Here is a 57671-nt window from a genome sequence, read left to right as displayed (position 1 = left end):
GAATTGTTGGGTGTCGATGGCGAGCTATTTGATCTGGCCGGAAAAGCGACTCAGCTATCGCACATGAAGCAATCCGAAACATATTGCCCCAATTGTGGCGGACAGTGTCAGCTGGCGGCAGAGCAATTGGCCATGGAATGCCAGCAGTGCCAGCGTATCCATTACCCCCGAGTGTCGCCATGTGTGATTGTTGCGGTCAGAAAGCAGGATAAAATATTGCTTGCTCAGCACCCTCGGCATAAGACAGGGATGTACACGGTTATCGCCGGTTTTGTCGAAGCCGGTGAAACCCTGGAGCAATGTGTGGCGCGCGAGATCGAAGAGGAAACAGGAATTAAGGTGGCGAATATTCGTTACTTTGGCAGCCAGCCGTGGGCTTTTCCTTCCAATCTGATGATGGGTTTTTTAGCCGATTACGAGAGTGGCGAAATCAAGCCCGACTATGAAGAGCTGAGTGACGCGATCTGGGCATCGGCTGATCGTTTGCCACCTGTTGCGCCGGAAGGGACGATAGCCCGTCAGCTGATAAATCACACCTTGGCGCTGATAAAAAGCAGCAGTATAAAAAAACCCTCCTAAAGGAGGGATAAGGTGCAGTTACATGCTCATCGACGAGCAAGATATTCTTATTATTGCTAGCGCGCAGATTTTGTATCACGGCTGACTGCTATGTCGCAAATATGGTGAAGAGATTGTTGTAATAAATATGACCGGCTTAACAATTGGGTTCTTTTGTTGCAGCCGGGGAGTGCTACAATACGTCGCAGAATTTATCCATGGAGTCCTCAATGAGCGAATTAAAGAATGACCGCTACCTACGTGCGTTATTAAAGCAGCCGGTAGATTGCACACCAGTATGGATGATGCGTCAGGCTGGCCGTTATTTGCCAGAATACCGAGCTACACGTAGTGTTGCAGGTGACTTTATGTCGCTGTGTAAGAATGCAGAATTAGCCAGTGAGGTGACCTTACAGCCACTGCGCCGTTTCCCTTTGGATGCTGCTATTTTGTTTTCTGATATCCTGACTATTCCGGATGCGATGGGGCTGGGCTTATATTTTGAAGCCGGTGAAGGCCCGAAGTTTGAGCGTCCTATAACCTGCAAAGCCGATGTCGATAAAATTGGTCTGCCGGATCCGGAAGGGGAGCTGCAGTATGTCATGAATGCAGTGCGTCAGATCCGTAAAGATTTGCAGGGCGAAGTGCCACTGATTGGTTTCTCTGGCAGCCCGTGGACACTGGCGACTTATATGGTTGAAGGTGGTAGCTCGAAAGCATTCACCAAGATCAAAAAAATGATGTATGCCGAACCTGCAACACTGCATCTGCTACTGGATAAGCTGGCAGACAGCGTGGTTGAGTACCTGAATGCGCAGATCAAAGCGGGTGCGCAGTCTGTGATGGTGTTTGATACCTGGGGAGGTGTATTAACGCCTCGTGATTACAACGAGTTCTCACTGAGCTATATGCACAAGATTGTTGATGGTCTGATCCGTGAAAATGAAGGCCGTCGCGTGCCCGTAACCTTGTTCACCAAAAATGGTGGCATGTGGCTAGAGAAAATCGCCGCAACGGGTTGTGACGCCGTTGGTCTGGACTGGACGATTGATATTGCTGACGCTAAGCGTCGGGTCGGCGATAAAGTTGCCCTGCAGGGCAATATGGACCCATCGATGCTATATGCACAACCTGAACGTATTCGCCAAGAAGTCGCGACGATTCTTGAAGGTTATGGTGACGAAGGTACCGGCCACGTATTTAACCTCGGCCATGGTATCCACCTCGATGTGCCGCCAGAGAATGCCGGTGTGTTCGTGGATGCGGTGCATACGCTTTCTAAGCCGTATCATAAATAAGAGCATATGCGAGTGCCTGGTGGCGAGTTGCCAGGAAAAGCATTGAAAGCCCGTGCAAGTGATTGCGCGGGCTTTTTTTTATCGGTAAGAACGATGCTATGACCCTGAGATCCTGTGAATAAGCAGTTTCGAGTTGCTAGCCTCTCGTCTCTTTCAAATGCTGGTGGACGTAATCGCGGATATACGGCACCACCTCTTCCTCGAACCACGGGTTGTCTTTCAGCCAGCGGATATTACGCGGCGACGGGTGTGGCATCGGAATGTATTTTGGAGCCCACTGCCGCCAAGCCCTGACGGTATCTGTCAGTGTTTTCGGCTTGTCTTTCAAATACCACTGCTGAGCATACTGACCAACTAATAATGTCATACCGATATTGGGTAATAATGACCATACTTGCGGATGCCATTGCGGCGCGCATTCCGGGCGCGGCGGGAGATCGCCGGATTTCCCCCGGCCCGGATAGCACAACCCCATCGGCATGATGGCGATTTGGCGGGCGTCGTAGAAGGTTTTCCTGTCGAGCTCCAGCCAGCGGCGAAGGCGGTCGCCACTGGGGTCATTCCAGGGGAGCCCGGTTTCATGAACACGGGTTCCCGGCGCCTGGCCGACAATCATCATTCTGGCACTGCTGGCTGCCTGGATCACCGGACGCGGACCGAGTGGGAGATGATCCTTGCAGATCTCACAGCGGCGTATTTGATCCAGCAGATTATCAAGTTGTTGCGGTGCCATAATTACCTTCTTCCTACACCAACGTTCCTAATAGCCACGTTTAAAGTCAATTTGGTACATCAATGGTTGCTGCTGGAGAAAGCGCAGATAGTTTGCAGCAAAGATGTCAAACACTTGCTCAGGAAAGCTCTCTGCGGCGATATGCGGGGTGATTGTTATATCAGGGTGCAGCCAGAAAGGATGCTGCTGGTTAAGCGGCTCATGCTTAAAAACATCGAGGAAAGCATGGGCAACATGACCTTGCTTGATGGCAGACAGCAATCCCTCTTCGCAAACCGCATTTCCACGTCCCACATTAAACAGTAGCGTATTTTGGCAATGGCCGAGGCTGGTGGCATTGAGCAGGTTGTCAGTTGCTGATGTTGCGGGCAGGGTAGAGACCAGAATATCGGCCTGAGCGAGTGCTTGCGGGAGTTCGGATAACGGATAGGTATGGGCAAAAAAGTGACCGGCCGGTTCACCCGAGCGGTTCACGCCAATGATCTGTAGCCCCATTGCCTGCGCGGCTTGGGCCAGATGGCTACCGATGGTACCGGTTCCCAAAATAACCAGGGTTTTGTTGCTCAACGCCGCATAGGTGTGGGGCTGCCATTGGCGATGTTTCTGTTGCTGTCGGTAGCGAGGAAAATGGCGGGTATGCGCCAGTGTCAGGCCAATGACATACTCGGCGATGAGTTGTCCGAAGCATCCGCGAATATTGGTCAGCGAATAGTCCTGACGCAAATCCGGTTTGGTCAGGGCATCGATACCGGCAAAGGTCGACTGCAGCCAGCACAGAGCCGGATAATCGTTAAGGTGTGCGGCGATTTTTGGCGGATCTGCTAAAATAATCGCAGCCAGCCTGGGATCATCGGTGATCTTAAGCTGTGGCAATTGTGCCTGCCGGAGCAGCCGTTGATAAGTTTCCTTCTGTCGGGAGACGATCAGTATCTTGTTCATTGCTTTTCCTTTTGTGCTGACGAGTTATGCATTAAACTCCCGTGCAAATCACTATCGTAGATTATCCCATGCTTAAGAATCCTGTTCAGCTTCGCTTAGAAAAATTAGAACCGTGGCAACACCTTACTTTTATGGTCTCACTGTGTGAACGAATGTATCCAAATTTTGCCTTATTTTGTGAGGAAACGGAGTTTGCGGAGGCACAAAAATACCGCATCATTCTTGATAGTATCTGGGAGATCTTAACGGTTAAGAGTGCCAAGATTAACTTTGAAAATCAGCTGGAAAAGCTGGAAGATTTGGTACCGAGCGCCAATGATTTTGATATTTATGCAGTAAATCCAGCTATCGATGCCTGCGTTGCTTTGGCGGATTTACTTCATGCCATGCTCGATCGTGATTTGATGTTAGAGACAGTCAGCAAGATCAGTAGCTTGTCTGCTGAAACCGTGGCTGATCTTGTGTTTGCCCAAACGGGTGTCGAGATCACCAACGAAAACCAAAAAGAAAATGAAGCCGTTTGCGAAGAATGGGATGTGCAGTGGGCAATTTTCCGTGCGCTGAAAGAAGCGGAACGACGCGATATCGAATTGATCAAAAGCCTGCGTGAAGAATTACGCGATGAGCCCGTCAGTAATATTGGTATCGCACTATAACTGTTCTGATATGCCGGTAGCGAAAAGAGGGCCGACATGGCCCTTTTTAAGCTGAATTTGATCACTCATCATCTTTGCTTTCAATCATACGGTGCTGCTTTTTCCATTTCTCCCAGCGTTGATAAGCCAGTTGCTGCATGTCGGTATTTTTGTCGGCTTCATCGACAATTTCTTCGCCAACCAAACTTTCAAAAATATCTTCCAGTGTGACCAGCCCCTGGACCGTGCCATATTCATCAACGATTAATATCAGTTGTGAGCGTTCTTTCATTATTTTATCAAAGGCTTGCGGGACACTCGCAGTATTCAGCACGACCGGGATCGGACGCATCAGGGTGCCCAGCTCGTCATTAGCGCGGCCAGCCTGATTGGCGGTAAACAGTTCTAAGCGGTGGACAAAGCCCAGAATGTTATCTTTTTGTTCGCTATACACCAGTGGACGTGAGAATGGGCTATCATGGTGCTCGGTTAAAAAATCCTCGATCGATTGTTCTGCTTTTACGCGAAATAGCACCGGCCGCGGCGTCATAATTTTCGTGACACTGACATCACGGAACTGCAGCAGGTTGGTCAGAATTTTTGACTCACCTTCAGCCAATTCTCCGGACTCTTGTGCCAGCATTGCCATGGCAGACAGTTCATCACGCAATTTCGGCGGCTCATGGCCATGGGCCAGACGACTGGTAATTTGCTCCGATGCCCAGACAAACGGGCTTAGCGCCCAAATCATCCAGTTCAGTACTACCGCCGATCCCGGAGCCAGCTGACGCCAGTAGGTTGCCCCAAGTGTTTTTGGGATGATTTCAGAAAACAGCAAGATACCAATAGTCAGTAAAGCAGAGAACAGCCCCAGCCACTGGTTACCAAAAACGGCGGCGGCCTGAGCACCGGCCGTTGCAGCACCAATGGTATGAGCAATGGTATTTAGGGTCAGAATGGATGCCAGCGGACGGTCAATATTATCTTTTAGTGCAGCAAGGCGAGGTGCTGCCGGGTGGTTTTGCTGACGTAAAGTACCAATATAACTTGGTGAAATACTGAGCAATACCGCTTCTAACACAGAACAAATAAACGAAACACCAATCGCAATCGAGATGTAAATCGTAAGGAGGATCATGCAAACCTGTCAGTTATTTATGGAATTACGACCATATTAAGCGGTGCCAAAGGAAATAAATACAGCTATTTCATCAGAGGGATGAGTAACATTTTGTGAACTTGCGCTCAGTTTATGGTTAAAGAGCCCGCATCTAAGCACATGATCGCAGACAAACCTTTGCCACACGGGCTTCTTTTGAATTAGAGTTGTGGCGTCTCAAGAAAAACCTTAGAAGGGAAAACAAATGAACAAGACCCAACTGATTGACCTGATCGCTGACAAAGCAGATCTTTCTAAAGCTCAAGCTAAAGCAGCGCTGGAATCAACTCTTGAGGGTATTACCGAAGCGCTGAAAGAAGGTGACCAGATTCAACTGATTGGCTTTGGTACATTTAAAGTGAACCACCGTGCTGCACGCACTGGCCGTAATCCTCAAACTGGTCAGGAAATTCAAATCGCAGCAGCAAACGTTCCTGCATTTGTTTCCGGTAAAGCACTGAAAGATGCATTGAAGTAATCTATAATCCGCCAGGTAACTTTATCTGGCGGTATTTTCCTTTATGAAGCGGCTCATTGTTCTCCTTTCCTTATCTCTTCTTGCTGGATGTTCAGCCAGCTCAGTGCCTGATAATCCTATCGCTCAGATCCAGACTATGACGGGTGGCCAGACCGCCGGAGATGCGACTTCGCTCTACTGGTATTCCCATCGGCAAAATCGCTCCGTCCAATTATCTGAAGTGGTAATGGCTGGCGATTATGGTGGCTATCAATCGGATTATCGCTGGCAGGATGGTAAATTACGTGAAATTGAACGTCAGGGAACTCTGTTACAAGAGGATGGCCTGAAGTCGTTTTCACTTCGGGTGCGTTATGACACCAAAGGCCGTGCGGTATTCCAGCGCAATACGGTGGCGGATGCGGTCTTACCGTTATCGGATTCCCAGCTTTATCAACTCACCAAGCAAGCGCAGGTTGCGGTAGATACCGTGACAAAACAGCATCAGCAAGGTCAGTCTCTGATCCAGGGGCACTGGATCGATCATCGCTTTCTGCGCTGTGGTGATGAGAAAGAGCTCAATGTGACTTTCCAGCCTAAACCAGCTGATTCGGTTACCCGGCAGTTAAGGCAGCAGGCTCGGTCCGGATATATGGCAGTGACAGGCAAGGTGCGTAACAAAGAGCTGGTGGCACAGCAGCTTTTGCTCCTGCAAGATGAGACTCAGTCCTGTATTCTTCCTCCGCTACTGCTGGATAAATAACCCCACAATAAAGTCCAGACATAAAAAAACGCGCTGACGGCTCGATATAACGTTCGTCAGCGCGTTTTTGTCTCTGGGCAGTAACTGTCAGCGATTAAGCCTTTTGTTCACGCGCAATGGCACGATAGCCGATGTCATTACGATAGAACATACCATTCCATGATATTTTCTTCGCCAGTGCGTAAGCGCGCTGCTGAGCGTCAGAAACGCTATCTCCCAGGGCTGTTGCACACAATACACGGCCACCGTTGGTGACGATGTCGCCATCGTTGGTTGTTGTGCCTGCCTGGAATACTTTCTCACCAGCCACTTCTTGCTGAGGCAGGCCTGAAATGACATCGCCTTTTGCATATTCTGCCGGGTAGCCGCCTGCCGCCAGTACAATACCCACAGATGCACGTGGATCCCACTTAGATTCTGCTTGATCCAGCTTGCCATCAATGGCGGCCAGGCAAAGCTCAATCAGATCAGACTGCATGCGCAGCATAATAGGCTGGGTCTCAGGATCACCAAATCGGCAGTTATACTCGATGACTTTCGGTGTGCCATCGGCCATAACCATCAGGCCGGCGTATAAGAAGCCGGTATAAGGTGCGCCTTCTGCTTCCATACCGCGTACGGTGGGGTAGATAACCTCTGCCATCACACGGTCATGGATCGCCTGAGTCACGACAGGGGCCGGAGAGTAGGCGCCCATGCCTCCCGTATTTGGCCCCGTATCACCGTTACCGACCCGCTTGTGATCCTGGCTGGTGGCCATTGGCAGTACATTCTTGCCATCAACCATGACGATGAAGCTGGCTTCTTCCCCATCAAGGAATTCTTCGATCACCACCCGATGGCCCGCTTCGCCAAACGCATTGCCCGCCAGCATATCACGCACGGCGTTTTCAGCTTCTTCCAGTGTCATCGCAACAATAACGCCTTTTCCGGCTGCCAGGCCATCGGCCTTAACCACGATTGGTGCGCCTTTTTCGCGCAGATAAGCCAGAGCAGGCTCGATCTCCGTGAAGTTCTGGTATTCAGCGGTTGGGATCTGATGACGAGCCAGAAAGTCTTTCGTGAAGGCTTTAGAGCCTTCCAGCTGCGCTGCCGCTTGGGTTGGCCCAAAGATGGGTAAGCCTGCGGCACGGAACGCATCGACAACACCAATAACCAACGGTGCTTCAGGACCGACAATGGTCAGATCGATATGGTTTTCTTGCGCAAAGGCAACCAATGCACTGATGTCTTCAACACCGATAGGTACGTTTTCGACTTTTGGCTCAAGCGCACTGCCTGCGTTACCTGGTGCAACGAAAATAGTCTCTACATCTGTAGATTGTGCCGCTTTCCATGCCAATGCATGTTCGCGACCGCCGTTACCAATAATAAGAACTTTCATCTTTTCATCCTTATAGCGTCGCCATTTTTCTGATTTCCGTGTCAAGCGTACTCATTTCTGTTTATAAACTCCGAGCGCTTTCCTTGAACTCAAAAAAATGGCTTAGCTCTAAACGCTTAAAAGTTGTTAAATGGAGGTGCCCCCGAGGCGAGTCAGAGGCTTTAAATTCATAAAAAAAGACCTACTCGTTATTGGCAGGTCTTTATTGTTTAGTGACGGAAGTGACGCATACCGGTAAACAGCATTGCCATTCCGTATTCGTCTGCCGCCTGGATGACTTCGTCATCGCGCATTGAGCCGCCAGGCTGGATCACACAAGTGATCCCCGCGTCAGCGGCCGCATCGATGCCGTCACGGAACGGGAAGAAGGCATCCGATGCCATCACGCTGCCCGCCACTTCGAGGTTTTCGTCTGCGGCTTTGATCCCGGCAATTTTGGCCGAGTAGACGCGGCTCATCTGGCCTGCGCCGACACCGATAGTCATGTTGCCTTTGGCATAAACAATCGCGTTAGATTTGACGTATTTTGCGACTTTCCAGCAAAACAACGCATCGCGCAGTTCATCTGCATTTGGTTCGCGTTTAGACACCACTTGCAGATCATCTTCGCCAACCATCCCCTGATCACGGTCCTGGACCAGCAAACCACCGTTAACGCGCTTAACATCGAAGCCGGTCGTCTTGGTTGTCCACTTGCCACACTCCAGCAGGCGAAGGTTTTTCTTGGTTGCGACAATCTCAATCGCCGCCGCTGAAATGCTCGGTGCAATAATCACTTCAACAAACTGACGGTCAACAATCGCTTGTGCGGTTGCGGCATCCAGTTCTTGGTTAAAGGCGATGATGCCGCCAAAGGCTGACGTTGGATCAGTCTTGTGAGCACGGTCGTAGGCTTCCAGGATGTTGTCACCCAGCGCAACACCGCAAGGGTTTGCATGCTTCACAATGACACAGGCCGGCTGATCGAACTCTTTGACGCACTCAAGTGCCGCATCGGTATCGGCAATGTTGTTGTAAGACAGGGCCTTGCCCTGAATTTGACGGGCCGTTGAAACCGATGCTTCTTGTGGATTTTTTTCCACATAGAAAGCCGCGTCTTGGTGATTGTTCTCACCGTAGCGCATGTCTTGCTTCTTCTCGAACTGCTGGTTGAACGTGCGAGGGAATTTACTTTTGTTTTCAGGCGAAGGTTCATCACCGTCTCTGTTGTCGCCGTATGATGGCACCATGGTACCGAAGTAGTTGGCGATCATACCGTCGTAGGCGGCGGTATGCTCGAAGGCGGCGATAGCCAGGTCAAAGCGGGTGGCATGGGTCAGTGAACCCTGATTCGCCGTCATTTCGGCTAGTACGCGCCCGTAGTCGTGAGCATTAACAATGATTGTCACATCTTTGTGGTTCTTTGCCGCAGAGCGCACCATCGTCGGCCCGCCGATGTCGATGTTCTCAACCGCGTCTTCCAGCGTGCAGCCTTCTTTAGCTACCGTTTCGGCGAATGGATAGAGGTTGACCACAACCATGTCGATCGGTGCGATACCGTGTTCGGCCATGACTGCATCGTCTTGGCCTCGACGGCCAAGAACACCACCGTGTACTTTAGGGTGAAGTGTCTTTACCCGGCCATCCATCATTTCAGGGAAGCCGGTATACTCAGATACTTCTGTGACCTTGATATCTTGCTCTGCAAGTAGACGAGCAGTACCGCCGGTAGATAGAATTTCTACGCCATGACTGGCTAAGGCTTGGGCGAATTCAACAATACCGGTTTTGTCTGATACGCTAATTAGCGCACGGCGAATAGGACGAGCGTTTTCCATTGCTACCATCTCTTTAAATACACGGTGAATAGGACATTTCCCAAAACCAAGCAAAGTATTTGGTTTTGGGAAATATTCTCAGTTAAAATCGTGTAAAACCGAGCATTGATGGTGTTTGATTCATCATCGACAGCAGGTATTTTACATTAATTCAAAAGCGACGCAAACGTTTGCTCTTGGCGGTTAGCCCCATTTGGTGCAGTAAAATTATCTTCAAGTAAAGGAGACAGCATATGTATCTGATTGGCCAGCTTGCAAAACAGTGTGAGGTCAGTAGCGATACGTTGAGGTTTTATGAAAAAAATGGTTTGCTGGTGCCTGCAGCCCGCAGTGAAAGCGGTTATCGGCTTTATAGCGAAGAAAACCTGTCACGGGTGAACTTTATCCTCAGGGCCAAAACCATCGGGCTGAGTTTGGATGAAATCCGGGAGTTGTTGGATATTCGCCTTGAAGCCAGTCAGCACAGCTGTGCCGAAGTAAAAGCCATTACGCAGGCAAAACTCGAAGAAGTGGATAGTAAAATTGCTGAATTAGCGAGAATTCGTCTCGCGTTAAAAAAAATCAATGATGCCTGCTGCGGTCATGCCGATGACAATGCCAGCCATTGTTCAATTCTTGAAGCTCTGGGCGACACAGAGTAAAGGTCGCCGTGAACGGCGGGTAAGGCCGGGTTACCCTTCGTCCGATGACGTGGCTTCTTTTACATTTTCAATGACATCTTTGGTCGTATCGCGGAAGAAGTGGCCGGTTTCACGTGTTACATCTCGGGTGGCGTGGCCGATTTCTGTAAAGCCCTCTTTGATCCCCTGTTTTTCCTGGGCAGAGCACCCCGTCAATAAAGCGCTGCCTAAGATGCTAATCCACAGTACATATCTTTTCATTCGGGCTCTCTCCGGTAACACTGTTCAAATAATCAGAAGCACCATTGTAGCGAATATTGGGTCATTATTTTAGTCAATTAGGTGATGTTGTTATTTGTCGCTGTAGTGCCCTGGCGAAAAGTAACGGAATTTCTGCGGTACCCGGTATATTGAAGTGGTTTGGGTATATGAACTGTGATAGCTTGAAATTTACGCTAAAACAATAAGTGATAGAGTGATAGGGAATATCATGCTGAAAATAAATGAATATTTTGATGGTCAAGTGAAATCCATTGGTTTTGAAACCCATGGTGAGCATACAAGTGTCGGTGTTATGGCCCCCGGTGATTATACCTTTGGTACCGCCGCGCCAGAACGGATGACGGTAGTGAAAGGATCACTGACGGTGAAATTACCGGGTCATGTCGATTGGGATACCTTCAGCGCGGGTGATGATTTTGAAGTACCCGGTGATGCATCGTTTGAGGTCAAAGTAACAGAAACCACCGCTTACCTGTGTGATTACCTCTAACTTATTAAGTTGTTTGTATTACTAGCTGACCAATGTTGCTAAGCACCCATCGTGTACCATTTAATCGTCATCTTTATTCTTCCCTGATAACCAAGGCTGAAAAAGAATATATTGTTAACTGGAAGGAAAGTGAGGTGTGTAGCAAGCATAAAAAAGCCCATAGCGGATCAAGCTAATGGGCTTTTTAAAAACAGTAACTTAGCGTTAATGTTTTAGTTCATGCCGTATTTTTTAAGCTTCTTACGAAGCGTGCCGCGGTTGATACCCATCATGGTTGCTGCGCGAGTCTGGTTACCACGGGTGTACTGCATGATCGTATCCAGTAGTGGCTGCTCAACCTCTGCAAGCACTAGCTCGTACAGATCGTCGACTTCCTGACCATTCAATTGAGCCAGATAGTTTTTTAGCGACGCTTTAACAGAGTCACGAAGTGGCTTCTGTGTGATTTGGTCTTGTGAAGTTACAGTTGTAACTGTTAACGCTTCGGAAGTCAGATTTTGTTCGAACATAATTCTGTAAGCTCTTCTAGTATTTATGCAACGTTTTCGAAGTAGCCTTGCAGCGCATCGATTTGCTCTTGAGCGTTCTCGATAGCGTTGAAGGACCGGCGGAAATCACCAGCTGGTGCATGTTCTTTTAAGTACCAAGACACGTGTTTACGTGCGATGCGCAGCCCTAAATACTCCCCGTAGAAACGGTGAAGTTCTTGAACATGACCCAGCATAATGCCACTTACCTCATCCAGAGACGGGGCAGGCAGGTATTCGCCGGTTGTTAAGTAATGGTGGATTTCTCGGAAAATCCACGGTCGGCCTTGTGCAGGCCGGCCAATCATCAAAGCATCTGCACCCGTGTAATCGAGTACGAAGCGGGCCTTTTCCGGAGAATCGATATCACCGTTAGCGATCACCGGAATCGAGACAGCTTGTTTAGCTGCTTTGATGTAGTCATATTCCGCTTCACCTTTGTACATACAGGTTTTCGTGCGCCCGTGAAGGGCCAAAGCCTGAATGCCGCATTGTTCCGCGAGTTGGGCAATCTTGACACAGTTTCGGTTGTCTAAGTCCCAGCCGGTTCGCGTTTTCAGCGTCACCGGAACATCCACTGCATTCACCACGCTACGAAGGATCTCTTCGATTAGTGCGGGATATTGCAGCAGTGCAGAACCTGCCAATCGTTTGTTGACCTTCTTCGCCGGGCAACCCATGTTGATATCGATGATTTGCGCACCGTTCTCAACACTGAATTGGGCCGCTTCGGCCATCAGCTTCGGATCGGCTCCCGCAATTTGAACCGAGCGAATCCCCGATTCGCCTTCATGAACCATCCGATTCTGCGATTTAGACGTTTTCCATAAATCTGGATTTGACGACATCATTTCGCTCACAGCCATGCCGGCACCGTAGCGCAGGCAAAGTTCACGAAATGGCCGATCGGTCACACCCGCCATTGGCGCGACTATCAGCTGGTTGTTAAGTTGATAAGGACCGATCTGCAAACGTCTGTACCTGACTGTGCCAGTAAGGGCGCGCATTTTACGCATTTTTTCCCATTCTGAAAAGGCCAATAATTGAGCATTTAGTTTTTGATTAACAAAAAAGTATGATTTTCAATCAATTGGAGATTTTGCACACAGTAAAAATTGATGGAACGAAACTGTATTTATGGATTTTTATGCTTTGTGGCCGGAAATACGGCACCACTCTTCACGTGCCATAACCGGATCTAATATTAGTTCATCGGCGTAGTATGTGGAGACGTCTTCAGCCTGAACTTCCAATACGCCAGAGATCGCCAGATCGCCACCGGATTTAACCAGCCCTTTAATGACCGGAGAGAGTTCACGTAACGGACCGGCAAGAATGTTAGCCACGACGACATCGGCCTGAATACCTTCTGGTTGATGTTGCGGTAAGTACAATTCTAGCTTGTCGGCCACGCCATTGCGCTCGGCGTTATCTTTTGACGCCAGAATTGCCTGTGGATCGATGTCGATACCAATGACTTTTGCAGCACCCAGTTTCAGGGCGGCAATCGCCAGAATACCGGAGCCACAGCCAAAATCGATCACGGTTTTGCCGGTGAGATCCTGGCCGTCAAGCCATTCAAGGCACAACGAAGTCGTCGGGTGGGTTCCGGTACCAAATGCCAGGCCTGGGTCGAGCAGCACGTTGACGGCGTCAGGATCCGGGGCTTCACGCCAGCTCGGGCAAATCCATAAACGGCGGCCAAAACGCATTGGGTGGAAGTTGTCCATCCACTCACGTTCCCAGTCTTTGTCTTCTAACTGCTCGATTTTGTATGCAAAACCGTCAGCAATCAGCGGGCTGTTCTTCAGCATATTCAGCACGAAATCCATGTCGGCTTCAGCATCGTATAAACCAATCACATCAGTATCACCCCATAGGCGGGTTTCACCGGGCATCGGCTCGAATACTGGTGTGTCTTGTGCGTCAAGGAAAGTGGCAGACAGAGCGCCGGTCTCTTCCATTAACATATCGCCAATCGCTTCCGCATTTTCAGCGGTTGCGTTCAGTTTTATCTGGATCCAAGGCATGGGTTAATTCGCTTATTTTTTGACTACTGAAACATAGGGGGCGCAGTTTAGCATGAAATTTCACCAATCCACAGCCATTGAGCGTGAATCATCACTGCTGGTTTTGTGAGCGATAAAAAAGATAGCACCGGGGTGCTATCTTTTGGCGAGGCAGAAACCAATGTTGCAGTGAGGGGCTACTGTTGCGGTGCGATGGCCATTACCGGCTTGGCTAAGCTGCCGATCACAAACGCAATCAGACCAAATGCCAGGGTCGGTACGATGGCATGGAGGCCGGCTAAATCGGGTTTTATCACCGAGAAACCAATGTAGCAAGCCAGGCCGGTGACCATTGACGCAAAGGCACCCGCTGCAGAGGCTTTTTTCCAATACAGGCCCAATACCAGCGGCCACAGGAAGACGGCTTGCATACCGCCAAAAGCCAGCAGGTTGAGCCAGATGATCATATCCGGCGGATTGGTGGCAGCGACGAATACCAGCGCGGAAAAAATGGCGGTAACCCAGAGCGACAGCTTTGGCAGCCGCTTCTCGGCTTCCCGCCCCTGGGCTGCTTTTGGATTGATGTAGTTGAGATACAGATCTTTAAGTAAGGTCGCCGAAGCCTGGATCAGCTGTGAGTCGATAGTCGACATAATGGCGGCCATCGGCCCGGCGAGAAAGATCCCCGCCACGACAGGTGGCAGCACGGTTACCATCAGGGTCGGCATGATCTGATCCGGGCTGGCAATATCCGGCACAATAGCGCGTCCCAGAGCGCCTGCCAGATGCATTCCCAGCATCAGGAAGGCTACCATAGCGGTACTGATCACCATCCCCTTATGCAGCGAGCCGCTGTCTTTGTATGACATGCAGCGAACAGCGGCATGAGGTAAGCCGATCACCCCGAAGCAGACCAGTATCCAAAAACTAAACATGAATGGCTGGCTAAGAAAGTTATCCGGGCCGAACGGGGTGATTAGGGCAGGGTCGATCTGATGCAACTCGGTGATCAGCTCACCGACGCTGCCTCCGGCATGGACGATACCGGCGAGTAAGGCGATGGTACCGATGATCATCATGATGCCCTGAACGGTATCGGTCATGACCACGGCGCGAAAGCCGCCGATGGTGGTGTAAAGTCCGACCGTGATGGCAAAGATCATCAACCCCTGAGAATAGGGCAGTCCGGTGACGGTTTGCAGTAGCCGTGCCCCGCCGACAAACTGCACCACCATGGTGCCGAAGAAGGCCAGTAATAGCGCCAGTGATGCAAAAACAACCACCCCCCGGTTTCTGTAGCGGGCATACAGAATATCATTTAAGGTCAGCGCGTTATGACGGCGGGCTTCAATCGCAAACTTTTTGCCGAGCACCCCTAAGGTTAACCAGGCTGCAGGCAGCTGGATCATCGCCAGCAGCACCCAGCCTAATCCCATTTTATAGGCCGCCCCCGGACCGCCGATAAACGAACTGGCACTGGCATAGGTTGCCGCCAGCGTCATCGCCAGCACGAAACCGCCCATGCTGCGGTTGCCGACCAGGTATTCACTGAGGAAGCCGTTGGCCGAGTGGCTGCGACGGCGGGTCATCAATGCCAGCGCAAATACGGCCAGTAAATAGATCACCATAGGGATAAGTAGTTGGCTATTCATGAGAATTATCCTTTTCGACGTCCAGCGACATATCCTGATAGATAAATTTGACCATCAGGCCGCATAGCACTGTGAATAATACCGGACCAATAATGCACGCCAGCAGGAACCAGAGAGGAAAACCAAAATAGAGTTCGGGAAGGGGGCTGATGGCGTCTGTTGGTGCAAAGGCATAGGCCGAGATATACCACCAGATAAAATAGGCCAACGCTAGACCTACCGCCCATTTAGCCTCTCGATGGGCCTGACGGTAGCGTGCAGAGAGCGTCTTCATGCTTGCTGTCTCCAGTCGTTCAGTGCATCACTCGGTTAACATGTTGACGGTGAGTAATGCTCATACAAATAAAAAAAGGAGAGGTATTGTGGCAAAAGTTATTTCTCAGTGCTACCGACTATGTCAATTTGCAGGGGGAATAAAGAGGGGTGATGATGTTGTCAGGGGGAATGATCATGAAGGGAAAGATGACATGAGCGATAAAAAAGGCTGCCAGATGGCAGCCTGAGACAAGTGATATGCTGGCGGTTATTCCAGCTTATTGCAGACCAAGCTTCTTTTCTAGGTAGTGGATGTTAGCGCCACCATGCTGGAAGTTCTCATCCGCCATAATTTCTTGCTGCAGCGGGATGTTGGTTTTAATGCCGTCAATAATTGATTCAGCCAGTGCATTACGCATACGTGAAATAGCCACGTCGCGGTTTTCACCATACGCAATCAACTTGCCGATCATTGAATCGTAATGCGGCGGTACTGTGTAACCGGCATAAATGTGAGATTCCCAACGAATTCCCATGCCACCTGGTGCGTGGAAGTGTTCTATTTTACCTGGGCAAGGCAGGAAGCGAACAGGATCTTCAGCATTGATACGGCATTCGATAGCATGGCCATGGATCTTAATATCACTCTGGCTGAATGACAATGGCTGACCGGCAGCAACACGAAGCTGTTCTTTGATCAGATCAACGCCGGTTACCATTTCGGTTACCGGATGCTCAACCTGAATACGGGTGTTCATTTCAATGAAATAGAACTCGCCGTTTTCATATAGGAACTCGAACGTACCTGCGCCGCGATAGTTGATCTCGATACAGGCACGCGTACAGCGCTCACCGATGTACTTACGCATCTCTTCAGTGATGCCCGGAGCCGGTGCTTCTTCAACCACTTTCTGGTGACGACGCTGCATTGAACAGTCACGCTCGCCAAGGTGAATAGCATTACCCTGACCATCAGCAATAATCTGAACTTCGATATGACGTGGGTTTTCCAGGAATTTCTCCATGTAAACCACATCGTTGTTAAAGCAGGCTTTTGCTTCTGCGCGGGTCATCGCGATGGCTTCTGTCAGTTCGCCTTCAGAGCGAACAACACGCATGCCGCGACCACCACCGCCACCAGAGGCTTTGATGATCACCGGGTAACCGATACGTTTAGCAAAAGATTTATTTTTCGCCTCGTCGTTATCTAGCGGGCCATCAGAACCCGGTACACAAGGTACACCGGCTTTTTTCATTGCGTTGATTGCAGAAACCTTGTCACCCATCATACGGATGGTTTCCGCTTTCGGGCCAACGAAAATAAAGCCGGAGCGCTCTACCTGCTCAGCAAAATCGGCATTTTCAGACAGGAAACCGTAACCCGGATGAATAGCAACCGCACCGGTGATTTCTGCTGCACTGATAATACGAGGAATGTTCAGGTAGCTGTCAGTACTTTTCGCAGGACCGATACAGATGGATTCATCGGCAAGTAACACGTGTTTAAGATCGCGGTCAGCCGTTGAGTGAACAGCAACGGTCTTGATCCCCAGCTCTTTACATGCACGCAGAATACGAAGCGCAATTTCGCCTCGGTTAGCAATAACTAATTTATCTAACATAATAGGCCTCTGTTACTCGATGATAACCAGAGGCTGGTCGAACTCGATTGCATCGCCATCTTCAGCAAGAATTGCGACAACGACACCGGCTTTATCAGATTGGATCTGGTTCATCATTTTCATTGCTTCAACGATACACAGCGTGTCACCAACGTTCACTGACTGGCCGACTTCCACAAAAGCTTTTGCTTCAGGGCTTGGGGCACGGTAGAAAGAACCTACCATCGGAGAAAGAACTTTATGGCCTGCAGACTCTGCGGGTGCCGCAGGCGCTACCGGTGCTGCTGCTTCCGCAGGTGCTGTCTGAGCGGGTGCTGCAAATTGAGGTGCAGCCATGAATTGCTGTGCAGGCATTGCAGATGCAGGAACATTACGGCTGATGCGTACCGACTCTTCACCTTCAGAGATTTCCAGTTCAGCAATACCGGATTCTTCTACCAGTTCGATTAGTTTTTTGATCTTACGAATATCCATCTATCTTTCTCTTTATATGTTGTTCATTTAGCTTTCTGATTGCAGGCGTCGTACGGCTGCATTCAGGGCGAATTCATAACCATCAGGGCCAAGACCGCAAATCACCCCGACTGCTTTATCTGACAGATAAGAGTGATGACGGAAAGGCTCTCGCGCATGGACGTTAGATAAGTGCACTTCAATAAACGGAATCGCAACACCTAACAATGCATCACGGATCGCGACGCTGGTATGGGTGAATGCTGCCGGATTGATGATGATAAAATCCACGTTGCCATGGGCCTGGTGGATGGCATCAATCAACTCATGTTCTGCGTTTGATTGAATGTGATCTAGCGTCATACCAAGATCCGTTGCTTTAGTCGTTAAATCAGCAACGAGTTGAGCCAGTGTTTGATGGCCGTAGTGGCCGGGCTCTCTGAGACCTAATAAATTTAGATTAGGTCCATTAATAAGTAAAATTCGTTGAACGGTCGACATCTTGACGTATTTTCACTTGTTTTGGAGGTTTTACTCTAACAACGCGCAGGAACCTGCAAAGTCGTTTCCCTGTGACCCAATTTATACTACCAAACCCTGTTTGTTGGATGATTATAGAGAATTCACTGCAAATAGCAGCAAAATACTGGTCTAATCACCGATGTTTTGTGCGCACAAGTGTAAGCTGTATAAATACGGCGATAATTTTTTAGACGTTTGTTTTTATCGTAAGTTCAGCATGAACAGGGAAGGGGACAGCCCTTTTCTGTGACATAGCTGATGTTATTGACTGAAAAACAAATAATTGACCAATGTAGCGACTTTACACTTTCATTATCGCGAGCAAGGTAGAAGATTTGGCGGTGAGTGGTCCGAGCATTGCTGTCGCTGAGTGCTTGCGGATAAAAAAGCCGCCTTGCGGCGGCTGGGTATTATACGGTTATTTCCGGGTTATAAAACGGTCTGCTTTTCGGCAATCAGTTTATCGACAACACTTGGATCGGCAAGGGTTGACGTATCACCCAGGCTGCCGGTATCACCGGTTGCGATCTTGCGTAAGATCCGGCGCATGATTTTACCTGAACGGGTTTTGGGCAGAGCGTCTGTCCAATGCAAGAAATCTGGCGTTGCAATCGGGCCAATTTCTTTACGTACCCAGTCCTTCACTTCTTTATGCAGTTCAGCGCTTGGATACTCACCGGCATTTAAGGTGATATAGGCGTAGATTGCCTGGCCCTTAATGTCGTGCGGTACCCCAACAATTGCCGCTTCTGCAATTTTATCAAAAGCAACCAGTGCCGATTCGATTTCTGCGGTGCCCATACGGTGGCCGGAAACGTTCAGTACGTCATCAACCCGGCCGGTGATCCAGTAGTAGCCGTCTTCATCGCGGCGGGCACCGTCACCAGAGAAGTACATGCCCTGGAAGGTTGAGAAGTAGGTTTGTTCAAAGCGCTCATGGTCACCCCACAGGGTGCGCATCTGACCGGGCCATGAATCTATCATGACCAGGTTACCTTCAGCGGCGCCGTCGAGGATGTTACCCATGTTATCAACGATCGCGGGTTGGACACCGAAGAATGGGCGTGTGGCCGAGCCGGGTTTTAGTTCCGTTGCTCCAGGCAGCGGGGTGATCATAATTCCGCCGGTTTCAGTCTGCCACCAGGTATCGATAACCGGGCAGTGGCAGTTGCCGATAGTGCGGTGATACCACTCCCACGCTTCCGGGTTTATCGGTTCACCGACCGATCCCAAGATCCGCAGTGATTCGCGGCTGGTGCCTGCAATTGCCTGATCGCCTTTTGCCATCAGGGCGCGAATCGCGGTTGGGGCGGTATAAAGAATATTAACGCCATGCTTATCAACCACCTCGCTCATGCGGCTGGTCGATGGGTAATTAGGGACACCTTCAAACAACAGGGTTGTCGCCCCGTTAGCCAAAGGCCCATAAACCAGGTAGCTGTGGCCGGTGATCCAGCCGACATCCGCAGTACACCAGTAAATCTCCCCTTCTTGATAGTCAAAGACGTACTTGAAGGTCATGGCCGCGTAGACCAGGTAGCCCCCGGTGGTATGCAGCACGCCTTTAGGTTTGCCGGTTGAACCTGAGGTGTAAAGAATGAAAAGGGGATCTTCGGCATTCATTTCTTCCGGTTCGCAGTGGGAAGAAACAAGCGCTGTTACTTCATGCCACCAGAGATCTCGTTCACTGTGCCATTCGACCTCACCACCGGTACGTTTCAGCACGACGACTTTTTCCACACTGGTGACCTGATCGTTAAGCAAGGCGGCATCGACGTTCTTTTTCAGTGGCACGGCGCGACCGGCGCGGACCCCTTCATCGGCGGTAATGACCACTTTGGCGTTGGAATCAATAATACGTCCCGCCAGAGCTTCAGGAGAGAAACCACCGAATACGATAGTATGCACGGCACCAATTCGGGTACAGGCCAGCATTGCCACAGCCGCTTCGGCAACCATTGGCATGTAAAGACAAACGACATCACCTTTACGTACGCCCTGGCTTTTCAGGGCATTGGAGAATTTGCAGACTTGCTCAAAAAGTTCGTTGTAGGTGAAGGTTGCATCATCGGTCGGATCATCACCTTCCCAGATAATGGCCGGCTGATCGCCGCGAGTGGCCAGATGGCGGTCAAGACAGTTGGCAGAAACGTTCAGAGTGCCGTCTTCAAACCAATTAACTTTGACATGACCCGTATCAAACGAGGTATCTTTAACTTTCGTGAATGGTTTAATCCAGTCGATGATTTGGCCTTGCTCACGCCAGAATCTTTCAGGGTTGATAATCGATTGCTGGTACATCTCACGATATTGCTTATCATTCACGTGGGCGGTAGCTGCAATCTTGTGATTGACCGGATAAACATGAACCTCACTCATTCTCTTCTCCTTGTGTTTCTGTCGGTGTCCTTCTGATGGACCAGATTATTTTTGTTATAAGCCGCTGTCTCTGTTGGTACTAACTTCCGACAGATCGGGATTTGCCACAATTAGACTTTAGGATGAGAGAGGAGGCTCAGACGGGGTTCACCGGCGTTACATAGTTGTTACATTAAAAACCTTGCACTTGGAAGGGTTGTGTTATGCCGATCTGAGCATAGGAATATCACCGTGTTTAAGCCGGACATAAATCAATGCCGCGGTAATGGAATCTTCCAGGGCGTCATGGCGCTGGGGAACTGGCAGATCAAGATGGCGGCTAATCGCTTCCAGGCTTAAGTCATAATAAGCATTGGGTAACAGCCGCTCTAAGCGATCATGGTAAAGGTGGCTGACTTCGACCATTTTGTTTGGTAGCGCAAAGCCAAACAGAGCAAGGTAGTAGCGATCGAGAATGGTCTTGTCATAACGGATATGGTAGCCCACTAAAGGGCGGTTGCCGATAAACTCCAGTAAGGTTGTTAAGGCCTGGCGCACTTCTAGCCCGGCTTGTAAATCCTGGTGGCGAATGTGATGAATGGCCACAGAGTCAGCATTCAGGCTGGCCGGTGTACGCAAGGTTAAATGGAGCGACTGGCTGGTTAATATTCGGTTGTCTTTTATTCGTGTCGCCGCAATGGTGACTAATTCCGCGCGATGGGGATCTAAGCTGGTGGTTTCACAGTCGAGTGAGACCAGTTCATCGCCCTGATAACGGTTGAACAGGTAATGGTAGGGGCTGTGTTTTAACTTACGCTGATACCAGTAACGTCTTAATATATTCATATTGTCGTGTCGAGTACCGAGGTTCTAGTCTCTAGTTTCTCGGCGCTCGCTCCCTAGTCTCTGATCTGATAGTGATAGCCGAGCCACTCTTTAAATTTCTTCACAACATGAAGACTGTGGCGCAGCAAGTCACGTTCGGTACGGCTGAGATAGCTGATATTCAGCGGCTGGTTTTGGCCGTCGGCCTGATGATGCAACTGCTGGCGCAGGCGTATTTTAATAAAGAGCTTTAAGGCTTCACTTAAATTCGATGCCGTAACGGGCTCCAGTACTTTGTGCTGTTCCAGCCGATTGATGCGATCGAAAGTGTTGTTGTTTTCGATGGCGTATTCCAGCGCCAAAGCACGAACGCCGTGCACGATGGGAAAGATACCGCCGCGCTTAATATCAATACCTTGCTTGCCGGATTTGATCTTGCCGAACAAGGTGAGAGGAACACTGAACCTGAGTGCCGGGCGGGTGAAGGTCGACAGTAACAATTCTTTTTCTGCCAGCTGCTGATGCAGGCGGAGTTGCAGTGGGGTCAGTAAATCCGGGTTGCCGGCAACCGCATGGCTATCAGCCAGAATCGCCAGATCCATCAAACTGTCTTCGGTTCCCTGCCGGCAGCACTGGCTGATGGTGTGTAACCACTCACTCTGGGTTTTCACCCATTTGGGGTTGTTGACCATGACGTTGCCGGGACAGAGCGGATAACCCAGTTGTTGTAATGTTTGGGTCAGCTGTTCCATGACCCGCGGGCAATCCGGCCAGTCAGCGCCGTCCTGTATGATCAAGGCATTATCCTGATCGGTTTTCAGGATCTGTTCTCCCCGTCCTTCAGATCCCATGACCATCAGGCAGCAGAGGTTGTGCATATCGGCCGGTACAATAAGCTGAAAGGCTTTTTCGATGATCTGTTCGTTGACGGTGGCGATCAGCTCCATCACGAACAGGGTATGAATTCCGTTATTGAACAGGGTCTCTACCAGCCGCTGCTGACTGCCGGCAGCAAGGGATAATTCTTCAATATTATCGGCCCGGGCAATGCGCAGCGTCAGTACGTGGGAGTGGGTCGAGAACAAGCTCAGTACCTGGGTCAGATCCAGCATGCCGACGACCTGCCCGCAGTCCAGTACCTGTACCCGCTTCACTTTATGCCGGGTCATGGCAATCATGGCATTGAACAGAAAGTCACCTTTATTAATACTGATCACCGGTGTGGTGGCGACGTGACTGACGGCGGTATCGGGAGATTGCTGCTCCAGCATAACGGCGTGGAGCAAATCCGTGCGGGTAACAATACCGTATTGCGGGCTAGGGTTGAGCTCAACCAGAGCGGCATCGAAACCCTGTGCGCGCATTTTTTCCGTGACGGTTTTCAGGCTGGCGTCACGTGGCACCATCAGACAAGGTTGAATGTTATCGTCATCGATTTTGGTAAGAATAAACTCGGCCAGGTTCTGCTGACGCTGTGCTTCTTCAATCAGATCCTGGCGACGCGCGAGGTTGGTATCGAAATAGGCAGCAAACTGAGCATTAGACTGGTAAAAATTGACAAAAATCTCTCTTGGCAGCAGGTAGCATAGGGTATCTTCCAGCGCGATATAGTGATGACGGCTTTCACTTTCCAGCTGAGCCCGGACATCGAACATATCGTCACGGGCATAGTGGGCATAAGTTTCCTTGCCGTCGGTGGAGATCTCCTCGACACCGCCTTTGATGATGATGAATAGTTGGCTGCAGATTTCTCCGGCCCGGATTATGGTTTCGCCCGTCCGAAAATAAGCCACATCCAGCGCATCTTTCAGTACCTGTTGCTGCTCAGGGTCAAGGCGATCAAATGGTGTCAGTGAGGTGTCTAACTTATCAGGCATCTTACTCCCCGCCGGGCCGTCTGTTGGTTCCTGCCGACAGTCTCGCTTAACTTGCCGGCAAGCTCCAGACGACTTTAGTCTATAGCCAACTAACCTCAATCCCGGCTCAATTCTGTATTGTGAGCTGATTTGGGTATCGTCGCTGTCCTCGGATTCTGGCTCATACAAGGCGGTCTGGTTGATTTGTCTGATTAATCCATAGGCTTGTCGGTTCCGATTGGGCATAATGTCGGCACGTTCACCTCGCAATGCATTTAGGAATTGGCATGTTTCGTAGTAGTCCTTATGGCTGGACCTCGCAATATCTGTTGGGTTTTTTCTTCACTTATGGTGTCTATCTACCATTCTGGGCGTTATGGTTCGCCCATTTAGGGGTCGACGCCTCTGATATTGGCTTGTTGTTAGGGCTGGGCTTCGGGGTACGTTGTCTAGCTAACTTGGTGCTGACTCCGCGTATCCATAAAGTCGAACAGTTAATTCCGGCATTGCGTTGGCTTACGTTGGCGGGACTGATTGGATGTGTTTTATACATCTTCTGTGGTGGCAGTTTGTGGGCTCTTACTGCGGTGACCATTTTATTTAACCTGGCCGCAGGTCCGGTGGTCCCTATTTCAGATGCTTTAGCGAATCATTACGCCAAAGACGGCCACTTAGACTATGGCCGCACGCGCTTATGGGGATCGATAGCGTTTATTGCCGGATCGACTGTTGTCGGTATTCTGGCGGCGGAATACGGGGCAAATGTGATCCCTTGGGTCGCGATCTCAGGGTTAGTGGTTGCATTAGTACTGTCGATGCGCACACCCGCGATTGCCCCACGTGAAGATGAACACCATGATCTGCCGCGCCCGGCGCTAATGGATATGCTGAAAGACAACAGCGTGATGCGTTTTCTGTTAATTGTTGCTTTGTTGCAGGGCAGTCATGCCGCTTATTACAGCTTTAGTGCGATTTACTGGAAAGAAGTGGGTTATAGCGAAGCGATTATTGGCTATTTGTGGAGCTTCAGTGTCGTTGCTGAGGTTGGAGTCTTTGCCCTGAGTAAGCGTATTTTTGCCGGTTGGAGTGTCAGCGGGATGTTCCGTTTGGCGGCGATGGGGGTATTGCTACGCTGGGGGATCACGGCCACGATGACCGAGCTACCTTTACTGGTGGTCGCGCAAGCGATGCACGGTATTACGTTTGCAGCGGCGCACTTAGCCGCTATTCGTTATATCCAGCACGCCAAAAGCAACCAAATGGTCGCACTGCAGGCGCTGTATAATGCCTTGCCTTTGGGGGCGTTCATGGCCTTAATGACAGCATTAAGTGGCTGGCTGTATGGTCTGTGGGGAGCGAATTTATTCTGGCTGATGGCCGCCATGGCAATTCCGGTGCTGCTGATGAAGATTGAAGCCAAACCCCACGGCAGCGACCATTTTTTATCGCAGAATCCGGATCCCCAAAACAGTCGGGATTCACATAAAGCGGTAACCGAGTCTTAATATTACGACTTTGCAGATCGGCACAGAAAGAACTGTGATCTATCCTGATTGGTGTCCTTAACCAGATTGGTTAGTATGGATTAACGTATCGTTAACACTGTCAGGGAAGTAACATGGCGCAGGGATGGATTGTCGTGCCGGTCTCATTGGCCTATCTGGGGCTGTTGTTTTTTATCGCCTGGTATGGCGATAAAAAACCGCAATGGATGGCGGGGTATCGGCCTTGGATATATAGCTTATCAATCGCAGTTTACTGCACCTCCTGGACATTCTATGGCACGGTCGGCCAGGCCAGCCAGAATATCTGGTCCTTTCTTCCGATCTACCTTGCTCCGATGATTGTTTTCACGGTTGGCTGGCGAATTCTGGCCCGACTGATCTTAATTGCCAAACGCGAGCACATCACTTCCATTGCCGACTTTATTGCCGCGCGCTATGGCAAGTCTCAGGGATTGGCGGTACTGGTGACCATTATTGCGGTGATCGGTATTCTGCCCTATATCGCCCTGCAGCTCCGGGGCATTACCATGGGGCTGGAGCAGATCACCCCGGATCTTGGCCGCGAGATTGGCCTTGAAGAGATGGATACCGCGTGGTTAGTTACCCTGGCATTAGCCGCTTTTACCGTCTTGTTCGGTACCCGCCATATTGATACCACAGAACACCATCGTGGCATGATGATGGCGGTAGCGTTTGAGTCCTTAGTGAAGCTGGCGGCCTTTTTAATTGTCGGGATTTTTGCGGTCAGCTTGTTGTTTGAACTGCCGGACTTTCAATGGGTGAAAGAGACGTATTTGCCGCCGACATCGCCGAATATCGGCAGTTTGCTCATTCACACCATGCTGACCATGGCGGCGATCATTTGTTTGCCGCGGCAGTTTCATACCACGGTGGTTGAGAACAGCCGGGCGCAGGATCTGCATAAGGCGCGCTGGATATTTCCGCTTTACCTACTGTTGATGGGGGCATTCGTGGTGCCGTTGGCGCTGGCCGGTCAGGTATTCATGCCGCACATTGCTGCCGACACCTATGTGATCAATCTGCCATTGCAGCAAGGTGCCAGCGGTATTGCGCTACTGGCCTTTTTGGGGGGAACCTCGGCAGCCAGTGGCATGGTGATTGTGTCGACGATTGCACTGGCGATCATGGTGTCGAATGATCTGGTATTGCCGTTACTACTCCGGCGCTTGCGGGTGCCCGGACGTAATTTCAGTGCATTTTCCGGGTTGTTGCTGAATGTGCGACGCGCCTTGATTTTGCTCTTACTCTTTGCCGCGTGGGGCTTTTATCACGTCCTCGATAATATTTCCTCACTGTCAGGCATTGGCTTATTGTCGTTTGCGGCGATTGCGCAGTTTGCCCCGCCACTATTAGGCGGAATCTACTGGCGGCAAGGCAACCGCAAGGGGGTCTATGCCGGTCTGCTCAGTGGTTCTGCCATCTGGCTAATCACCATGATGGCGCAAACGGGGCTGCTGGCGGGCTCCGCGGATACCAACCTGTTGCTATGGATGCTAAGTCCGCCGCAATGGCCGCTGTTAGATCAACTGGCGTCGGTTGACTGGGGCATGCTGCTCAGTATGGTGGCCAATATGGCGCTGTATGTCAGCGTTTCGCTGATGACACGCTCGTCACTGACGGAGCGGCTACAGGCCGCCACGTTTGTCGGTGCGCCGTTGCCGGAAGCGGGCAATGCCAGCCTGTACCAGACCCGGGTAACCGTGGCTGAACTGGAAATGCTGGCTGCGCGTTTTGTCGGCCGTAAGCGAGTACGTTATGCCTTCCGTCAGTTCGCCGAGCAGCATCAGGATCCCTTATTGCCGCAACAGCAAGCCTCAGCGGCGATGATCCGTCATACCGAGCGGGTGCTGGCCGGGGTATTCGGGTCATCCTCGGCCCGGCTAGTATTAACGTCTGCCCTGCAAGGGCGCAACATGCAGCTGGAGGAAGTGGCGACCATTGTCGATGAAGCCTCTGAGTTATTTGATTTCAGCAGGGGCCTGCTGCAAGGCGCGATAGAGCACATCAGTCAGGGGATCGCGGTGGTCGACAAGCAGTTGCGGCTGGTGGCATGGAACCAGCGTTATGTCGAGCTGTTTACTTTCCCGCCCGGGCTGATACAGGCCGGACGGCCGATTGCTGATGTGATCCGGCATAATGCCAGAGAGGGGTTGTGTGGTCCGGGAGATCCCGAGAAGCATGTGGCCAAGCGGGTTGAACACCTTCATCGCGGTACGGCACATACCTCATCACGCACCCGTCCTGATGGCCGGGTCATTGAAGTGCAGGGTAACCCAATGCCCGGTGGCGGGTTCGTGATGAGCTTTACGGATATCACCGAATTTATGCAAGCGGAACAAGCCCTGAAAGAGGCCAATGAAAATCTGGAAGCACGTGTTCAGCAGCGTACCCGGGAGCTGGAACAGTTGAACCAGCGTCTGGTGTCGGCGACTCAGCAGGCCGAACAGCAGGCGCAGTCGAAAAGCCGTTTTCTGGCGGCCGTCAGCCATGATTTGATGCAGCCGCTCAATGCCGCGCGTTTGTTTTCATCGTCGTTAAGCGAAGTGGCCAAGGGGGAAGAAACGGTCAAATTATCACGCCATATTGAAAGTGCGCTGGGTGCGGCAGAAGATCTGATTGGTGATTTGCTCGATGTTTCCAGGCTGGAGGCCGGTAAGCTGCGGACCAATGTCCACCCGTTCCCGATCAGGGATGTATTGTCTATCTTAAGTGCAGAGTTCAGTGCGCTCGCGAAACAGCAGCATATTCACTTTGAAGTGGTAAACAGTGATGCGGTGATTGTTTCTGATCCTAAATTACTGCGCCGGGCACTGCAGAACTTCCTTACCAATGCTTTTCGTTATAACCCGAAAGGCAAGGTGGTACTGGGGGTCAGGCGGATCAAAGGTAAACTGCAGATTGAAGTATGGGATAACGGGCCGGGCATTCCGAAAGAGAAACAAGCCCATATTTTTGAAGAGTTTACCCGAATAGAACGCAGCGGTGTCGATCATGGCTTAGGCCTTGGCCTGGCGATAGCCCGAGGTATTAGCCGGGTGCTGGATCATCCACTGTCACTTCGTTCATGGCCGGGGCGGGGAACCGTGTTTGCTTTATCGGTCCGCCGTGGTGTGATTGCGCATCAAGAGGAGGGGGGCCAATTGCCACCCGAAGCCGAGAAAGCCGCACCTCTGGCCGGGGTCAAAGTGCTGTGTGTGGATAATGAGCCGGATATTTTGCTGGGGATGGACACCTTACTGGCTCGCTGGGGCTGTGATGTGCGGTTAGCCGAGAGCGTCGAGGAGACGATACAGCAACTGGCAGATGGCTGGTGCCCAGAGTTTGTCCTTAGCGACTATCATCTGGCAAAAGGACAAACTGGTTTGCAGGTTTTGCAGCAGTGCAGCCTGCGGTTAGGTTCCGCCTTTAAGGGGGCTGTGATCAGTGCTGATCGGACCCGTGAAACCCAGCAGACGATCCGCCGGCATGGTTTCAGTTTTATCAGTAAGCCGGTCAAACCGCTCAAGCTGAGAGCGTTGCTTAATCAGCATGCTAAGGCAGAAGAGAAAAACTGATCTCAACAACGGGAAAGCGTCGATTGGTATCATAAACAAGCAATAAAAAAACGGAGCGTAATGCTCCGTTTTTTGTATGCTTGTCAGCACGCTGGTAAAGTCTGCACCTTAATGTTCATGCGCTTCACCGGCTCCTTTTGGATAGCGGATCGATTCCACCATATCCTGTACTTCTGTCGGTACTTCGGCGGTCACCTTGTTCACCACAATCGATACCACAAAGTTCAGGCACATACCCAGCGTACCGATCCCTTCCGGACTGATCCCGAAGAACCAGTTCTCGGGAGTACTTGCCGCCGGATTAATGAACTTGAAGTAGATGATATAAGATGCGGTAAACGCAATACCTGACAGCATTCCGGCAATCGCCCCTTCTTTGTTCATCTGCTTGTAGAAGATGCCCAGAATGATTGCAGGGAAGAAAGATGCCGCCGCAAGGCCGAAGGCGAAAGCAACCACCTGAGCCACAAACCCGGGCGGATTAATGCCTAAGTAGCCGGCGCCGACAATCGCGACGGCAGCCCCTATGCGGGCCGCTAGCAGCTCTTGTTTATCGGTCATATCAGGTTTGAAGCCTTTCTTCAGTAAATCATGGGAAATCGAGGTGGAGATCACCAGTAGCAGACCTGCTGCGGTTGAGAGTGCAGCAGCCAGACCACCCGCCGCCAGTAGCGCCACGACCCAGTTAGGCAGTTTAGCCAACTCCGGACTTGCCAGTACGATAATGTCACGGTTGATGTTCATCTCATTGCGCTCATCGCCCGAGTAGAACATCTTGCCATCGCCGTTTTTATCTTCCCATTGAACCAGGCCTGTTTTCTCCCAGTTAGTGACCCAGCCCGGGGCATCTTCTGCCGCGACACCTTGCATGTCGGGGCCATTGATCGTGTTGATCATATTCACGCGGGCAAAGGCGGCAACCGAGGGTGCCGTGGTATACAGCAGTGAAATAAACAGGAGTGCCCAACCGGCAGAGATACGGGCATCTTTCACGCGAGGTACGGTGAAGAAGCGGATAATGACGTGCGGCAGACCGGCAGTACCCACCATCAGCGCGGCGCAGATGAAGAAGACGTCAACCATGCTTTTTGAGCCGTCGGTATAGGCGGTAAAACCGAGTTCAGTGGTTAGGCCATCCAGCTTGTCTAACACATAAGTTTCAGAGCCTGTCAGCGTCGAGCCTAAGCCAATTTGTGGCACAGGATTCCCTGTCATCATGATAGAGGTAAAGACCGCCGGTACCAGAAAAGCAAAGATCAGAACGCAGAACTGAGCAACCTGGGTGTAGGTGATCCCTTTCATCCCGCCTAATACCGCATAGAAGAACACGATACCCATGCCGATGATAATCCCCATATTGATATCAACTTCGAGGAAGCGGGCGAAGACGACGCCAACGCCACGCATCTGGCCTGCAACATAGGTAAACGAAACGAAGATGGCACAAAAGACAGCGACCATACGTGCAGTTTTGGAGTAATAACGCTCACCGATAAAATCAGGCACAGTAAACTGACCAAACTTGCGCAGGTAAGGCGCAAGGCAAAGAGCAAGCAGTACATAACCGCCGGTCCAGCCCATCAGGTAAACGCCGCCGTCATAACCAACAAACGAAATAATACCGGCCATGGAGATGAAAGAGGCAGCCGACATCCAGTCAGCGGCCGTTGCCATACCGTTTGCCACAGGGTGAACACCGCCGCCAGCGACATAGAATTCACTGGTTGAGCCGGCCCGGGCCCAGATGGCGATACCGATATAAACCGCAAAGGTTATACCGACTAAAATAAACGTCCAGGTTTGGATATCCATGAATAACCTCTTAGTCTTCTTGTACGTTGAACTTACGATCAAGCGCGTTCATACGCACCACGTAGACAAAAATCAGTACCACAAAGGTATAAATAGCCCCCTGTTGTGAGAACCAGAAACCCAGCTTAAAACCACCGAGTTGGAAGCTGTTGAGGGCGTCGACAAATAAAATGCCTGCGCCATAGGACACCAAGAACCAGATAGCTAACAGGGAGCCCATCGTTGCGAGGTTTTCTTTCCAGTACGCCTGAGCGTGCTCCTTGGATTCAAACGCCATTATCATCTCCTTTCACGTGTGCAAATCGCGTTAATGAAATGTTACCGAATGACAATAGCAACGATTTGACAGGGAAACAGTGCAACTTTAGTCGAGCCGGGAATGCAAAAATCGCCCGCAAAGCGGCGATTTTGTGACATTGGCTGACTTTTGAAGGTGTTAATGAGATGTAACGTTAGCCTAAGGTCTAATGCATTAAATAAAAATCTTTGATCCCGAGAAGGAGGTTGTTCACGGTTATAGCAGCAAGGGTGAAATGTTATAGGTTACAAATCCTCAATTCATTTTGATTTCAGGATGCTTAGTGAGGTCTATTGTGTTTTTGGCAGTTAATGACAATTTTAAGGTGAAGAGGGTAAATAACTGTGTTTATTTAAACAAAACGGAAGGTATCAAGCGAGATGATTTGATACCTGATGCTTTTGTAACCAACGGGTTTTATGACCTATTGGGTTAAATCCATTTGCTGGAGCAAAATGACGGCCTGGGTGCGATTTTTCACATCCATCTTTCGAAAGATTGCCGTCATATGGGCTTTAATGGTGGCTTCTGACACATTGAGTTCATAGGCAATTTGCTTGTTGAGCAGCCCATCAGACAACATGCATAAGACTTTGTATTGTTGCGGGGTTAACGTCGCGATCTTTTGCGCCAGTTCGTTTACCTCGTCATCCTCTTCTTCGCCAATTCCTTCAGGGAAAAACGGCTCACCTTCCAGTACCTGATTGAGTGCACCGATCAAAGCCCGCATATCACTGGATTTTGGGATAAAGCCGAAGGCACCATGATGGCGAACTTGCCTGATAATGGTCGCTTCTTCACTGGCAGAAATAACCACAACGGGTAAATCAGGGTACTGGTTGCGTAGCTGGATGAGGCCTGACAGGCCATTTGAGCCCGGCATTTTTAAATCAAGCAACAAAAGATCGACCTCGGGTTCTTTTTCTAACAAGCTGAGCAGGGTGTCGAGCGCGTCGGCTTCCAGCAAATTGGCACCACTGATGGCCATATGCACTGATTGAAACAGCGCATTACGGAATAGTGGATGATCATCGGCAATAACAATCGTGTATTGAGCGTCCATGGCAGTCATTTTGTAATTCATTTCGATTAAGGTATCACTGCGATCAGGGGAGATCAATTTGTTAACACCCAAGATAAGAGCTGGATCGGCGCTTAGGTAACAGCGAGCGCCAATAAGGGCCCGGCATGAGCCCTTATTGTTGATTTATAAAGTCTAATTAGTCAGTGAGCTGTCGGCTTTTAAGGTGCTGCAAGAAAGGCTCGGCTGCCATGAACCCCGTCAGGCGAGCGCTCTGCTGTCGATTACCTTGGGCATCCCAGAAATCGAGAGTCGGTAAGCCCAGTACGTCCAACGCCTGTAGTAGCTTGATATCTTCCGGTGAGCTTTTGGTGACATCCGCTTGCAGTAACACAAACTTGCTCAGCACCGGAGCGACAGCCTGATCGTGGAAGGTATACTTCTCGAACTCCAGACAGGCGACGCACCAGTCAGCATAGAAATCTAACATCACGGGCTTGCCCTGGGCCTTGGCATCGGCGAGTGCTGAATTCAGCTCATCAATAGTGCTGATGCGGGTAAATTCAATGGCGACAGGGTTGGCGGTTACGGATGATTGAGGCTCTGTTATCCGCTGGTATAGCGGCTGGGTCGCCACGAGCAGGCCCACAATCGCAATCACTGCCAATGTGCTGCTACGCCACGATACTGGCATGGTGGTTTTGACATGATACAGCCAGCCAAAGGCTGCAATGCCTAATACCGACCACAGATACGGAACCAGAGTATGCGGCAGAATTCGTTCTAATAGGAAGATCGGCACCGCCAGCAAGACAAAACCGAAGAAGACCTTTACGTGGGTCATCCAGTTCCCCGCTTTAGGCAACAGTTTGTTACCGAACATCGCGGCCAGGATCAGTGGGATCCCCATCCCGATAGCCAGGGCATACAAAGCAACGGCGCCGGTCAGTAAGTCACCGCTTTGCGCGACATAAATCAATGCGCCGGATAACGGGGCAGTGGTGCATGGCGAGCAGACCAAACCGGAAATCGCCCCCATGGCGAATACGCCACCGATGTGGCCACCTTGCTGCTTGTTGCTCAGTCCGCTGAGCCAGGTCTGAACTGTGCTAGGCAGCTGCAGGGTATAAGCCCCAAACATCGACAGGGCCAGCAGTACAAACAGGACACTTAAGCCGCTCAGTACGTACGGATGCTGCAAAGCGGCCTGAAACTGCATGCCCGCCGAAGCGACCACTAACCCCAGCAAAGTGTAGGTCAGGGCCATTCCCTGAACGTAAATGAAGGCCAGCCGAAAAGTGCGGCCGTGGCTGAGCTTGCCGCCACCTAATACGATACCGGTCAGAATGGGGTACATGGGCAAGACACATGGCGTAAAGGCCAGCCCGATACCCAAGGCCAAAAAGATCAGGGGCGTCCACCACTGGTCGGCGAGATCGCTGGCCAGCTGATCTTGCTGTGTTGCCGGTGCGGTTGTTGTTTGCGTGTTAGTACTTACTTCACTCTGTGGTGCTGCCGTTGTTGCTGATGGGAGCGCAGGCGTTGAACTATTAGGTTTTTTTGCGACGGCAGATAAAGGAACCTGGCGAATCTCGGGAGGATAGCAGAAACCGGCCTTGGCACAGCCCTGGTAACGCACCGTCAGGCTTGCCCCTTCGCTCGCTTCTATCAGTGGCACGCTGACAGTCAGTGGTTCGGTGTAAATATTGACTTCACCGAAGAACTCGTCTTGATAAGGCTTACCCGCCGGGATCCCGACTTGCCCCAGCGTTGCGTTGTTACCGGTAACCGAAAGTTGATGCTGGTAGAGGTAATAGCCCGGCTTCACCTGCCAGTCAAGGTAGACTCTGTCGCCTTGCTGGCTGAAGTTAAAGGGAAATGCTTCATCGACGGTCACAAACTTATTGGTATTGCTATCCGAAAATCCCGGCAGAGAAAACTCAGCCAGAGCAGGCTGGCTGAGCGCACCGATCAGCAGGTTCCCCAATAAAACAAACAGGGAAACGATACGGGCAACCCCGTTATTTTTTTTCAATCCTATCATTCTTACTCGACTCGTCTGCAGGGCGTACCCGGAAACTGGCTACCAGGGTCTTTGGTTCTGTACCATTAACTATACTCCGTAAGACCGTCATATACAGTGATTGGTTTCATCACCATGCCATCAATTTATTTTCCAGTCAGGCCGTCACGCATAAAATCGGTAAAGCAGCGGATATGGCTGGGTACATAGCCCAGGCGCTGATAAAGCATATAGATAGGACGCGGCGGTGAATACCAGTCGTTCATCATGGTTGACAGCAAACCCTGTTCCAGTGCATCGGCGACGACGTAATTTGGCAGGCACGCGATGCCTAATCCTTTGATTGCGGCTTGTTTGACACTGTTGAGATCGGCGATGGCCATCCGTACCGGTGAGTTGATCCAGATTGTTTCCGGACTGACAGGATCCGCTTTTCGAGTGAGTGCCCACTCAAATTCGGGCACTGTCGCCAGGCGGGCATGGCTATTGAGCTCGTCGGGATGAGAGGGGATGCTGTATTGGGCTAAATAGTGCGAAGAGGCCACTAAAGTACGCTGTGATTCGCCAATTTTGGCGGCGGCAAAACTTGAGTCAGGCTGATGACCGACGCGAAAGACCACATCGTATAGCTCCGGGCTGTAATCATGATGCTGATTGGAAAGATGGTTGAGCGACAGCGTGATCTCCGGGTATTGCACCAGAAACTGATTAAACAGCGGCATCAGCTGATACGTCAGCAATCCAACCGGTGCCGATATGCGCAGTGCACCTCGGGGATTGTTATTGCTGGTATCAATCAGCTCTGTGGTGGTGGCTTCCAGTTCGTCAAACAGCGGCTGGCAGCGCTCGACATAATTCTGGCCGAGTGGGGTGAGGGCAACATTACGGCTGTCTCTGATCACCAACTGGCTACCGAGAGTCTCTTCCAGCCGTTGTAACCGGCGGCTAAGTGTCGTCGGCGGGATATCCAGTGCACTGGCTGCGGCCCTGAAACTGCCGTGTTGGGCAATCGCAATCAGTGTCCGCAGGTCATCCAACTTCATCCCATTTTTGCATCGCTGCATAACGCTTTTACCTCTATCGCATGGCTCTCTCAGTTATTACTATAGTGTTTCAGGCTCTCCTGTCTTGAGCCTGAACAGTAGCAAACTGAGACATGATATCGGATCAGCCGCTGGGGAATAACGGCTGCTCCGGTCTGAACAAATACGCCGGGAATCGTATCTGTTCTTGGTCTTCGCCCCTGGATGGGGCGGAGACAAATATTCAAATTAAATCTCTTCGTAATTCTTCGTAACTCTTCTTATCTCATCGTAATACTTCACTTTTTCTGAATGTTTCCTCTGTACTTGTACTGCCGTAACAATGCATTGATACAACGTATCCCAACGTTATGCCTTTTCTTGCCTCTTGTACCAATAAAAAAGGCTACCCGCAGGCAGCCTTTTCATGGTCTTGCAAAATTGTCGCTATATCAACAACTGCCTTGTCAACCTGTTACAGGAAGATACCGCCGACGGCGAAACCAAGTGCAACCGATGTTGAAATTGTTACCAGACCCGGAATGAAGAACGGGTGGTTGAATACCAGGTTACCGATACGGGTTGAACCTGTTTCATCCATTTCAACCGCTGCCAGCAGAGTCGGGTAAGTTGGCAGTACGAACAGCGCACTTACCGCTGCGAAAGACGCGATAGCAGTGAGTGGTGCAACGCCAATGGCCAGTGCCGCAGGCATCAGAGCCGTCGTGGTTGCGCCCTGAGAGTAAAGTAGCATAGAAGCAAAGAACAGCGTCACAGCCAGCATCCAAGGGTATTGCGCCAGAATTTCACCCGCCAGTTCTTTGATTTCAGAGATATGCCCAGATACGAACGTATCACCTAACCAGGCAACACCCAAGACACACACACAAGCACTCATACCTGACTTGAATGTCGCGGCATTGGCAATCTGAGATGCATCAATCTTAGTGAATGTCACGATAGCCATCGCTGCTGTCAGCATGAATACCATGATTGCATCATTACGGCCCAATGCAGGGTTTTCGATCAGGCCTACAGCACTTGAAATCATAGTGGCATAAGCAACTACCGCGACGATAGCCACAATAAAAATGTATGTAGCTGTTTTCGCTGTTGGCAGAATTTGACGTTTGGTTGCGCCCTGGATTTTGATCAGACCTTTAGCCAGGTGATCTTGATAAACAGGATCGTCTTTTAGCTCACAGCCGAGGAAGTTAGAAACAAATGCACCTACCATACAGGCGGTAAATGTTGTTGGGATACAGATTGCCAGCAGTGTCAGGTAACCGACACCCAATGGCTCAAGAATACCGGAAAAGAATACAACTGCAGCAGAGATAGGCGATGCAGTGATTGCAATTTGTGATGCGACAACGGCAATAGAAAGTGGACGAGAAGGACGGATACCTTGCTCTTTGGCCACTTCCGCGATAACCGGCAGGGTTGAGAATGCAGTATGGCCGGTACCTGCAAGCAGGGTCATGAAGTAAGTCACTATCGGCGCATAGAATGTGATGCGCTTAGGGTTTTTACGCAGAAATTTTTCTGCCAGATCAACCAACCAGTCCATACCACCGGCAACTTGCATTGCGGCAATGGCAGTAATGACTGACATGATGATCAGGATGACGTCTACAGGGATATTACCTGCATCCATCCCGAGAAAAAGGGAAAGCACCAGTACACCAGCACCGCCGGCAAAACCAATACCAATACCACCGATTCTTGCGCCAAGGTAAATAAACGCGAGAACGACAAATAGCTCTACACCAATCATAAGATTGTCCTGTCTTTAAAGTAAAAAAATAAAATGGGAATTTGTAGCAAAAAGGGGGCAGATTTTCGTCCTGAAAACCCGCCCATTTATCTAGCGTTTGCGTTATTAGTTGTAACGCTTCGCTTTATATTCTGGATGCATCAGATTTTGTACTGAGAAGATGTCATTTAGCTGCTCTTCTGTCAGAAGCCCACGTTCTAGTACGACTTCACGGACATTTTTACCTGTTTCTGCACAGATTTTACCGACGATGTCACCTTCATGGTGGCCAATGAACGGGTTCAGGTAAGTCACGATACCGATAGAGTTGAACACGTAGCTTTCACAGACCTCTTTGTTCACTGTGATGCCCGTAATACACTTATCACGCAGGTTGATAGCGGCATTTTTCAATAGGTCGATAGATTCAAATAGCGCCTGACCGATAACCGGTTCCATGACGTTCAGCTGAAGCTGACCGGCTTCTGCTGCGAAAGTAATGGTAGTGTCGTTACCGATCACTTTGAAGCACACCTGATTAACCACTTCAGGGATCACCGGGTTTACTTTCGCCGGCATGATAGAAGAGCCTGCCTGCATTTCAGGTAGGTTGATTTCGTTCAGACCAGTACGAGGACCAGAAGAAAGCAGGCGTAGGTCGTTACAAATCTTAGAGAGTTTAACGGCAGTACGCTTCAGCGCACCGTGAACCATCACGTAGGCACCACAGTCAGACGTTGCTTCGATCAAATCTTCTGCAGGGGTACACGGCAGGCCGGTGATTTCAGCCAGACGCTGAACTGCCAGCTCCTGGTATCCCGTGGCAGCATTCAGGCCAGTACCGATAGCGGTTGCACCAAGGTTAACTTCCAGCAACAGTTCTGCGGTGTGGCGAAGGTTCTTGATTTCTTCTTTGATCAAAATGGCGAACGCGTTGAATTCCTGGCCTACGGTCATAGGCACCGCGTCTTGCAGCTGGGTACGGCCCATTTTCAATACGTCTGAGAATTCGTGATTTTTCGCGTCGAAGGCTTCTTTTAGATAGATCAGCGCTTCAACCATTGTCATGATGCTGTTATATACCGCAACACGGAAACCGGTTGGGTAGGCACAGTTGGTCGACTGGCTCTTGTTAACGTGATCGTTCGGGTTAACGATGTCGTACTCGCCTTTCGCTTTGCCCATAAGCTCCAGAGCAAGGTTGGCGATCACTTCGTTGGCGTTCATGTTAACAGAAGTACCGGCACCACCCTGGAAGACGTCTGATGGAAATTGATCCATGCACTTGCCCGTGTCCAGGATTAGGTCACAGGCTTTGATGATGTATTCGCCAACTTCAGATGGAATTGCACCAAGTTCTTTGTTAGCCATTGCAGCCGCTTTCTTGGTAAAAATCATACCGCGAACAAAGTCTGGCACATCAGAGATAGTAGTTTTAGATATGTTGAAGTTTTCAACAGCGCGAAGAGTGTGAATGCCCCAGTAAGCGTCAGCAGGAACGTGACGATCGCCAAGTAAATCTTCTTCGATGCGGGTAGCAACATTCAGAGTTGCTTCATTTTTTTCAAGATCAATCATCTGAGACATGAGGTAGCCTTATGGGAATCTGCTAAATAAAATTCAAACGTTGAGCCAATTCTGAATTAAGAGTCCATTCCGCAGGAGTGTTGGCTAGATGATCGTACCTGACACCTTATGTGAGGCTGATAATACTCCCCTTTATGGGTAAAAACATAATCTGGATCACTTTTTTAAAGCGCATGAAAACATATGCACAAAAACGAGATCGCGCTCACAATTGCTGTTAACAACAAGGAGGCTAAATGCGTCGAGAAATGATCTAAAGTGACAGGATGTGAATAAGTTGTTTGCTATCCTTGGTGCCCGCTAATGCTAACGGGCAACGACGACAGGTTGTTGAAAATCAATGTTAATCATGTTGGATTTTAATGTATCGAAAAGTTTCGGGTTGTGGTGTTGATGTGACATCGGTGTTGGTTTTTGTTCGGAGATCAATAATGCGGACTGGTAACGCGCACAGGCGGCTGAAAAATGCCACAATACTCCACATTGATTAGACTATATAAATAAGCTGGCCATCTCTGATGGCATTACCGTCAGCAAGTGTTGACCAGTGACAAAGAGGTGAGTCGTGTTTCCTGTATTACTGTTTTTGTTTATCGTTGTTCCCATTGTTGAAATTGCCTTATTTGTTCAGCTCGGCGGCTTATTTGGGCTATGGCCAACGCTTGCTTTGGTACTGATCACGGCGGTGGTCGGGGCATCATTGGTCCGCAGTCAGGGCATTGCGACTTTGATGGCGGTACAAACTAAATTGCAGCAAGGCGAACTGCCGGCTCAGCAAATTGTTGAAGGAGTCATGCTGGCGGTTGCCGGGGTATTGCTGCTGACCCCGGGATTCATGACGGATGCACTTGGTATGTTGGTGCTTCTGCCAGCCCCGCGGGCGATGTTAGCCCAGCAGCTAATGAGCCGCGTGAAGGTGAAGGGGATGGCGTCAGGCTCTGGTTTTAGCGCCGGTTTTGGCGGTGGCCCGGGTTTTACTGAGCAGCGGCCTTTTGAGAACGGTACCGATCCTTTTGAACCACGCCGCGACAAAGATGCCAATAGTCAGGGGGATGTATTCGACGGTGAGTTTGAGCGCAAAGACGATAATAAAGATAACGATCAGCAAAATCGTCTGAAGTAATCACTGACGGAGACATTAAAAGGATAGGCAATACCACGCGTATGTAAAAGGCAGCCTAAGCTGCCTTATTTGTTCATGCTGTTCATATTATACAATGAAGATATCGCGGGTTTTAACTTGCATATAATCCAGACTGCCGACGCATTCTTAGCGCATAAAAGTAAGCGCTGATACCACTGGCAATATTGGCGACAGCAATACCGATAAATAGCCCTTCTGTCCCATTAAGCTGACTGCCGAGCCATGCTGCAGGCAGTAAAAAACCAAATAACCGCAACAGATTCCACACCAGTGCGTGCATTGGTTTATGCATGGCATTTAAGGCACTGATCAGCAACATGCATACGGCCTGCATACCATAGCTCACTGGCACAACAATCAGGTAATGCCATATCTGTTGCTGTACCGCGCTATCCTGGCTGAAGAGTGAAGATAGCGGCCAGCTGAGTGGCACCATCATAATAAAGACCAGCAATTGAAAAACAATCGCAAAGCGCATGGTCATAAATAATGCATGAAATGCCCGGCGGGGGTTATCAGCCCCTAAATTTTGCGCGATAAAGGGCATTAACGCTGAGCCCAAAGCCATTATCACGATCACCAGCAAAGATTCGATACGCATTGCCGCGCCATAGGCAGCAACCGACGATGTGCCCTGAGCGGCCAGAAGTGACATGAGCAGTGCGCCTGATAATGGGTTCATTGCATTGGACAAGCTAGCCGGAGTACCAATTTGCATCACCTGTTGCCAGTCTTTCCAAATGCGTGCCAGCTGTGGCCAGGCCAGTAGTTTTTCACGTTTAATTAAGATATACAGGGAATTTATCAACGCGAATGCCCAGCTGATCCCACTGGCAATCGCTGCCCCCTTCACGCCCAGTTCAGGAAAAGGGCCATAACCAAAGATCAGTAAAGGATCCAGAATACCGTTGATCAACCCGGCCAGCATCATGATCTTGGCCGGGGTTTTAGCATCACCCGTTGCACGGATCGCACTGTTTCCGGCCATCGGTATCACCAATAGTGGAATGGCGAGATACCAGATATTCATGTATTGGGAGATGATTGGCAATAATTCTGGCGTGGCCCCAATCAATGAAAAGAGTGGGGTGATGGTCATCGTCCCCAGGGAAGAAGCACCGATCATTAAAATGACCGCCAGCAGTAATCCGTGGCTGGCGAAGCGTGCTGCGGAATTATTTTCCCCCTGACCTAACAAGCGGCCCACACTGGTGGAGATCCCCACACTGACACCCATGGTAATGCAGTTAAGGGCAAAGGTGACCGGAAAGGTAAAACTGACAGCAGCCAGCGCTTCGGTGCCTAACAGGGAGATAAAAAAGGTATCGACCAGATTGAACATTAAGATCGCCACCATTCCGAATACCATGGGTACGGTTAGGCGACGCAATACTTCTGCAATAGGATCAGAGAGCAGCCCGTGCTTGTCAGGCCGTATATTGGCCGATCTACTTTCTGCTGACTGTTGTTCTGCTGACATAGTGGTCTCGGATTTGATTGGCTGGCTTACCCTAAAGCAAAAGAGTGTGATCGGGCAAAAATTCTCAGAGAAATTATAAAAAAATAACGGTACAGGGCTTGGGTTCCAGAAATTTGACCCAACATGTCTAAGTATCAGAAAAACGCTATTTCATGAAAGTAGGCAGTTTGATGCTTACTTCTTTTTATCTTATGGATCTTACCAAAATCTGGAGAGACGACCGATGAATATTCGTCCATTACATAACCGAGTTATCGTAGAACGCCAAGAAGTTGAATCTAAGTCAGCTGGTGGTATCGTTCTAACTGGTTCTGCTGCCGAAAAATCAACTCGCGGCGTAGTCGTTGCTGTAGGTAAAGGCCTCGTTCTGGAAAACGGCACTGTTCAGCCGTTGGACGTAAAAGTTGGCGATACCGTTATCTTTGCTGAAGGCTACGGTATTAAAACTGAAAAGATTGATGGCAAAGAAGTCCTGATCATGTCAGAAAATGACATTATGGCAATCGTTGAATAATCCGTTCACTTCAAATAAAGAACTAAGAAAGGAAGATAGACATGGCTGCTAAAGACGTAAAATTTGGTAACGACGCACGTATTAAAATGCTGGAAGGTGTCAACGTTCTGGCTGATGCAGTAAAAGTAACCTTGGGCCCTAAAGGCCGTAACGTTGTACTGGACAAGTCGTTCGGTGCACCAACTATCACCAAAGATGGTGTTTCTGTTGCGCGTGAAATTGAACTGGAAGACAAATTCCAGAACATGGGCGCACAGATGGTTAAAGAAGTTGCTTCGCAAGCGAATGACGCAGCGGGTGACGGTACAACAACAGCAACGGTTCTTGCTCAATCTATTATCAGTGAAGGCCTGAAAGCCGTTGCTGCCGGCATGAACCCAATGGATCTTAAGCGCGGTATCGACAAAGCGGTTATTGCTGCTGTTGCAGCGCTGAAAGAACTGTCAGTTCCATGTGCAGACACCAAAGCAATCGCTCAGGTTGGTACAATTTCTGCCAATGCTGATGCAACTGTGGGTAACTTGATTGCAGAAGCAATGGAAAAAGTCGGCCGTGACGGTGTTATCACGGTTGAAGAAGGTCAGGCGCTTCAAGATGAGCTTGATGTTGTTGAAGGTATGCAGTTTGACCGCGGTTACCTGTCTCCTTACTTCATCAACAACCAGGAAGCCGGTTCTGTTGATCTGGACAACCCGTTCATTCTACTTGTAGACAAGAAAGTATCGAATATCCGTGAACTACTTCCTACGCTGGAAGCGGTAGCGAAAGCATCTCGTCCACTGCTTATCGTTGCAGAAGACGTTGAAGGCGAAGCACTGGCAACGCTTGTTGTGAACAACATGCGTGGCATCGTGAAAGTTGCAGCAGTTAAAGCACCTGGTTTTGGTGACCGTCGTAAATCAATGCTACAAGATATTGCGGTTCTGACTGCGGGTACGGTTATTTCTGAAGAAATCGGTCTGGAGCTGGAAAAAGTTCAGCTTGAAGATCTGGGTCAGGCTAAGCGCATTACGATCACCAAAGAAAACACCACTATCATTGATGGTGCGGGTGAAGAAACAATGATTCAGGGCCGTGTTGCTCAGATCCGTCAACAAATCGAAGACGCGACTTCAGACTACGACAAAGAAAAACTTCAAGAGCGTGTTGCTAAACTGGCAGGCGGCGTTGCTGTCATCAAAGTGGGCGCAGCCACCGAAGTTGAAATGAAAGAGAAAAAAGACCGCGTTGAAGATGCCCTGCACGCAACGCGTGCCGCGGTAGAAGAAGGCGTGGTTGCTGGTGGTGGTGTTGCACTTATTCGTGCTGCATCTAAAGTGGCTGGTCTTGAAGGCGACAACGAAGAGCAGAACGTCGGCATCCGTGTTGCTCTACGTGCAATGGAATCACCACTTCGTCAAATCACGACCAATGCGGGTGATGAAGAGTCTGTTGTTGCGAACAACGTTCGCGCTGGCGAAGGTAACTACGGTTACAATGCGGCAACGGGCGAATACGGCGATATGATTGAAATGGGTATTCTTGACCCAACGAAAGTCACGCGTTCAGCACTCCAGTTCGCGGCTTCTGTTGCGGGCCTGATGATCACGACTGAAGCAATGATCACCGATATGCCAGCAAAAGACGCTGGTGGCATGCATGATATGGGCGGCATGGGTGGTATGGGTGGCATGGGCGGCATGATGTAATCATCCCTCTAAGCTAACTGCTTGATTTAAAACCCGCCGGAAGGCGGGTTTTTTATGCCTGTCTATTTTCTATTTTCTCCGTCGCAAGTTGATAAAGAAAAATGCTCGAAAAGCTGTACGTGTTTTTTTTGATTTAAAATCAATTGCTTAATGGCTACTTTGGCATTTTTACTACAGAAGTCAAAAAAGTACATCATTTTGCTGTCAATAGAGTAAAAAGCTGAACGGCATGAGAGGTTAAAGTACACTATGGGCTGGTGATGACGAACAGGGTTTACTCTAAAAATTACCAGAAAAGCTGTACACACTTAAAAAGTAATTATTTATCAGTACATTAGGTCGGAATATTTGATCTTGCCCTTGTCACTCTTGCGCGTGACCACCTTTTTGCTGAACTTTGACTTAAAAGCTGCTCGGGCTCAGGGGCGCTTCTGATTTGTAATGATCAAAAAGCGGTACGAGCTGCACTGCCTTTAAGAACAATGGATTAAAAGGGGTTATTGTTTACGGGGAAGAGGCTGGAACATAGCAGCTGTACTTTGTTGTCCATGGCTGGACATGCGGTATGTGACGCGATGAGATCTCAACAAACAACGGCCAATGAATACGGCTTTATCCGAAATGCATTCATTGGCTGGTGTATTGGCGTTACTCTAAATGTAAATCGAGCGGGGTTTTACTAGCCCGTCCGCCGACTTCACGGGTCAGTTTAGGGACTAAATATCCAGAGACATTCTGTAGCAAGCCTGCCATCAACTGACGAGCCTCTTGGTCGCTCACCATAAAATGGGCCGCCCCCTGCACTTTATCCAGCACATGCAGGTAGTAAGGCAGAATACCGGCGCTAAATAATGCTTCACTGAGCAAGGTCAGTGCGCCTACTGAATCGTTGATCCCTCGTAGTAGCACTCCCTGGTTAAGCAAGGTCACATTGGCCTGTTGTAATTTGGCCATTGCCGAGGTTAACTCATCATTAATCTCATTGGCATGGTTGATATGGGTAACCATAACTGTCTGCAGCCGGCTGTTATCCAGCATCTGGCAAAGTTCAGCGGTAATGCGTGCAGGAATAACCACGGGCAGACGTGAGTGAATTCTGAGGCGTTTAATGTGTGGTATCAGCTCGATAGCGTTAATCAGCCATTGCAGTTCATGGTCTTTGGCCATTAATGGGTCACCGCCCGAGAGAATAACTTCATTAACTTCCGGGTGGGTCGCGATATAGTCGAGTGCCGTTTGCCAGTGGCGCTTGCCGCCTTTGTTTTCATCATACGGGAAATGTCGGCGGAAGCAGTAACGGCAGTTGACGGCGCATCCCCCCTTTACGATCATCAGTACGCGGTTTTTGTACTTGTGCAGCAGCCCGGGTATGGCGTTGTCCTGCTCTTCAAGCGGATCGAGGGAATAACCATCATGAACCTCGAATTCCTGCTCAAGCGGCAGCACCTGTCGCAACAAGGGATCGTAAGGGTTGCCAATTTCCATTCTGTCGACAAAGCTCAGTGGAACACGCAGCGCAAATAACTTCCGTGCAGTTAACCCGTTTTCCCATGGGGCCGGATCAATTTTCAGGATTTTTAATAGCTGAAAGGGATCGGAAATCGCATTAGCTAGATCATTAAGCCAGTTTTGCTCAACAGTTGAGGCGTTTCGGGTTATTATATGCGGCATTAAATACAACTCGAAGATGTTAAGAGGATAGAAATGGCGTCTTTCAGCACCAATGAATTCCGCGGCGGAATGAAAATTATGCTAGATAATGAACCATGTGTCATTATCGAAAACGAATTTGTTAAGCCCGGTAAGGGCCAGGCGTTCAACCGCGTTAAGATCCGTAAGCTAATTTCAGGCAAGGTGCTTGAGAAGACTTTCAAATCTGGCGACTCGGTTGAAGCTGCAGACGTAATCGACATCGAGCTTGATTACCTATACAACGACGGCGAATTCTACCACTTCATGAACAACGTAACATTTGAGCAGTTAGCTGCTGATCTGAAAGCGGTTGGTGAAAATGCGAAATGGTTGGTAGAAAACAACACGTGTACGCTGACACTGTGGAACGGTAACCCAATCATTGTTACTCCACCAAACTTCGTTGAGTTAGAAGTCACTGAAACCGACCCTGGCCTGAAAGGCGATACTCAGGGCACGGGGGGTAAACCAGCAACGCTAGTCACTGGCGCTGTGGTACGTGTACCGCTATTCATTCAGATTGGCGAAGTAGTCAAAGTTGATACGCGTTCGGGCGAATACGTAAGCCGTGTGAAGTAATCACTGCTTGCTGCTGAAAAAGGTCGCCTAGGCGACCTTTTTTGTGCCTGTCAGATATAAAAAAGCACCGCAATGCGGTGCGGTGCTTTTTAAACTGGTATCTAGATGATGGTTAGATCATGAAGACAAAGATAACAGCCAGTGCAGACACGAGGAATGCTGTCGCGTAACACGCGATTTTACCTGCCACACCGGTGTGGAATTTCAGATCATGCATACCGTGATGCAGGCGGTGCATCGCATGCCACATGGGTAGTGCCAGCGTACCGATAGTAAATAGCGCGCCGATAATACTGGTTACGAAGCCTGTTACACGCTCGTAGCTCATCGCTTCAGCATCAATGATGCCTAGCGGCACCATGATACCCAGAACAAGTACAGTTACTGGTGTTAGCATTGCGAACCAAGTACCGCCAGCACCAAACAGACCCCACCATACTGGCTCGTCAGAACGTTTAGGATTTAGATTTACCACGTGGTTCTCCTTAAACTAGCACTAGAACGAAGAGTGAGATAGCAGCCACTGCAGCCCACTGCACCAGTACAACAATTTTCTTATCAAGTGCTTTGCCTTTGATTTTAATCGGCATTACTTGAGGCATCATGCTGAAGAAGGTTTGTGCGTGGAACAAACTGCCGAGAAGCGCAACAATGTTCAAAACGACAACGATGGGGTTAGACATAAAGTCTAACCAACCAGCCCAGGCTTCAGGACCTTTCACCAGGCTGCCAAGACCGAAGGTCAGGCAGATTGTGAAGAAGATCAGCGGTAAGATTGTTGCTTCACGAACCATATAAAAGCGGTAGAAAGGATGATCTTTCCACCAGGTACGTGTCATTTCGCGAACGTAAGGTTTACGGTTGCTCATCCTTATGCCTCCTGAGGCTTAATCATGGCAATAACAAAATCTTTAGAAGATTCAACTTTACCCTGGTTAACCGCTGCTGCCGGATCAACGCTCTTCGGACAAACTTCAGAACAGTAACCCACGAAAGTACAACCCCAAGCGCCGTTCTCGCCGTTAATCAGCTTCATACGCTCTTTAGCGCCGTTATCACGGCTATCCAGGTTGTATCGGTGTGCAAGTGTTAGCGCTGCCGGACCAATGAACTCAGGATTCAGACCAAATTGAGGGCAGGCTGAGTAGCAAAGACCACAGTTGATGCAACCGGCAAATTGCTTGTACTTAGCCATTTGCTCGGGCGTCTGGTTGTTTGGACCATCTTCAGGTGTGCGATCGTTACCGATGATGTATGGCTTAATTGCTTCAAGACGCTCGATAAACGGCGTCATGTCGACGATCAGATCTTTTTCGATAGCAAAGTTAGCCAGCGCTTCAATTTTCAGACCGTTCGGGTAGTCACGCAGGAAGGTTTTACAAGCCAGCTTGGGTACCTTGTTAACCATCATGCCGCAAGAACCGCAGATCGCCATGCGGCAAGACCAACGGTAAGCCAAATCTTTGTCTAGGTTATCTTTGATGTAGCCCAGTGCATCAAGCACAGACATAGTTTCGTTAAACGGTACTTCGAACATTTCGAAGTACGGTTCTGCATCTTTTTCCGGGTCATAACGCAGAATTTCAACTTTCTGGATACGGTTGCCTGACATTATGCCTGCTCCTCTTTGTTCGCTGCCGCTTCTGCTGCTTCTTTCGCTGCTGCCTCTTCTGCTGCTGCACCGTATAGACGCGCTTTAGGCTGAGACTTGGTGATTGTCACGTCGCTGTATTCGATACGAGGTGCTTTGTCACCGTTGTAGAATGCCAGTGTATGCTTCAGGAAGTTGACGTCATCACGCTCTGTACAACCTTCGTCTAGACGCTGGTGTGCACCACGAGATTCAGTACGTTTAATCGCAGAGTGAGCCATGGCTTCTGCTACTTCCAGGCCGTAGCCCACTTCGATTGCGTAGAGCAGATCGGTGTTGAATACTTTGCCTTTATCTTTGATGCTGATCTTCTTATAACGCTCACGCAGCTCTGCCAGTTTATCAACAGTCGCTTGCATCAGGTCTTCTTGGCGGTAGATACCACAACCCGCTTCCATGGAGTGACCCATTTCAGTACGGATATCAGACCAGTTTTCGTCGCCTTCTTGTGATAGCAGAGCGTCGATACGGTCTTGAACAGCCTTCATTTGCTTAGTGATCCCTTCTTCGTTCCAGCCTTTGAATTCTGCCGCACGCTTTGCAGCGCCTTCACCCGCCAGGCGGCCGAATACAACCAGCTCTGCCAGAGAGTTAGAACCCAGACGGTTAGCACCGTGCAGGCCAACAGAAGAACACTCACCGACGGCGAACAGACCAGAGATACGTGTTTCGTTGTTTTTGTCTGTTTCAATACCACCCATGGTGTAGTGCACGGTTGGACGAATTGGAATTGGCTCTTCCGCAGGGTCAACGTTCACGTAGGCTTTCGCAAGCTCACAGATGAAGGGTAGACGCTCGTGCAGGTATTCTTTACCCAGGTGGCGCAAATCAAGGTGAACAACATCGCCCAGTGGGTGCTTGATGGTGTTGCCTTTTTGCTGTTCGTGCCAGAACGCTTGAGAAACTTTGTCACGCGGACCCAGTTCCATGTATTTGTTCTTCGGCTGGCCGATTGGTGTTTCAGGGCCCATGCCGTAGTCTTGCAGGTAACGGTAGCCGTTTTTGTTCAGCATGATACCGCCTTCACCACGACAACCTTCGGTCATCAGGATACCGGTACCTGGCAGGCCTGTCGGGTGGTACTGAACGAATTCCATATCACGCAGAGGGACACCGTGGCGGAATGCCATCGCCATACCGTCGCCTGTTACGATGCCGCCGTTGGTGTTGCAGTTGTAAACACGGCCGGCACCACCTGTCGCAAGCACAACAGATTTCGCTTTAATACAAACCAATTCGCCTTCAGCCATGTGAATCGCGATAAGGCCTTGTACTTCGCCCTCTTCTACCAGCAGGTCAACCACGAAGTATTCGTCAAAACGGTTGATTTGGGTGTATTTGATAGAAGTCTGGAACAGTGTGTGCAGCATGTGGAAGCCGGTTTTATCGGCCGCGAACCAGGTACGCTCAACCTTCATGCCACCAAAACGACGAACGTTAACGTCACCGTTTTCTTTACGGCTCCAAGGACAACCCCATTGTTCCAGCTGGGTCATCTCGCGAGTCGCGTTTTCTACAAAATATTCAACAACGTCCTGTTCACATAACCAGTCACCACCACCAACTGTATCGTTGAAATGATTGTCCAGGCTATCCTCATCCTTGATGACGGCAGCGGAGCCACCCTCTGCCGCTACGGTATGAGAGCGCATAGGGTAAACTTTAGAAATCAATGCAATTTCTAAGTTAGGGTTTGCTTCAGCAGCAGCAATGGCAGCACGTAGTCCTGCGCCACCTGCGCCAATTACAGCGATATCTGTGGTAATTGTCTTCACAGCTATCCTCCGGAGGTAAGACGAAAAATTTAACAGGCATGCATATACACACCTATCCTTGAAATCCTGGGGTTATTCTATGCAACAAAACCGATAGAAAATTTGATTTAGACGCATCTTTCGAAGTGATGTAGGCCTAAACTGTCAGGGTATTACAGATTTTGTGATTATTGTCACAATTTGTAATGTGGTGTGCTTGTTAATTGGCTGGTGTTTCGTTTGCCAGTTGTTTCTGGCCCGTTAGTTTTGTGTTTCTTTTTTTGTGTGTAAGTCATTAATGTTAAAAAAAAACCAATCCCAGCTGGGGGGGGGGATTAAATGTAATGTTAGATTTATGGGGTGTTGGTTATAACCGTGTGATTTTTGTGTTTTATCTTGTGTTTTTTTTGATCTCGGAATATCACGTCAGAGTTGTCGGTTGTTCATATTTCTCTATAAAAAGGAATTATTGAATATTTTCGGTTTACGGGGCGGTGGGGCTGCTATGTGAACAGCTGCCTGGTTTTGGTAAACTGTCGGCAGATGATCAGCCTGAAACTATGAAGTGGTATTATGTCTTTACCTTGGCAACCAACGGCCTCAATGGCGCAGCTAAAACAACGTGCTGCTATTCTTTCTTCTCTCCGTGATTTCTTTTCCCGCAAAGATGTGCTGGAAGTCGATACGCCAGCCATGAGCCAGGCGACGGTAACGGATGTCCATCTGCATACTTTTCAGACGGAGTTTGTCGGCCCGGGATATGCCGGCGGTCAGACACTCTACATGATGACCAGCCCTGAATTTCATATGAAGCGTTTGCTGTCTGCGGGTAGTGGACCTATCTATCAGATTTGTAAGTCATTTCGCAATGAAGAGTCGGGTCGTTATCACAATCCGGAATTTACCATGCTGGAATGGTACCGTCCTGACTTTGACCATCATGAGCTGATGGACGAAATGGATGAGTTACTGCAGCACGTGCTGGGTTGCCAGCAGGCTGAGCGTATGAGCTACCAGCAAGCATTTTTACAGGTGCTGGGTGTGTGTCCGCTGGAATGTAGCATGGATGAGCTTAAAGTGGCTGCCGCGACGCTTGGTTTGGCTGATATAGCAGAGCCGGAGCAGGATCGCGACACCTTGTTGCAACTACTGTTTAGTGTCGGTGTTGAAGTGAAAATTGGCCAGCAGGTTCCGGCGTTCGTATATGATTTTCCGGCATCACAGGCGGCATTAGCGCAGATCAACCCGGCGGATAGCCGAGTGGCGGAACGCTTTGAGGTGTACTTTAAAGGCATTGAATTAGCGAACGGTTTTCATGAATTAGCCGATGGTGATGAGCAGCTTGCTCGATTTGAACAGGACAATAAGCAGCGTCTGGAAATGGGATTGAAGCCACAACCGATTGATTTACATCTGGTGGAAGCGCTGCGGGCCGGTTTCCCTGATTGTGCCGGTGTGGCGCTGGGGGTTGATCGTTTGATCATGCTGGCGCTCAAGTTGGATCATATTGATCAGGTTACCGCTTTTCCGATCGACATTGCCTGATTTTTTAAGGCGATGATCCTGGGGGGAGCAAGCAGAAAAAAACGCTGTGAATCACCATAATGGTATTCATCAGCGTTTTTAACCATCGGCTTACTTATAAACCATACGGGTATGGTTGCTTTACACCTTAAAGCGAGAAATATCTTGTCGCATCGCTTCTGCTGAATCACTCATCTCGCGGGCACTTTGGCTGACATCTGCCGTTTGGTCCGCTAAATGGTCAGAGACATCTTTAATTGCCTGAGTATTTCGGCTGATGTCTTCACTCACTGCGCGTTGTTCTTCGGCAGCACTGGCAATATGGGTTGCCATGTCAGAAATTTCTGTAATGGCTGCAGTGATTTTAGTCAGGCTGCTGTTTGCCGATTCTGCGTAACCGACGCTCTGATCGGCCAGTTCAGTGCTCGCCTGCATGCTGTCAACGGCCTGATGGGTGTTCCGCTGCAAGGTTTCGATCATGCTGCGGATTTCTTCCGTCGAGTCATGGGTGCGCTTACTCAGCACCCGCACTTCATCGGCCACAACTGCAAAACCGCGCCCTTGTTCACCGGCACGCGCGGCTTCTATGGCAGCATTCAGTGCCAGTAAGTTAGTTTGCTCTGCAATGCTCTGAATAGTCGAGAGGATCTGGTTAATGCCCTGGGCATTATTTTCCAGCTCATGGATGACGGTTGCTGCTTCCTGGACCTGATTCGCTAACGAGGTGATCGCATCTCGGTTCTGTCCGATCACCAGCTGGCCTTCATCACAGGCATTGGTTGAAGCCTGTGCGGCGGCGGCGGTCATTTCAGCGTGACTGGCCACTTCTCCTGATGTTGCCGACATTTCATGAATGGCTGTGGCGATCTGGTTCACATCGTTCTGCTGATCGGCGACTTTCTGCGATGCCAGAGCTGATTGCTTGGAAGATATGTCAGCGTGTTCACTCAAAGTATGTGAGTGGGCCACAACGCCTTTTATCATCCCTTGCAGCTGTGCTAAGAAGCGGTTCATGTTATCAGCCAGTTCGCCGATTTCGTCCATACGCTCAATTTCAATCCGCTGGGTCAGATCGCCACTGCCCTGAGCAAGCTGGTTGACCGACTGATTCAGGTTATTCAGCGGACGTAACAGGCTGTTAATGATCAGGGTCGCAATGATTGAAATGATGATATAAAGACCAATGGAGGCCATAACAACGAAGGTGATCTGTTCTGAGATTGAGGCAAATGCCAGAGATTTATCTTCGATAAGACCCAGAGTCCAGTTGGTGCCTGCAATTGGTGCAACAAAAATGAGTTTGTCTTTGTTCTCACTGTCTAACGAGAATGTCTCGATTGTCTGCCGGTTTTGCAGCTGACGGATCAGGTCCGGGGTTAGTTCGCTGTCTAACTGAGTTAATGGCTGCTGGCTTAAGGTCTCATCCCGGTAGGCGACAATGCGGTTGTTACCATCGATTAAAAAGGCGAAGCCATCATGATCCAGTTTCATGTTCAGCACTTGATCGATGATATGGCTGACGGTCAGATCTGCGGCCAGCACCCCGGAGTGTTTGCCCTGAAAGGCTTTGGCAAAACTTACCACAATACTGCCATCAAAATCCTGGTAGGGTTCCGTTAGCGTCAGTTGGCTTGTGTTCATAGCATCCTTATACCAGGGACGGGTACGCGGATCATAATCGGCAGGCCAGTCTTCTGATTTATCACCATAGGCGATGGTACCATCCGTGAAACCGGCATAGACGGATAGGAAATGGCCAGCACGTTTGGTTAGCAGCAGTTCACGGTCAACGTTGTCCTGAGCGGCAATAAGGGATTCGTTGGCCAGCATCATATCGCTTCGGGTGCTTAGCCAGTCGGCAATATAGCGGCTGGTGGCCTGACCGATATCCGTCATTTGGCTGGTGACTTCTGAGGTGGTTTCTTGTTTCAGCTGATTAATGGAAATCCAGGCCTGAACTGCGCTAACCGAAGCGATAATCGCGGCGATGGCAATCTGTATTTTAAACTTGATCGTATATCTCATCGAAGACTCTTATATTTGGTAGCAAAAGGTGACTTCAAGGCACTAAAGGTATGAAGTATGAGTGGTTATTCTGAACTCTTGCATTTATCACTTATAGTATCGGCCTGAAGGGCATAATCATTAGTGATAAGGTTCATAAATGCAGCGATGAGGATACTGAAATAAAAGTAACTGTGAGCTTTCTCCCAGCCGGGCGTGATAAAAAGTAGGGTACTCTTTCGCTGAGCGATGAGCACCTACTCCCAGACAGGCCGGACAGCCGTTTGTGGAAAAGAGCCAACGGCGGCTTCAGGTATATCGCAGAATATGCCATCGACCCCCATCTGATTTAACCACTGCCAGTCATCAGGTTGGTTGACGGTGTAGACATAACATTTCAAACCGCGCTGATGGGCATCCGTTACCAACTCCGGACATACCGTATCGATATCCAGATTGACAGACCAGGCACCCAGGTTTTCGGCAAATGCACATTCATCCACCGGGCGAGAAGCCGTTAATGCGCCAAGCTTCAACTCGGGTGCCAGTGTTTTAAGTTGCTTGAGTAAGTGGTGATTAAAGGACGAAATCAAAAACTGATCGGCGCTGAAGTTTAGTTTTTTACAGGCCAGTTCGAGTTGCTTCACTAAAGGTGTCAGACGAGTGACGCATTTTAGCTCAATGTTAAGCGCGCACTGACCGTTTACCAGTGTCAACAGCTGCCATAGGGTTGGCACGGATTCACCATTACCGGCATCAAGCCGTTGAATATCAGCCAGACTATATGCCTGTAGCAATCCTTTGCCATTGGTGGTGCGATCAAGCCAGCGATCATGGATCACCAGACATTCATCACCATGGCTGTGAATATCGAATTCAATGGCTTTTGCTCCGCCGTTAATCGCAGCCTGCATGGCGGCAAGGGTATTTTCCGGGGCAAGTGTTCTTGCCCCGCGGTGAGCGATGATCAGCATACAATCCAAACTCCATTCATAACTTAGCCACTCAGGTCAACACAAGAGCGGCAGTATAGACAATTGCCAAGCCTACCAAGCCAATAATAATACCGGTTTTTGCCATGTCTTTACTCTCAATTAAGCCGGTAGAGTAAGCCAATGAATTTGGCGGGGTTGATACTGGCAATATCATGCCGAGGGAAGCTGAAAACGCGACAACAATCAATACGCCCTGCAAGCCGCCGATCGAAGCCAGGCTCTCCATTGAAGCGGCTACTGCCGCCGCAATCGGCATCAGTAAGTTGGCCGTCGCAGTGTTAGACATGAAATTTGCCATTATCCAGCAAATCAGCGACAGGGTCAGTACGACAGCAATCGGTGAAAGGGCATCATAATCAATGGAGTGAGCCAATGCTGCTGCCAGGCCGGTTTTGTCCAAACCAAGGCCGATGGCGATACCGCCCGCAACCAGCCACAAGACATCCCAGTTGATCAGCTTCAGCTCTTCTTTACCCATGATCCCCGTTAGAGTGAAAACCGCCAAGGGAATGATGGCAACCACATAGGTATTCATGCCGTGCAGCGCGGTCGTCATCCACATCAGAATAGTAAGGGCAAAGGTGATATATACCACGATCGCCTGCCAGCTTTTCTGGAAGGTACCTTCTAGCTTAAGCTCCATTTGTTGCTGGGAAGAAGGGAACAATTTCTGCAGTAACCACCAGGCAAAAGCCAGCTGCACTATGACAAATGGCAGACCGAGCATCATCCAGCCAAGGAAGCTGATGCTGTGCTCTCCGGTCAGATATTGCAGGGCGATTGCATTGGGTGGGGTCCCGATGGGGGTTGCGATCCCCCCGGTATTCGCGGCGATTGGGACACAGAGTACTAACGCTTTAATCCCGACATCTCCTTTCGGTACCGAGGCAACAATCGGTGCTAACAGGGCCAGCATCATCACTGTGGTGGCGGTGTTTGACATAAACATCGAGAATACGGCGGTGATCAGCATTAAGCCGAGCATAATAAATTTAGGCTGGGTGCCGAAAGGTTTAAGTAATACCCGGGCCAGGTTGTTATCAAGCTCGTATTTTGATGCAGCAATGGCTAACGCAAAACCGCCCATGAATAGAATGATAATCGGTGAAGAAAAAGCACCGAAGATATCGGTGTATTTCATCATATCACCCATATCATGGCCTGTTGGCGGAGTGCGGAACAGGTGCAGACCTTTATCAGAAATCATGATCAGTTCGAGGGCTATGATCAGGATGGAGGTTGCGAATACGGGAACGGGTTCGAGCACCCAAAGGAGTGCGGCGAGAGCAAAAATAGCCAGCAGGCGGTGCTGGATCAGCGTCAGGCCTTCGATGGGAATGGCATCGATAGGTAGCATTAAAATACCGAGCGGGATCCCGAAGGCCACAAACAGCCGAATGAGTTGCGATATAGATATTCTCTTCATAGTGATGTCGGCTTGCTTATTGTTTAATCATTGCAAATCAGCATACTATTTGAACGAATGTAAAATCCTCGACATGGTCAATTTTTGGGATCAAAAAAGGGGCGGTAGTCGCCCCTTTATTCCAGAAATGTTAACTGGTTACGCTTTGTCTTGGTTTCCATTGAGCTCAGCGTATGGCTGACCCATCCGGGTTGGTTGCTCTGGTTTCATTTCTTCGACAAAGTGAAGCATCGCTTTCGGGAACAGGTTAATCACGGTTGAGCCCAGTTTGAAGCGACCCATTTCCTGGCCTTTCTTCAATACAACGGACTGAGCGCCTGAAGCCGGGTACTCCCAACGCCGAACGTCCGGGCCTGTAGGCGGAGTGACGGTGCCAGCCCATACCGTTTCGATACTGCCAACAATGGTCGCCCCAACCAGTACCTGAGCTACCGGACCGTGAGCGGTATCAAAAATACAGACGACCCGCTCATTACGGGCAAACAGATTCGGTACATTTTGCGCGGTCAGCGGATTGACCGAGAACAGATCGCCAGGAATGTAGATCATCTGGCGCAGCGTACCGTCGCATGGCATGTGAACGCGGTGATAATCACGCGGCGATAAATACAGGGTTGCGAAATCTCCCCCCATAAATTCTTCAGCCAGCGTTTTGTCGCCGCCCAGCAGTTCGCAAGCATCAAAGTAGTGACCCTTGGCTTGAAACAGGCGTCCTTCTTTAATCGGGCCGAGCTGACTGACACAGGCGTCAGCAGGGTAGCAGAAGAGATTGTCGTCAGCATTAATCGGACGAGCGCCCTCTTTGAGCTCACGAACAAAGAAATTGTTAAAGGTCGAGTACGCGACAGGATCCGGATTGCGTGCTTCCGACATGTCGACGTTGTACTGGCCGATGAACCAACGAATAACTGCGGTGGTAAGTTTGCCCGCTTCTAATGAAGCCAGTCTACCGGCCAAGCGGGTTAGGGCATGTTTCGGGGTGCAATACTGCAGGCCAATTTTGATGTTATCTAGCACGATATGTCTTCCGGAAAATGTCAATTAATCAACAACCTAGCTATTCTCTTTAACATCTTGGAATAACTTCAACCGAGAATAATACCTAAAATGTGCCTGAAAGTCAGTTAATTAGGTCCGGGTATGTCGATCATGGAAGGTGGGAGAAGGCTTGAGGCGACGGGCAATCTCCGCTTTTGGGAACGGATAATTGCCCGACAAGCTTAGCTCAGTTTATTGCGTGAAAACTGGCGGTTAGCCACGTTTTCCGACATGCTTTCAATGATTTTATGGTAGCTGTCGTAACGTTCACGGCTTATCTTTCCAGCTTCGACCGCCTCTCGGATCAGACAGCCGGGATCATTGCCATGTTTACAGTCACGGAATTTACAGCCGCCTAAGTATTCACGAAACTCAACAAAGGCTTCAGTGACTTGTTCCGGCTCTAAATGCCATAGGCCAAATTCACGGACTCCAGGCGAATCAATAAGATCACCGCCACCAGGGAAGTGGTAGAGCCTTGCAGCCGTGGTGGTGTGCTGACCTAAACCCGACCCTTCGGAGACATCGCCGATATCAGCTCCGACCTCAGGCATCAGGGTATTAATCATACTGGATTTACCCACACCGGATTGGCCAGCAAAGATATTGACGTGATCTTTCAGGTCATTTTTCAGGGCTTCCATCCCTTCGCCAGTTTCAGAGCTGACGAAACGCAGTTCGTAACCTATTTTCTGGTAAAGAGAGAGTGTTTTTTCGACTTGCTTGCGGACATCCGCCTCTAACAAATCAATCTTGTTCAAGACTATCAGAGGTTCAATACCGACGGTCTCTGCTGCAATAAGGTAACGGTCAATAATGTTAAGCGACAGTTCCGGTAATATGGCCGAGACAATAATGATCCGGTTAACATTGGCTGCAACCGCTTTTATACCATCATAGTAGTCAGGTCTTGTGAGCATGGATTCACGTTCGTGAACGGCTTCGACAACACCAGAAATGCCATGTAGCGCCTCAACACCTGGCCGCCAGACAACGCGGTCGCCAGAGACTAAGCTCTGAATACTTCGGCGCAGGTTGCACCGATGAATCACTCCTGTTTCAGGATCTTCAACATCAGCATGTTGACCAAAGCGGGTAATAACCAAGCCTTCACGGGCTGATTCCAGTAGCGCTTCATCCCATTGGACGTCGGCTTTTTCGCGATTTAGTCGTTTGTTTTGGTTAGAGCGTACGCGACGGCTCTGGCCTTTAGTCAGCTTTTTCTTTTTTGCCACAAGAATATCGTCAGTTTGGTTGGCTTTCGGTATAAGCCAAGTATGATACATGGTTTAGTCATAAAATAGGCAATATCAAATGACAATCAGCGATCAGAATCTTATTTGGGTTGATTTGGAAATGACTGGTTTAGATCCAGAAGTCCATCAAATCATTGAAATTGCAACGATAGTGACCGATGCCCAATTAAACATTTTAGCTGAAGGTCCGGTTTTGGCGATCCATCAGCCAGAAGCGGAATTAGCTAAAATGGATGACTGGTGTACGAATACACATACCAATAGTGGTCTGGTTGCACGTATTCGTCAAAGTACCATTGATCAAGAGGAAGCGGTACGCCAGACAATCGCTTTCCTGGAAAAATGGGTTCCGAAAGGTGCATCACCTATTTGTGGTAACAGTATTGGTCAGGATCGTCGTTTTCTTTACAAACATATGCCGGAGTTGGAACAGTATTTCCACTACCGTTATATTGATGTCAGTACGATTAAAGAGTTAACCCGTCGTTGGCAGCCTGACTTGCTTACCGGCTTTACCAAGAAAGGTAGCCACCTGGCGCTGGATGATATCCGTGATTCGATTGCTGAGTTACGCTACTATCGTGAGCATATTTTCACTATTTGACGGTAAAATAAGCATTTGGAAGGAAAAGTGCGGATTTTTTTTTAGAACTATTGCATCCGTCATTTTTCCTCGTATAATGCGCAGCCTCGAAAGGCAATAACGAGTTTGTTTCCTTTTGATTGTTTCGGACGCGGGATGGAGCAGTTTGGTAGCTCGTCGGGCTCATAACCCGAAGGTCGTTGGTTCAAATCCAGCTCCCGCAACCAACTTACTTGTTAAGTCAAGTATGCGACACTAGCTCAGCTGGTAGAGCGCAACCTTGCCAAGGTTGAGGTCACGAGTTCGAACCTCGTGTGTCGCTCCAGATTTAATTGGTCATTGCTCTTGCAGTGGTGACCGGAAGGTGAAAAACTTCCATGTGATGCGACACTAGCTCAGCTGGTAGAGCGCAACCTTGCCAAGGTTGAGGTCACGAGTTCGAGCCTCGTGTGTCGCTCCAAATTGGTTTTTTCAGTCACTGACTGAGAGAGCAGTAGTTGTGACCGTACTCTAACGGTGAGATATAAATC

The 57671-nt window shown here is 49.7% G+C and carries 50 protein-coding genes and 3 tRNA genes (1 of these 53 running past the window's edge); 18 read left to right on the top strand and 35 right to left on the bottom strand.

Annotation, left to right across the window (positions count from 1 at the left end; translation table 11 throughout):
- Both nudC and hemE read left to right on the top strand, forming a co-directional pair.
- Positions 1-579, top strand: the 3' portion of a protein-coding gene (nudC, locus tag R3289_RS17980) for an NAD(+) diphosphatase (protein ID WP_318927126.1). Its footprint begins 207 nt before the window's first position; only the last 579 of its 786 coding nucleotides appear in the window; its start codon lies off the left edge, out of view; the stop codon is at positions 577-579.
- 209 nt (positions 580-788) lie between these two features.
- Positions 789-1856: a uroporphyrinogen decarboxylase gene (hemE, locus tag R3289_RS17975; protein ID WP_318927125.1), complete on the top strand. Its 1068-nt coding sequence runs from the start codon at positions 789-791 to the stop codon at positions 1854-1856.
- Between the two features lie 136 nt (positions 1857-1992).
- On the opposite strand, the gene R3289_RS17970 is transcribed toward hemE, so the two are convergent.
- Positions 1993-2589 carry a uracil-DNA glycosylase family protein gene (locus R3289_RS17970; protein ID WP_318927124.1) on the bottom strand — a complete coding sequence of 199 codons (597 nt, stop codon included), beginning with the start codon at positions 2587-2589 and terminating at the stop codon, positions 1993-1995.
- 27 nt (positions 2590-2616) lie between these two features.
- Positions 2617-3528 (bottom strand): D-2-hydroxyacid dehydrogenase, encoded by a 912-nt coding sequence (locus R3289_RS17965; protein ID WP_318927123.1) that lies wholly within the window; start codon positions 3526-3528, stop codon positions 2617-2619.
- Positions 3529-3596: 68 nt separating this feature from the next.
- On the opposite strand from R3289_RS17965, the gene R3289_RS17960 reads away from it, so the two are divergent.
- A complete protein-coding gene (locus R3289_RS17960; protein ID WP_318927121.1) occupies positions 3597-4184 on the top strand; it encodes a YjaG family protein in 588 nt (195 codons plus the stop codon).
- A 61-nt stretch (positions 4185-4245) separates the two neighbouring features.
- On the opposite strand, the gene R3289_RS17955 is transcribed toward R3289_RS17960, so the two are convergent.
- Positions 4246-5301, bottom strand: a complete 1056-nt coding sequence (locus tag R3289_RS17955; RefSeq protein WP_318927120.1) for a hemolysin family protein — start codon at positions 5299-5301, stop codon at positions 4246-4248.
- 226 nt (positions 5302-5527) lie between these two features.
- Between R3289_RS17955 and hupA the strand changes: the two genes are divergently transcribed.
- Both hupA and R3289_RS17945 read left to right on the top strand, forming a co-directional pair.
- Positions 5528-5800, top strand: a complete 273-nt coding sequence (hupA, locus tag R3289_RS17950; RefSeq protein WP_107284603.1) for a nucleoid-associated protein HU-alpha — start codon at positions 5528-5530, stop codon at positions 5798-5800.
- Between the two features lie 103 nt (positions 5801-5903).
- Complete coding sequence (locus R3289_RS17945; RefSeq protein WP_318927118.1) at positions 5904-6542, top strand: DUF1481 domain-containing protein; 639 nt, start codon at positions 5904-5906, stop codon at positions 6540-6542.
- A gap of 94 nt (positions 6543-6636) precedes the next feature.
- Here the strand turns inward: R3289_RS17945 and purD are convergent, their stop codons facing one another.
- Positions 6637-7926, bottom strand: a complete 1290-nt coding sequence (gene purD / locus R3289_RS17940; RefSeq protein WP_318927117.1) for a phosphoribosylamine--glycine ligase — start codon at positions 7924-7926, stop codon at positions 6637-6639.
- 209 nt (positions 7927-8135) lie between these two features.
- The gene (gene purH, locus R3289_RS17935; RefSeq protein ID WP_318927115.1) at positions 8136-9743 is read right to left on the bottom strand and encodes a bifunctional phosphoribosylaminoimidazolecarboxamide formyltransferase/IMP cyclohydrolase; all 1608 of its coding nucleotides are present in this window, start codon (positions 9741-9743) and stop codon (positions 8136-8138) included.
- A gap of 233 nt (positions 9744-9976) precedes the next feature.
- Here purH and zntR point away from each other — a divergent pair, with 233 nt between their 5' ends.
- Positions 9977-10384 carry a Zn(2+)-responsive transcriptional regulator gene (gene zntR, locus R3289_RS17930; protein WP_318927114.1) on the top strand — a complete coding sequence of 136 codons (408 nt, stop codon included), beginning with the start codon at positions 9977-9979 and terminating at the stop codon, positions 10382-10384.
- A 30-nt stretch (positions 10385-10414) separates the two neighbouring features.
- Here zntR and R3289_RS17925 read toward each other — a convergent pair whose 3' ends face one another.
- Entirely contained in the window at positions 10415-10624 is a 210-nt protein-coding gene (locus tag R3289_RS17925) for a hypothetical protein (protein ID WP_318927113.1), read from the bottom strand.
- 229 nt (positions 10625-10853) lie between these two features.
- Here R3289_RS17925 and R3289_RS17920 point away from each other — a divergent pair, with 229 nt between their 5' ends.
- Positions 10854-11135, top strand: a complete 282-nt coding sequence (locus tag R3289_RS17920) for a pyrimidine/purine nucleoside phosphorylase (RefSeq protein WP_318927111.1) — start codon at positions 10854-10856, stop codon at positions 11133-11135.
- 212 nt (positions 11136-11347) lie between these two features.
- Here R3289_RS17920 and fis read toward each other — a convergent pair whose 3' ends face one another.
- The 11 genes from fis to R3289_RS17865 all read right to left on the bottom strand — a co-directional run bounded on the left by fis (position 11348) and on the right by R3289_RS17865 (position 23235).
- On the bottom strand, positions 11348-11644 hold the full coding sequence (gene fis, locus R3289_RS17915; RefSeq protein WP_005372656.1) for a DNA-binding transcriptional regulator Fis: 297 nt from the start codon (positions 11642-11644) through the stop codon (positions 11348-11350).
- 23 nt (positions 11645-11667) lie between these two features.
- Positions 11668-12633: a tRNA dihydrouridine synthase DusB gene (dusB, locus tag R3289_RS17910; RefSeq protein ID WP_318927150.1), complete on the bottom strand. Its 966-nt coding sequence runs from the start codon at positions 12631-12633 to the stop codon at positions 11668-11670.
- Between the two features lie 174 nt (positions 12634-12807).
- Positions 12808-13692, bottom strand: coding sequence for a 50S ribosomal protein L11 methyltransferase (gene prmA / locus R3289_RS17905; RefSeq protein ID WP_318927070.1), 885 nt, complete (start codon positions 13690-13692; stop codon positions 12808-12810).
- A 176-nt stretch (positions 13693-13868) separates the two neighbouring features.
- Positions 13869-15323, bottom strand: coding sequence for a sodium/pantothenate symporter (gene panF / locus R3289_RS17900; protein ID WP_318927069.1), 1455 nt, complete (start codon positions 15321-15323; stop codon positions 13869-13871).
- Entirely contained in the window at positions 15316-15597 is a 282-nt protein-coding gene (locus R3289_RS17895) for a YhdT family protein (RefSeq protein WP_318927067.1), read from the bottom strand. The genes panF and R3289_RS17895 overlap by 8 nt, the downstream gene beginning before the upstream one ends.
- A 259-nt stretch (positions 15598-15856) precedes the next feature.
- Positions 15857-17200, bottom strand: coding sequence for an acetyl-CoA carboxylase biotin carboxylase subunit (gene accC, locus R3289_RS17890; protein ID WP_318927065.1), 1344 nt, complete (start codon positions 17198-17200; stop codon positions 15857-15859).
- Positions 17201-17212: 12 nt separating this feature from the next.
- On the bottom strand, positions 17213-17674 hold the full coding sequence (gene accB, locus R3289_RS17885; protein WP_318927064.1) for an acetyl-CoA carboxylase biotin carboxyl carrier protein: 462 nt from the start codon (positions 17672-17674) through the stop codon (positions 17213-17215).
- A gap of 27 nt (positions 17675-17701) precedes the next feature.
- Positions 17702-18154: a type II 3-dehydroquinate dehydratase gene (aroQ, locus tag R3289_RS17880; protein ID WP_318927063.1), complete on the bottom strand. Its 453-nt coding sequence runs from the start codon at positions 18152-18154 to the stop codon at positions 17702-17704.
- Positions 18155-18604: 450 nt separating this feature from the next.
- Complete coding sequence (gene acs / locus R3289_RS17875) at positions 18605-20554, bottom strand: acetate--CoA ligase (RefSeq protein ID WP_318927061.1); 1950 nt, start codon at positions 20552-20554, stop codon at positions 18605-18607.
- Between the two features lie 201 nt (positions 20555-20755).
- Positions 20756-21379, bottom strand: coding sequence for a 3'-5' exonuclease (locus R3289_RS17870; protein WP_318927059.1), 624 nt, complete (start codon positions 21377-21379; stop codon positions 20756-20758).
- 53 nt (positions 21380-21432) lie between these two features.
- Positions 21433-23235, bottom strand: coding sequence for a DUF294 nucleotidyltransferase-like domain-containing protein (locus R3289_RS17865; protein WP_318927058.1), 1803 nt, complete (start codon positions 23233-23235; stop codon positions 21433-21435).
- A gap of 266 nt (positions 23236-23501) precedes the next feature.
- Here R3289_RS17865 and R3289_RS17860 point away from each other — a divergent pair, with 266 nt between their 5' ends.
- Together R3289_RS17860 and R3289_RS17855 are read left to right on the top strand one after the other, a co-directional pair.
- A complete protein-coding gene (locus R3289_RS17860; protein ID WP_318927057.1) occupies positions 23502-24719 on the top strand; it encodes a 3-phenylpropionate MFS transporter in 1218 nt (405 codons plus the stop codon).
- A gap of 113 nt (positions 24720-24832) precedes the next feature.
- On the top strand, positions 24833-28294 hold the full coding sequence (locus R3289_RS17855; protein ID WP_318927056.1) for a PAS-domain containing protein: 3462 nt from the start codon (positions 24833-24835) through the stop codon (positions 28292-28294).
- A gap of 108 nt (positions 28295-28402) precedes the next feature.
- Here R3289_RS17855 and R3289_RS17850 read toward each other — a convergent pair whose 3' ends face one another.
- From R3289_RS17850 to aspA, 7 genes are all read right to left on the bottom strand, one after another.
- Positions 28403-30106 (bottom strand): sodium:solute symporter family protein, encoded by a 1704-nt coding sequence (locus R3289_RS17850; RefSeq protein ID WP_318927055.1) that lies wholly within the window; start codon positions 30104-30106, stop codon positions 28403-28405.
- 10 nt (positions 30107-30116) lie between these two features.
- Positions 30117-30383 (bottom strand): DUF4212 domain-containing protein, encoded by a 267-nt coding sequence (locus R3289_RS17845; protein ID WP_318927054.1) that lies wholly within the window; start codon positions 30381-30383, stop codon positions 30117-30119.
- A gap of 445 nt (positions 30384-30828) precedes the next feature.
- A complete protein-coding gene (locus R3289_RS17840) occupies positions 30829-31467 on the bottom strand; it encodes a response regulator transcription factor (RefSeq protein ID WP_318927148.1) in 639 nt (212 codons plus the stop codon).
- Positions 31468-31624: 157 nt separating this feature from the next.
- Positions 31625-33469 carry a protein-disulfide reductase DsbD gene (locus R3289_RS17835; RefSeq protein ID WP_318927053.1) on the bottom strand — a complete coding sequence of 615 codons (1845 nt, stop codon included), beginning with the start codon at positions 33467-33469 and terminating at the stop codon, positions 31625-31627.
- Positions 33470-33594: 125 nt separating this feature from the next.
- Positions 33595-34512, bottom strand: a complete 918-nt coding sequence (locus R3289_RS17830; protein WP_318927052.1) for a LysR family transcriptional regulator — start codon at positions 34510-34512, stop codon at positions 33595-33597.
- Positions 34513-34945: 433 nt separating this feature from the next.
- On the bottom strand, positions 34946-36247 hold the full coding sequence (locus tag R3289_RS17825) for an anaerobic C4-dicarboxylate transporter (protein ID WP_318927051.1): 1302 nt from the start codon (positions 36245-36247) through the stop codon (positions 34946-34948).
- 105 nt (positions 36248-36352) lie between these two features.
- A complete protein-coding gene (aspA, locus tag R3289_RS17820; RefSeq protein ID WP_318927050.1) occupies positions 36353-37813 on the bottom strand; it encodes an aspartate ammonia-lyase in 1461 nt (486 codons plus the stop codon).
- Between the two features lie 565 nt (positions 37814-38378).
- Here aspA and R3289_RS17815 point away from each other — a divergent pair.
- On the top strand, positions 38379-38936 hold the full coding sequence (locus R3289_RS17815) for an FxsA family protein (RefSeq protein WP_318927048.1): 558 nt from the start codon (positions 38379-38381) through the stop codon (positions 38934-38936).
- A 112-nt stretch (positions 38937-39048) separates the two neighbouring features.
- Here the strand turns inward: R3289_RS17815 and R3289_RS17810 are convergent, their stop codons facing one another.
- Positions 39049-40437: an MATE family efflux transporter gene (locus R3289_RS17810; protein WP_318927046.1), complete on the bottom strand. Its 1389-nt coding sequence runs from the start codon at positions 40435-40437 to the stop codon at positions 39049-39051.
- Positions 40438-40660: 223 nt separating this feature from the next.
- Between R3289_RS17810 and R3289_RS17805 the strand changes: the two genes are divergently transcribed.
- Together R3289_RS17805 and groL are read left to right on the top strand one after the other, a co-directional pair.
- Positions 40661-40951, top strand: coding sequence for a co-chaperone GroES (locus R3289_RS17805; RefSeq protein WP_318927045.1), 291 nt, complete (start codon positions 40661-40663; stop codon positions 40949-40951).
- Between the two features lie 41 nt (positions 40952-40992).
- Positions 40993-42639, top strand: a complete 1647-nt coding sequence (groL, locus tag R3289_RS17800; RefSeq protein ID WP_318927042.1) for a chaperonin GroEL — start codon at positions 40993-40995, stop codon at positions 42637-42639.
- Between the two features lie 648 nt (positions 42640-43287).
- Here groL and epmB read toward each other — a convergent pair.
- Complete coding sequence (gene epmB / locus R3289_RS17795; RefSeq protein ID WP_318927040.1) at positions 43288-44310, bottom strand: EF-P beta-lysylation protein EpmB; 1023 nt, start codon at positions 44308-44310, stop codon at positions 43288-43290.
- 33 nt (positions 44311-44343) lie between these two features.
- Between epmB and efp the strand changes: the two genes are divergently transcribed.
- Entirely contained in the window at positions 44344-44910 is a 567-nt protein-coding gene (gene efp / locus R3289_RS17790; RefSeq protein ID WP_318927038.1) for an elongation factor P, read from the top strand.
- Positions 44911-45022: 112 nt separating this feature from the next.
- Here the strand turns inward: efp and frdD are convergent, their stop codons facing one another.
- Genes frdD through frdA form a run of 4 tightly spaced genes read right to left on the bottom strand, consistent with a single transcriptional unit; the run spans position 45023 to position 48336 of the window.
- On the bottom strand, positions 45023-45385 hold the full coding sequence (gene frdD, locus R3289_RS17785; RefSeq protein ID WP_318927037.1) for a fumarate reductase subunit FrdD: 363 nt from the start codon (positions 45383-45385) through the stop codon (positions 45023-45025).
- A 10-nt stretch (positions 45386-45395) separates the two neighbouring features.
- Positions 45396-45779: a fumarate reductase subunit FrdC gene (gene frdC / locus R3289_RS17780; protein ID WP_318927035.1), complete on the bottom strand. Its 384-nt coding sequence runs from the start codon at positions 45777-45779 to the stop codon at positions 45396-45398.
- A gap of 2 nt (positions 45780-45781) precedes the next feature.
- Positions 45782-46522, bottom strand: a complete 741-nt coding sequence (locus tag R3289_RS17775) for a succinate dehydrogenase/fumarate reductase iron-sulfur subunit (protein ID WP_318927034.1) — start codon at positions 46520-46522, stop codon at positions 45782-45784.
- A complete protein-coding gene (gene frdA / locus R3289_RS17770) occupies positions 46522-48336 on the bottom strand; it encodes a fumarate reductase (quinol) flavoprotein subunit (protein WP_318927032.1) in 1815 nt (604 codons plus the stop codon). The genes R3289_RS17775 and frdA overlap by 1 nt, the downstream gene beginning before the upstream one ends.
- A gap of 552 nt (positions 48337-48888) precedes the next feature.
- Here frdA and epmA point away from each other — a divergent pair.
- Complete coding sequence (epmA, locus tag R3289_RS17765) at positions 48889-49860, top strand: elongation factor P--(R)-beta-lysine ligase (RefSeq protein ID WP_318927030.1); 972 nt, start codon at positions 48889-48891, stop codon at positions 49858-49860.
- 120 nt (positions 49861-49980) lie between these two features.
- On the opposite strand, the gene R3289_RS17760 is transcribed toward epmA, so the two are convergent.
- The 5 genes from R3289_RS17760 to rsgA form a co-directional block, all read right to left on the bottom strand.
- Positions 49981-51864: a methyl-accepting chemotaxis protein gene (locus R3289_RS17760; protein ID WP_318927028.1), complete on the bottom strand. Its 1884-nt coding sequence runs from the start codon at positions 51862-51864 to the stop codon at positions 49981-49983.
- Between the two features lie 236 nt (positions 51865-52100).
- Positions 52101-52817: a glycerophosphodiester phosphodiesterase gene (locus tag R3289_RS17755; RefSeq protein ID WP_318927026.1), complete on the bottom strand. Its 717-nt coding sequence runs from the start codon at positions 52815-52817 to the stop codon at positions 52101-52103.
- A gap of 31 nt (positions 52818-52848) precedes the next feature.
- Positions 52849-54264 (bottom strand): SLC13 family permease, encoded by a 1416-nt coding sequence (locus R3289_RS17750; protein ID WP_318927025.1) that lies wholly within the window; start codon positions 54262-54264, stop codon positions 52849-52851.
- A 138-nt stretch (positions 54265-54402) separates the two neighbouring features.
- On the bottom strand, positions 54403-55281 hold the full coding sequence (asd, locus tag R3289_RS17745; RefSeq protein ID WP_318927024.1) for an archaetidylserine decarboxylase: 879 nt from the start codon (positions 55279-55281) through the stop codon (positions 54403-54405).
- Positions 55282-55484: 203 nt separating this feature from the next.
- Positions 55485-56537 carry a small ribosomal subunit biogenesis GTPase RsgA gene (rsgA, locus tag R3289_RS17740; protein WP_318927147.1) on the bottom strand — a complete coding sequence of 351 codons (1053 nt, stop codon included), beginning with the start codon at positions 56535-56537 and terminating at the stop codon, positions 55485-55487.
- 79 nt (positions 56538-56616) lie between these two features.
- Between rsgA and orn the strand changes: the two genes are divergently transcribed.
- The 4 genes from orn to R3289_RS17720 all read left to right on the top strand — a co-directional run bounded on the left by orn (position 56617) and on the right by R3289_RS17720 (position 57601).
- Positions 56617-57162: an oligoribonuclease gene (orn, locus tag R3289_RS17735; protein ID WP_318927023.1), complete on the top strand. Its 546-nt coding sequence runs from the start codon at positions 56617-56619 to the stop codon at positions 57160-57162.
- A 129-nt stretch (positions 57163-57291) separates the two neighbouring features.
- Positions 57292-57368 (top strand) — tRNA-Met (locus tag R3289_RS17730).
- Positions 57369-57390: 22 nt separating this feature from the next.
- Positions 57391-57466, top strand: a tRNA-Gly gene (locus tag R3289_RS17725).
- Between the two features lie 59 nt (positions 57467-57525).
- A tRNA-Gly gene (locus R3289_RS17720) sits at positions 57526-57601 on the top strand.
- Positions 57602-57671 lie beyond the last annotated feature (70 nt).

It is taken from the genome of Photobacterium sp. (assembly GCF_033720175.1).
Lineage (GTDB): Bacteria > Pseudomonadota > Gammaproteobacteria > Enterobacterales > Vibrionaceae > Photobacterium.
Note: the sequence above shows the minus strand (reverse complement) of the source record. Positions and strands in the feature narration are given on the sequence as shown.

What these genes read in the sequence shown, in the direction of transcription:
- hupA (WP_107284603.1), top strand. Translation starts at nt 5,528, where the DNA reads ATGAACAAGACCCAACTGATTGACCTGATCGCTGACAAAGCAGATCTT.
- accC (WP_318927065.1), bottom strand. Translation starts at nt 17,200, where the DNA reads ATGTTAGATAAATTAGTTATTGCTAACCGAGGCGAAATTGCGCTTCGT.
- R3289_RS17840 (WP_318927148.1), bottom strand. Translation starts at nt 31,467, where the DNA reads ATGGACGCTCAATACACGATTGTTATTGCCGATGATCATCCACTATTC.
- accB (WP_318927064.1), bottom strand. Translation starts at nt 17,674, where the DNA reads ATGGATATTCGTAAGATCAAAAAACTAATCGAACTGGTAGAAGAATCC.
- efp (WP_318927038.1), top strand. Translation starts at nt 44,344, where the DNA reads ATGGCGTCTTTCAGCACCAATGAATTCCGCGGCGGAATGAAAATTATG.
- R3289_RS17835 (WP_318927053.1), bottom strand. Translation starts at nt 33,469, where the DNA reads ATGATAGGATTGAAAAAAAATAACGGGGTTGCCCGTATCGTTTCCCTG.
- epmB (WP_318927040.1), bottom strand. Translation starts at nt 44,310, where the DNA reads ATGCCGCATATAATAACCCGAAACGCCTCAACTGTTGAGCAAAACTGG.
- zntR (WP_318927114.1), top strand. Translation starts at nt 9,977, where the DNA reads ATGTATCTGATTGGCCAGCTTGCAAAACAGTGTGAGGTCAGTAGCGAT.
- R3289_RS17810 (WP_318927046.1), bottom strand. Translation starts at nt 40,437, where the DNA reads ATGTCAGCAGAACAACAGTCAGCAGAAAGTAGATCGGCCAATATACGG.
- purD (WP_318927117.1), bottom strand. Translation starts at nt 7,926, where the DNA reads ATGAAAGTTCTTATTATTGGTAACGGCGGTCGCGAACATGCATTGGCA.
- R3289_RS17855 (WP_318927056.1), top strand. Translation starts at nt 24,833, where the DNA reads ATGGCGCAGGGATGGATTGTCGTGCCGGTCTCATTGGCCTATCTGGGG.
- R3289_RS17750 (WP_318927025.1), bottom strand. Translation starts at nt 54,264, where the DNA reads ATGAAGAGAATATCTATATCGCAACTCATTCGGCTGTTTGTGGCCTTC.
- R3289_RS17760 (WP_318927028.1), bottom strand. Translation starts at nt 51,864, where the DNA reads ATGAGATATACGATCAAGTTTAAAATACAGATTGCCATCGCCGCGATT.
- R3289_RS17955 (WP_318927120.1), bottom strand. Translation starts at nt 5,301, where the DNA reads ATGATCCTCCTTACGATTTACATCTCGATTGCGATTGGTGTTTCGTTT.
- R3289_RS17775 (WP_318927034.1), bottom strand. Translation starts at nt 46,522, where the DNA reads ATGTCAGGCAACCGTATCCAGAAAGTTGAAATTCTGCGTTATGACCCG.
- R3289_RS17870 (WP_318927059.1), bottom strand. Translation starts at nt 21,379, where the DNA reads ATGAATATATTAAGACGTTACTGGTATCAGCGTAAGTTAAAACACAGC.
- R3289_RS17850 (WP_318927055.1), bottom strand. Translation starts at nt 30,106, where the DNA reads ATGGATATCCAAACCTGGACGTTTATTTTAGTCGGTATAACCTTTGCG.
- aroQ (WP_318927063.1), bottom strand. Translation starts at nt 18,154, where the DNA reads ATGTCGACCGTTCAACGAATTTTACTTATTAATGGACCTAATCTAAAT.
- fis (WP_005372656.1), bottom strand. Translation starts at nt 11,644, where the DNA reads ATGTTCGAACAAAATCTGACTTCCGAAGCGTTAACAGTTACAACTGTA.
- hemE (WP_318927125.1), top strand. Translation starts at nt 789, where the DNA reads ATGAGCGAATTAAAGAATGACCGCTACCTACGTGCGTTATTAAAGCAG.
- prmA (WP_318927070.1), bottom strand. Translation starts at nt 13,692, where the DNA reads ATGCCTTGGATCCAGATAAAACTGAACGCAACCGCTGAAAATGCGGAA.
- R3289_RS17845 (WP_318927054.1), bottom strand. Translation starts at nt 30,383, where the DNA reads ATGGCGTTTGAATCCAAGGAGCACGCTCAGGCGTACTGGAAAGAAAAC.
- R3289_RS17925 (WP_318927113.1), bottom strand. Translation starts at nt 10,624, where the DNA reads ATGAAAAGATATGTACTGTGGATTAGCATCTTAGGCAGCGCTTTATTG.
- R3289_RS17895 (WP_318927067.1), bottom strand. Translation starts at nt 15,597, where the DNA reads ATGAAGACGCTCTCTGCACGCTACCGTCAGGCCCATCGAGAGGCTAAA.
- R3289_RS17825 (WP_318927051.1), bottom strand. Translation starts at nt 36,247, where the DNA reads ATGATTGGTGTAGAGCTATTTGTCGTTCTCGCGTTTATTTACCTTGGC.
- R3289_RS17970 (WP_318927124.1), bottom strand. Translation starts at nt 2,589, where the DNA reads ATGGCACCGCAACAACTTGATAATCTGCTGGATCAAATACGCCGCTGT.
- epmA (WP_318927030.1), top strand. Translation starts at nt 48,889, where the DNA reads ATGTCTTTACCTTGGCAACCAACGGCCTCAATGGCGCAGCTAAAACAA.
- orn (WP_318927023.1), top strand. Translation starts at nt 56,617, where the DNA reads ATGACAATCAGCGATCAGAATCTTATTTGGGTTGATTTGGAAATGACT.
- groL (WP_318927042.1), top strand. Translation starts at nt 40,993, where the DNA reads ATGGCTGCTAAAGACGTAAAATTTGGTAACGACGCACGTATTAAAATG.
- R3289_RS17830 (WP_318927052.1), bottom strand. Translation starts at nt 34,512, where the DNA reads ATGCAGCGATGCAAAAATGGGATGAAGTTGGATGACCTGCGGACACTG.
- R3289_RS17920 (WP_318927111.1), top strand. Translation starts at nt 10,854, where the DNA reads ATGCTGAAAATAAATGAATATTTTGATGGTCAAGTGAAATCCATTGGT.
- purH (WP_318927115.1), bottom strand. Translation starts at nt 9,743, where the DNA reads ATGGAAAACGCTCGTCCTATTCGCCGTGCGCTAATTAGCGTATCAGAC.
- acs (WP_318927061.1), bottom strand. Translation starts at nt 20,554, where the DNA reads ATGAGTGAGGTTCATGTTTATCCGGTCAATCACAAGATTGCAGCTACC.
- R3289_RS17965 (WP_318927123.1), bottom strand. Translation starts at nt 3,528, where the DNA reads ATGAACAAGATACTGATCGTCTCCCGACAGAAGGAAACTTATCAACGG.
- R3289_RS17805 (WP_318927045.1), top strand. Translation starts at nt 40,661, where the DNA reads ATGAATATTCGTCCATTACATAACCGAGTTATCGTAGAACGCCAAGAA.
- R3289_RS17960 (WP_318927121.1), top strand. Translation starts at nt 3,597, where the DNA reads ATGCTTAAGAATCCTGTTCAGCTTCGCTTAGAAAAATTAGAACCGTGG.
- R3289_RS17865 (WP_318927058.1), bottom strand. Translation starts at nt 23,235, where the DNA reads ATGCCTGATAAGTTAGACACCTCACTGACACCATTTGATCGCCTTGAC.
- R3289_RS17755 (WP_318927026.1), bottom strand. Translation starts at nt 52,817, where the DNA reads ATGCTGATCATCGCTCACCGCGGGGCAAGAACACTTGCCCCGGAAAAT.
- aspA (WP_318927050.1), bottom strand. Translation starts at nt 37,813, where the DNA reads ATGTCTCAGATGATTGATCTTGAAAAAAATGAAGCAACTCTGAATGTT.
- panF (WP_318927069.1), bottom strand. Translation starts at nt 15,323, where the DNA reads ATGAATAGCCAACTACTTATCCCTATGGTGATCTATTTACTGGCCGTA.
- R3289_RS17860 (WP_318927057.1), top strand. Translation starts at nt 23,502, where the DNA reads ATGTTTCGTAGTAGTCCTTATGGCTGGACCTCGCAATATCTGTTGGGT.
- frdC (WP_318927035.1), bottom strand. Translation starts at nt 45,779, where the DNA reads ATGAGCAACCGTAAACCTTACGTTCGCGAAATGACACGTACCTGGTGG.